General features: G+C 60.3%; 38 protein-coding genes and 1 pseudogene. 16 read left to right on the top strand and 23 right to left on the bottom strand.

The window, feature by feature from the left end; all coding sequences use genetic code 11:
* The 16 genes and pseudogenes from FY528_RS19720 to FY528_RS19645 form a co-directional block, all read right to left on the bottom strand.
* Positions 1 to 273, bottom strand: a pseudogene (locus tag FY528_RS19720) (sugar MFS transporter); the annotation flags it as partial.
* A gap of 116 nt (positions 274 to 389) precedes the next feature.
* Positions 390 to 1,814, bottom strand: coding sequence for a T9SS type A sorting domain-containing protein (locus FY528_RS19715; RefSeq protein WP_149072739.1), 1,425 nt, complete (start codon positions 1,812 to 1,814; stop codon positions 390 to 392).
* Positions 1,815 to 2,042: 228 nt separating this feature from the next.
* The gene (locus FY528_RS19710) at positions 2,043 to 2,912 is read right to left on the bottom strand and encodes a glycoside hydrolase family 16 protein (protein ID WP_262384065.1); all 870 of its coding nucleotides are present in this window, start codon (positions 2,910 to 2,912) and stop codon (positions 2,043 to 2,045) included.
* Positions 2,913 to 3,241: 329 nt separating this feature from the next.
* Positions 3,242 to 4,129: a glycoside hydrolase family 16 protein gene (locus tag FY528_RS19705; protein WP_149072738.1), complete on the bottom strand. Its 888-nt coding sequence runs from the start codon at positions 4,127 to 4,129 to the stop codon at positions 3,242 to 3,244.
* Positions 4,130 to 4,165: 36 nt separating this feature from the next.
* Positions 4,166 to 5,440 carry a PKD domain-containing protein gene (locus FY528_RS19700; protein ID WP_149072737.1) on the bottom strand — a complete coding sequence of 425 codons (1,275 nt, stop codon included), beginning with the start codon at positions 5,438 to 5,440 and terminating at the stop codon, positions 4,166 to 4,168.
* A gap of 68 nt (positions 5,441 to 5,508) precedes the next feature.
* Complete coding sequence (locus FY528_RS19695; protein WP_149072736.1) at positions 5,509 to 6,999, bottom strand: RagB/SusD family nutrient uptake outer membrane protein; 1,491 nt, start codon at positions 6,997 to 6,999, stop codon at positions 5,509 to 5,511.
* A 29-nt stretch (positions 7,000 to 7,028) separates the two neighbouring features.
* The gene (locus FY528_RS19690) at positions 7,029 to 10,202 is read right to left on the bottom strand and encodes a SusC/RagA family TonB-linked outer membrane protein (RefSeq protein WP_149072735.1); all 3,174 of its coding nucleotides are present in this window, start codon (positions 10,200 to 10,202) and stop codon (positions 7,029 to 7,031) included.
* A 606-nt stretch (positions 10,203 to 10,808) separates the two neighbouring features.
* Positions 10,809 to 12,803 (bottom strand): 7TM diverse intracellular signaling domain-containing protein, encoded by a 1,995-nt coding sequence (locus FY528_RS19685; protein ID WP_149072734.1) that lies wholly within the window; start codon positions 12,801 to 12,803, stop codon positions 10,809 to 10,811.
* An 81-nt stretch (positions 12,804 to 12,884) separates the two neighbouring features.
* Positions 12,885 to 14,717, bottom strand: coding sequence for a cellulase family glycosylhydrolase (locus FY528_RS19680; RefSeq protein WP_187632215.1), 1,833 nt, complete (start codon positions 14,715 to 14,717; stop codon positions 12,885 to 12,887).
* A gap of 460 nt (positions 14,718 to 15,177) precedes the next feature.
* A complete protein-coding gene (locus FY528_RS19675) occupies positions 15,178 to 16,113 on the bottom strand; it encodes a 1,4-dihydroxy-2-naphthoate polyprenyltransferase (protein ID WP_149072732.1) in 936 nt (311 codons plus the stop codon).
* 27 nt (positions 16,114 to 16,140) lie between these two features.
* Positions 16,141 to 16,812, bottom strand: coding sequence for an HAD family hydrolase (locus FY528_RS19670; RefSeq protein ID WP_149072731.1), 672 nt, complete (start codon positions 16,810 to 16,812; stop codon positions 16,141 to 16,143).
* A 58-nt stretch (positions 16,813 to 16,870) separates the two neighbouring features.
* On the bottom strand, positions 16,871 to 17,464 hold the full coding sequence (locus tag FY528_RS19665; protein WP_149072730.1) for a glutathione peroxidase: 594 nt from the start codon (positions 17,462 to 17,464) through the stop codon (positions 16,871 to 16,873).
* Between the two features lie 125 nt (positions 17,465 to 17,589).
* Complete coding sequence (locus FY528_RS19660; RefSeq protein ID WP_149072729.1) at positions 17,590 to 18,171, bottom strand: LOG family protein; 582 nt, start codon at positions 18,169 to 18,171, stop codon at positions 17,590 to 17,592.
* A gap of 140 nt (positions 18,172 to 18,311) precedes the next feature.
* Positions 18,312 to 20,105: an arginine--tRNA ligase gene (gene argS, locus FY528_RS19655; protein WP_149072728.1), complete on the bottom strand. Its 1,794-nt coding sequence runs from the start codon at positions 20,103 to 20,105 to the stop codon at positions 18,312 to 18,314.
* 268 nt (positions 20,106 to 20,373) lie between these two features.
* Entirely contained in the window at positions 20,374 to 20,754 is a 381-nt protein-coding gene (locus FY528_RS19650; RefSeq protein ID WP_187632214.1) for a YbaY family lipoprotein, read from the bottom strand.
* A gap of 169 nt (positions 20,755 to 20,923) precedes the next feature.
* A complete protein-coding gene (locus FY528_RS19645; RefSeq protein ID WP_149072726.1) occupies positions 20,924 to 21,898 on the bottom strand; it encodes an arginase in 975 nt (324 codons plus the stop codon).
* Between the two features lie 285 nt (positions 21,899 to 22,183).
* On the opposite strand from FY528_RS19645, the gene FY528_RS19640 reads away from it, so the two are divergent.
* The 3 genes from FY528_RS19640 (at position 22,184) to FY528_RS21375 (ending at position 24,168) form a co-directional block, all read left to right on the top strand.
* Positions 22,184 to 23,587 carry a type III PLP-dependent enzyme domain-containing protein gene (locus tag FY528_RS19640; protein ID WP_149072725.1) on the top strand — a complete coding sequence of 468 codons (1,404 nt, stop codon included), beginning with the start codon at positions 22,184 to 22,186 and terminating at the stop codon, positions 23,585 to 23,587.
* A 91-nt stretch (positions 23,588 to 23,678) separates the two neighbouring features.
* Positions 23,679 to 23,831, top strand: a complete 153-nt coding sequence (locus tag FY528_RS21380) for a hypothetical protein (protein ID WP_168681001.1) — start codon at positions 23,679 to 23,681, stop codon at positions 23,829 to 23,831.
* A 187-nt stretch (positions 23,832 to 24,018) separates the two neighbouring features.
* The gene (locus FY528_RS21375) at positions 24,019 to 24,168 is read left to right on the top strand and encodes a hypothetical protein (RefSeq protein ID WP_187632213.1); all 150 of its coding nucleotides are present in this window, start codon (positions 24,019 to 24,021) and stop codon (positions 24,166 to 24,168) included.
* 79 nt (positions 24,169 to 24,247) lie between these two features.
* On the opposite strand, the gene FY528_RS19635 is transcribed toward FY528_RS21375, so the two are convergent.
* Complete coding sequence (locus FY528_RS19635) at positions 24,248 to 24,793, bottom strand: D-glycero-alpha-D-manno-heptose-1,7-bisphosphate 7-phosphatase (protein WP_149072724.1); 546 nt, start codon at positions 24,791 to 24,793, stop codon at positions 24,248 to 24,250.
* 67 nt (positions 24,794 to 24,860) lie between these two features.
* Here FY528_RS19635 and hemG point away from each other — a divergent pair, with 67 nt between their 5' ends.
* The 3 genes from hemG (at position 24,861) to FY528_RS19620 (ending at position 28,016) form a co-directional block, all read left to right on the top strand.
* Entirely contained in the window at positions 24,861 to 26,213 is a 1,353-nt protein-coding gene (gene hemG, locus FY528_RS19630; RefSeq protein ID WP_149072723.1) for a protoporphyrinogen oxidase, read from the top strand.
* A gap of 18 nt (positions 26,214 to 26,231) precedes the next feature.
* On the top strand, positions 26,232 to 27,026 hold the full coding sequence (locus FY528_RS19625; RefSeq protein WP_149072722.1) for a polyprenol monophosphomannose synthase: 795 nt from the start codon (positions 26,232 to 26,234) through the stop codon (positions 27,024 to 27,026).
* 63 nt (positions 27,027 to 27,089) lie between these two features.
* Positions 27,090 to 28,016, top strand: coding sequence for a TerC family protein (locus FY528_RS19620; RefSeq protein ID WP_149072721.1), 927 nt, complete (start codon positions 27,090 to 27,092; stop codon positions 28,014 to 28,016).
* 81 nt (positions 28,017 to 28,097) lie between these two features.
* Here the strand turns inward: FY528_RS19620 and FY528_RS19615 are convergent, their stop codons facing one another.
* A complete protein-coding gene (locus FY528_RS19615) occupies positions 28,098 to 30,233 on the bottom strand; it encodes a biosynthetic peptidoglycan transglycosylase (protein ID WP_149072720.1) in 2,136 nt (711 codons plus the stop codon).
* Between the two features lie 159 nt (positions 30,234 to 30,392).
* Here FY528_RS19615 and purB point away from each other — a divergent pair, with 159 nt between their 5' ends.
* From purB to FY528_RS19565, 10 genes are all read left to right on the top strand, one after another.
* Complete coding sequence (purB, locus tag FY528_RS19610) at positions 30,393 to 31,757, top strand: adenylosuccinate lyase (RefSeq protein ID WP_149072719.1); 1,365 nt, start codon at positions 30,393 to 30,395, stop codon at positions 31,755 to 31,757.
* A gap of 218 nt (positions 31,758 to 31,975) precedes the next feature.
* Complete coding sequence (locus FY528_RS19605) at positions 31,976 to 33,082, top strand: glycosyltransferase family 9 protein (protein ID WP_149072718.1); 1,107 nt, start codon at positions 31,976 to 31,978, stop codon at positions 33,080 to 33,082.
* 335 nt (positions 33,083 to 33,417) lie between these two features.
* On the top strand, positions 33,418 to 33,900 hold the full coding sequence (locus tag FY528_RS19600; RefSeq protein WP_149072717.1) for a hypothetical protein: 483 nt from the start codon (positions 33,418 to 33,420) through the stop codon (positions 33,898 to 33,900).
* Between the two features lie 246 nt (positions 33,901 to 34,146).
* The gene (locus FY528_RS19595; RefSeq protein ID WP_149072716.1) at positions 34,147 to 35,094 is read left to right on the top strand and encodes a DUF8832 domain-containing protein; all 948 of its coding nucleotides are present in this window, start codon (positions 34,147 to 34,149) and stop codon (positions 35,092 to 35,094) included.
* Between the two features lie 25 nt (positions 35,095 to 35,119).
* Positions 35,120 to 35,860 (top strand): DUF305 domain-containing protein, encoded by a 741-nt coding sequence (locus FY528_RS19590; RefSeq protein WP_149072715.1) that lies wholly within the window; start codon positions 35,120 to 35,122, stop codon positions 35,858 to 35,860.
* Positions 35,861 to 35,927: 67 nt separating this feature from the next.
* Positions 35,928 to 36,479, top strand: coding sequence for a heavy metal-binding domain-containing protein (locus FY528_RS21695; RefSeq protein WP_149072714.1), 552 nt, complete (start codon positions 35,928 to 35,930; stop codon positions 36,477 to 36,479).
* Positions 36,480 to 36,548: 69 nt separating this feature from the next.
* Positions 36,549 to 37,790: a TolC family protein gene (locus FY528_RS19580; protein WP_149072713.1), complete on the top strand. Its 1,242-nt coding sequence runs from the start codon at positions 36,549 to 36,551 to the stop codon at positions 37,788 to 37,790.
* Between the two features lie 12 nt (positions 37,791 to 37,802).
* Positions 37,803 to 38,411 carry a hypothetical protein gene (locus FY528_RS19575; protein WP_149072712.1) on the top strand — a complete coding sequence of 203 codons (609 nt, stop codon included), beginning with the start codon at positions 37,803 to 37,805 and terminating at the stop codon, positions 38,409 to 38,411.
* The gene (locus FY528_RS19570; RefSeq protein ID WP_149072711.1) at positions 38,395 to 39,540 is read left to right on the top strand and encodes an efflux RND transporter periplasmic adaptor subunit; all 1,146 of its coding nucleotides are present in this window, start codon (positions 38,395 to 38,397) and stop codon (positions 39,538 to 39,540) included. The genes FY528_RS19575 and FY528_RS19570 overlap by 17 nt, the downstream gene beginning before the upstream one ends.
* A gap of 134 nt (positions 39,541 to 39,674) precedes the next feature.
* Positions 39,675 to 42,965 carry an efflux RND transporter permease subunit gene (locus FY528_RS19565; RefSeq protein ID WP_149072710.1) on the top strand — a complete coding sequence of 1,097 codons (3,291 nt, stop codon included), beginning with the start codon at positions 39,675 to 39,677 and terminating at the stop codon, positions 42,963 to 42,965.
* A gap of 152 nt (positions 42,966 to 43,117) precedes the next feature.
* Here the strand turns inward: FY528_RS19565 and FY528_RS19560 are convergent, their stop codons facing one another.
* From FY528_RS19560 to FY528_RS19540, 5 genes are all read right to left on the bottom strand, one after another.
* Positions 43,118 to 44,242, bottom strand: a complete 1,125-nt coding sequence (locus FY528_RS19560; protein WP_149072709.1) for a glycosyltransferase — start codon at positions 44,240 to 44,242, stop codon at positions 43,118 to 43,120.
* Between the two features lie 134 nt (positions 44,243 to 44,376).
* Positions 44,377 to 45,366, bottom strand: a complete 990-nt coding sequence (locus FY528_RS19555) for a glycosyltransferase family 2 protein (protein WP_149072708.1) — start codon at positions 45,364 to 45,366, stop codon at positions 44,377 to 44,379.
* Complete coding sequence (locus FY528_RS19550; protein ID WP_149072707.1) at positions 45,359 to 45,889, bottom strand: DUF4199 domain-containing protein; 531 nt, start codon at positions 45,887 to 45,889, stop codon at positions 45,359 to 45,361. Before FY528_RS19550 ends, FY528_RS19555 begins: the two co-directional genes overlap by 8 nt.
* Positions 45,890 to 45,940: 51 nt before the next feature.
* Positions 45,941 to 46,465, bottom strand: coding sequence for a DUF4199 domain-containing protein (locus tag FY528_RS19545; RefSeq protein ID WP_187632212.1), 525 nt, complete (start codon positions 46,463 to 46,465; stop codon positions 45,941 to 45,943).
* Positions 46,466 to 46,511: 46 nt separating this feature from the next.
* Positions 46,512 to 48,563: a BatA domain-containing protein gene (locus FY528_RS19540; RefSeq protein WP_149072705.1), complete on the bottom strand. Its 2,052-nt coding sequence runs from the start codon at positions 48,561 to 48,563 to the stop codon at positions 46,512 to 46,514.
* Positions 48,564 to 48,834: the final 271 nt, after the last annotated feature.

Raw genomic sequence — 48,834 nt, 5'->3', positions numbered from 1 at the left:
TTTGTAGCCCAGGCGCTGCACCACCTTGCCGGCGGGAATGCCCATGACGAAGTAGGCCCCGAAAAAGCAGAGGTTGATCAGGTTGGCCTGGGTGTAGGAAAGCTGGAAGATGGCCTTCAGGTAGGGAATCAGGATGTCGTTCAGGCAGGTGATGAAGCCCATCATGAAGAACAGCACCGTCAGCGAAGCCAGGGCCGAGGTGTAGCGCGGCGAGGAGCCCGCCGGGTCGGTGGTAGTAGCAGGAGAAACGGAAGCGGGAGCAGCCAGGGCCATAAATCAGCAAAAATGAGGAGGAGTAGCATGCCCGGAGTATGGGCACAAAATAGCCTATACCCGACCGGTGCGACGGCGCCGACCGGGTATAGGCTCATATATCAGGCAGGGCGGTACTAGTGCTGCACGCTCAGCTTTTGAGTGGTTACCTGCCCACCCGTTTCCAAGCGCAACTGGTAGAGACCAGCGGCCAGCTTAGCGGTAGGCACCAGCAGTTGATGAGCACCGGCCGGACGCACGGCATTGTTCAGCAAGGTGGCCACGCGGCGCCCCTGCAGGTCGTAGAGCGACACCGATACGGCGCTGGCTTTTACCAGTTGATAGTCAAGCCGGCTCTGCTGGCTGGCGGGGTTCGGCCACATAGGCGCCAGCGTAGCCACGGCCGGGCGGGCGGCGCGGTTAGGCGTAGCGGTTCTGAGCGCGGGCCCCTGCAGGTCGTCGAAGTAGTACGTGTCGCCGGTTTTCTGGCCGTAGTCAATCAGCATGACAATCTGGTTGATGTCATTTGCCGTTACGGAGGGGTCGGAGGCACCAGCCGTGAATTGGAAGGTGAGGGTTTCCCAGGCGTTGGCCTTGGTGGTCACGGCTTCGAGGGTACCACCCAGGTTACCGTTGGGGTAGCCCGTAGCCGACTTAGCTTTGTCCTGCAGCACCATCTGCACCTTCACCCCGGCTTTCGGGCTGTAGAACTTCAGCGTAATCTTCTGCGCCCCGCTCAGGTAGCCGCTCACGTCGGCAAAGGCCTGGTTATCGGTGGGGTTGATGACGATGACGTCGTAGTCTTTATCCTTGTTACGGGTGTATTTGGCTACTTTTTCGCTGTCGTTGCCCGTGCCTTTGGCCGGGTTGGCGGCGCCTTGCTCGTAGGCCCCATCCGTGTAGGCATACGTCACTTTGCGCATGGCGTCAAAGTCATCGAGCAGTACGGGCGTCTGCGGCTCGGTGGGCGTGGTGGAGGCAAACTCGGGGCCCATCAGATCGTCGAGGTGATAGGTGTCACCGTTCTTGACGCCGGGTGCCACCAGCATCACCAGCTGGTCTACGTCGGTAACCTTCACGGAGGGGTCGGAGGCGCCGGCGCTGTACACGAAGGTGAGCGTTTCCCAGGCATTGGCTACCGTCGTTTTGACGTCGAAGGTACCACCCAGGTTGCCGTTGGGGTAACCCGTAGCCGATTTAGCCTTGTCTTGCAGCACGAGTTGCACGCTCACGCCCACGGCCGGGCTGTAAAATTTCATCGTGATTTTCTTCGAGCCATTAAGGTAGCTCGTCACATCCGCCAGCTTGCGGTTATCGGTGGGCTGCAGCACGATAACGGCGTAGTCGGCGCCCCCGTCCCGCACGTACTTGCCCACCTTATCGCTGTTATTAGCGGCGGATTTGGCAGGATTGTCCACGGTCGTGAGAGAACTCGTCACCGTGGGGTAAGACACCTGAGCGGTGTGCTCGAAGTCGTCGTACAGGGTCTGGGCCGTAGCGGCGGACCCGAGCAGGCCTAGCAGGCTGGTGAGCAGAAGGGTGCGGGTAGAAGTTTTCATCATACAAGAAGGTGGGATGGAAGAAGGTAATAGGCACTACTTTTTGCCGGTCAATCAGGAGGACGGCTACCCGGACCTCATTTGGGCAGGCAGCATATTCGCGTGTGTTCCGAAAGGGCCGGCTTGCTCCCCTTACATTGCTAAGCCGGCCCCGGAACCGAACCAGTCAGGCAAAGCCTGCGCTGGGGCGGATAAAAAGCGGGTGGAGCGTCTCCCCTGCCCGCTAAGTTTTTACTTGGCTTTCATGCGGTAGATGCGCACGTAGTCTACTACCATTCGCTGCGGAAAAGCGGCATCGTCTATGCCCTTGGCGCCGCCCCATTCGCCGCCCACGGCCACGTTCAGCAGCAGGTGAAAGGGTTGGTCCCAGGGCCAGGCCTCCCAGCCCGAATGCTCGTTGCGGCTGGTGAAATAAGGCTTGTCGTCCACGAAGGCGGTGATGCTCTCCGGGGTCCACTCAACGGCATACACGTGGTAAGCCGTGGTAGCATCGGGCACCTGGGTGGTGGCCGTTTTCTGGTTGTTGGTGCGGAAGTAGTATTTGTTGCAGTGCGTGGAGGCGTGCACCACGCCGGGGTCGTAGCCCACGTACTCCATAATGTCAATTTCACCGTTGTCGGGCCAGCCTTTGTTGCCGTACTGCCAGTTGTCGGGCAGCATCCAGATAGCCGGCCAGATGCCCCGCCCCCCGGGCAGCTGAGCCCTGATTTCAAAGCGGCCGTAGAGTTGGCTGCCGCCGCCCAGTGACAGCAAGCGGGCGGAGGTGTAGGCATTGCCAGGATGCAGGGCCTCGCGCCGGGCCTCCAGCACCAGGGTGCCGTTCTCTACCCGGGCATTTTCCGCCCGGGCCTTGGTGTAGTACTGCAGCTCTTTGTTGCCCCAGCCACTGCCGCCCTCATCGTAGCCCCATTTGGCGGCATCGGGCAGGCCGGGCTGGTCGAACTCGTCCTGCCAGACCAGTTCTTGAAAGGAGTACTCAACCGTGGACGGCGTACTGCCCCCGGGCAGACCTTTGGGCCGCACCGGGTCCGGCGACGTGCACGCGACGGTAGCCAGCAAGGCCCCCGTACACCACATTCCCCAGGCAGCACGCACATTCATAGCAAGAAAGGTGAACAGTGGTTGGTAAATGAGCCAGCGGGCCGGCTTGCTAAAGCTTCCGCCCGGCTTATTCGGTAGTATGTCGTCGGTCACTGCTTAGCGGCCGGATATGTCTCAGTTGGAGGGCAGCCATAGGCCGCCAGGCAGGGCACTGCGCCCTGTTTGCGTGGGGGTTGCGGGCTCATAAGCCCATAGCCGGGGGCTCCGGAGGGGCAGCAGCTGTCCGGCACGTGCCGAAGACAAGCTGCTGCCCAAACCAGTGCCGCGCGGTTGCAGCTCCGCCCGTCGGGACTTTGTTTCCCACCCGACCCGACGGGGTGCGCACTGATTTACTTGGAGTCCTTGTACTGATAAAACCGCACGTAGTCCACATACATCTTCTGCGGAAATACGGTGGCGCTGTTGGGGTCACCATCGAAATTACCGCCTACGGCCACGTTCAGGATCAGGAAGAACGGGTTGTTGAAGGGGTTAGGCGAGGCTGCGCCCGAGGAGAAGTTATACACTTCCCGCTCGTCGATGTACGTCCGGATCTGGTCTTTGCTGCGCACCACGCTGAACACGTGGTAGTCGTCGGCGTAGGTGCCGGTGGCCAGCTGCTGCCACTGGTTGCTCTTGAACTCGTGGTTGCCCGCGCTGTTGCGATAGTGCATAGTGGAAAGCACTTGATTGGGCTGACTGCCCCGCAATTCCATGATGTCAATTTCGCCGCAGGTAGGCCACTGCACCTGGTCGATGTTGGAGCCCAGCATCCAGATAGCCGGCCAGATGCCCTGGCCTTTGGGCAGCTTGGCGCGCACATCAATGCGGCCGAACTGAAAATCCCTCTTGCCTTTGGTGATGAGGCGGGCCGAGGTATAGTCGCGGGGGCCACTGCCTGTTTTTTTGGCTTCAATGACCAGGCTCCCATCCAACAGGTAGGAGTTTTCATTGGTATTGGTGTAGGTCTGCAGCTCGTTGTTGCCCCAGCCATTGCCCCCCTGCTCCCGCACCCATTTCGACTCATCCAGGGTGCCGGCATCAAACTCGTCGTTCCAGATCAGCTCGGTGTAAGCCGCGTAGTCGCGGGCTTCGGCATTGGTTTCCGCTACGGGGGGTGGCGGCGTTACCGGGCCGGGCTTCGATTTTTCTTCGGTGCAGGCCTGGGTGCCCAGGGCCAGCACCAGGCTGACCCCGGCCCAGAGGTTGCGGGAAATGAGGATGGAGGATTTTTTCATGGTAAGGGAAATGATGAAGGTTGCAGACCTCAACCGTTACGGCTTGGCGACAAGTTTCATCTCGAAGAGGGCTTTGTCTTTGTTAGTTGGGTCAGGTCGTCCGGCCCGGAGTACCATATTCGTTTCGTTGATGGAGATGATGCGGTAGGTCAGGTCCGGGGCATCCGTCACGCCAATGAAGGTCCCGGCTTTCTTGAACTCAATCATGGCAATGCCTTTGCCATCGGCGGGGCCAAAGGTGAAGTCCGAGGACCCAGAGCGTGGAGCAAAACAATCATACGGGCCGGCCACAAACGTCTGGTCTTTGGCGTTGTAGGTGAACTTGTCGTTGGCGAAGAAGGTGTACTCGTCGTCCGACTGGCAGGTAGGCAACTCGCCTTTCTTCACCCCGGGGAAATAGGCCGCCGGGTTGTCTTCGGTACCCACCACGATGGGAGCATCTACATCATTCTGCAGCATCCAGGTTTTGGACGTAGTGCCCGTCAGCAGCAGCTTCACGCGGTCGAGGGCCGAGAGCTGGGGCCGGAAGGTGTACTGGGTAAAGGTACCGTCGGCGTTTTCGGTGCGCAGCTTCAGCGTGGTTTCCGTCGCTTCCAGGATTTCGTAGGAACGGTCCTTGGTTGGGGTGGTTTCGCCGATGAAGGCCCCTTCCTTCGACAGGGTAATTTTGCCGCCGGTAGCCCCGATGGGCGTGAACACGAAGTCGGAAGTTCCGGTCTTGGCCGTTCCACAAGCCCCGTCGGCATAGGTCTGGTCGCCGGCGTTGTAGCTGTAGGCGTAGGTGCTGGTAAACGTCAGCTCATCATCGGCCTGGCAGGCCGGGATGCCGCCTGCCGCGGAAGACGAAAGTACGGTGGTGCCGTTGGCGGCGTACTTGGTGATGGCGCCCGCCTGATTGGAAAGAATCCAGGCCCGGTTGCCAGTGGTGGTGCTGTTCGTCAGCCCAATGTAGGCCGGGCTGGTAGGGGCCGCAATTACCACGTTAGCCGTTTGCGGCTGGCTCGTGCCCCCACGGCCGGCCGTGATCAGGCTTACTTTGTACGTACCCGGGCGCTTATACACGTGCGTCACGTTCTGGCCTTTTTCCAGGGGCGAGCCGTCGCCGAAGTCCCACTGGTAGAGGAAGGCATCCTTGCTGGTGTTGGTGAAGGTAACGACCGTAGGAAACTCCGTGGTTTTCACCGTGGTAGTGAAGCTGGCCTGCGGAGCCGCCCCCTCCAGGGTATAATCGTCGCCTTCCTTTTCACAGGAGGTGAGCAGCGCGGGAGCCAGCAAAAGGCCCAGCATTGCTACGCGTACTATATGTTTCATGGGAATTCAGAAGAATGAAGGGAAGCTGGAGCCAGCCGGCCCACGGGTATGGGCCGGCCAGTCAGCAATTAATAACCAGGGTTTTGCTTCAGGCCGGGGTTTACGTCCAGTTCCTGCAGCGGCAGCGGCATCACAATGTTGTAAGACTTGATGCCTTTCTTCTTCAACTCGGGCGAGGTGAACAGCTCTCCGGTACGCTTCATATCAAACCACCGGTCCATCTCAAACGCCAGCTCGTACTTCCGCTCGCGGCGCACGGCGGCCGTGAAGGCCTCGGGGTTGGTGGTGGTCACGTCGCGGTTACTAGGCGTATTGATGGGCAGCCCGAAGGCCCGGCGCCGCACCTTGTTCAGGGCTTCGCGGCCTTCCTCGGTGGGGCCTACGCCTTCGGCCAGGATCAGGTACATCTCGGCCAGGCGCAGGATGGGAATGTTGAGCTCCGAGTCCCAGATGTTGGTATTGACGGTGCCCACGAAGTACTTCTTCAGGCCGTAGCCATTGGGCGAGCCGGGCAGGGAGTTGGGCTGCTTACGGCCATCTGGGTAAGAGTCGCCGGGCTTCCAGATAGTTACATCACGGCGCAGGTCGCCTTCCTCGTAGCCGGCCACGAACTCGGGCTCGGGAATATTGAAGCCGTAACCACCCTGGGGCACGATGCCCTGGCCGCGGGGGCCGAAGAACTCATTGCCACTGAAACCGGGCCCGTCCGTGGTCCACTGGTTGAGACCCGAGATAAACTGCGCCTCAAACAACGACTCCTTGCCGTTCTCGTTGGCTACCTTGAAGTTATCACCGTAGTTGTCCCACAGCGTTTTGCCGCTGGAGTTAATGACGGAGCGAGCCTGCGTGGCCGCGTCGGCCAGCTTGCCGCGCGTCAGGTATACCTTCGCCAGCAGCCCCGTAGCCGACCATTTGGTGGCGCGGCCGATGTCCGCGGCGCTGTGCGAGGGCGGCAGCTTGGTAATGGCGTCCTTCAGATCGGCTTCGATCTGGGCGTATACCTGATCCACTGGCGTACGCGGAATGTTTACCTCGGCCAGCGTTTTGGGCAGCTTGGTCAACAGGGGCACATCCCCGTAGAGACGTACCAGGTCGAAGTAGTACTTGGCCCGCAGGAAAGCGGCCTCGCCGAGGCAGCGCTGCTGAACGGCCGGATTAATGGCGGTTATAGCCGGCACTTTTTCCAGCACGATGTTGGCGCGGCCGATGCCTACGAAGCAGGAGCCCCAGAGGCGGTTCACCAGCGGGTTGGTGGTGGCAATGTTGAAGTTATCCAGCTGCTGGTACTCGAAGCCGTCCTGGCCGCCGCCCCCACCCGTGGTAGACAGGTCCGACATGATGTCGCCAAATCCCCAGAGGGCCGCGTTGTACTGCCCCGTCGTCAGCAGCTCGCCGTAGGCCGCGTTGGTGGCCTGAATGGCATCCGTCTCGGTTTTGTAGAAGTTTGCTTCGGTCACGCTGTCGTTGGGAGCCTCCGACAGGAAGTCTTTACCGCAGCCGCTGAGCAGCCCCAGCGTGAGTAGCCAGGCCCCGCAAGTGTATTTTGTGATGGTTGCCATCGTCTTGTGTTGTAGCTAGTAAGGGGGAATTAAAAACCGAAGTTGATGCCCGCCAGGAACACCCGCGGCTGGGGGTACACGCCCAGGTCTACGCCGCGCGAGCCTACCTCAGGGTCAAACCCGGTGTACTTGGTCAGCGTCAGCAGGTTTTGAGCCGAGGCATACACCCGCAGCTGCTTGGCGCTGAGGCGGCCCATGATGGACTCGGGCAGGGTGTAGCCCAGCGTCAGCACTTTGATGCGCATGTAGGAGCCATCCTCCAGGAAGTACGACGACACGCGCAGGTTACGGTTGGGGTCGGAGTTAGCGCCGCTATAGGCGCGGGGCACGTCGTTGCTGGTGCCGGGGCCCGTCCAGCGGCCGAGCACGCGGGTGCTGCCGTTGCTGCTGTTGTACAGGGCGCTTTCCAGGATAACGCGGTTGTCGTTGTAGATCTTGTTGCCCTGGGAGCCTTGCAGGAACACGTTCAGGTCGAAGCCCATCCACGTAACCGTGTTGTTCAGGCCGTACGTGAACTTGGGGTTCGGATTGCCAATGAACGTGCGGTCTTTGTCGTCGATGACCTTGTCGCCGTTCACGTCCTTGAAGCGGATGTCGCCGGGGGCCGCGCCGGGCTGGGTGGCGTGGCTGGCCACGTCTTCCGGCGTCTGGAACAGGCCGTCGGCCACGAAGCCGTAGAAGGAGCCGAAGGCTACGCCTTCATCGTAGCGCAGAATGTTGCCACTCAAGCCGGCCAGGTCGCTGTAAGGCTCCCCTGCCCCCAGCTTCTCGAGCTTGGTTTTGTAGGCCGTGAGCGTGAGGTTGGACGTCCAGTTCAGGCCCCGACCCGCGTTCTGTACGTTGCGGGAGGTCAGGGCAAAGTCGATGCCGCGGTTGTAGGCCGAAGCAGCGTTGCGCCGTACCGACTCGTAGGTACCGGATACCAGCGACACGGGCACGCCCGCAATCAGGTTGGGCGAGTTCCGGTTGTAGAGGTCGATGATGGCCTCGAAGCGGTTATCGAGGAATCCTACGTCCACCCCGACGTTAATCTGGTCGTTGGTCTCCCAGCGGAGTTCTGGGTTCGACAAGCGGGTGGGTGCCGCGCCGTTCTGCGGGCTTTGCACTGCTCCCAGGGGGTAGCTGATGTTAGGGTTAACGACGAACAGGTACTGGAAGCGGTCTGCGTTGTTGGGGTTGCCTACCCGGCCGTAACCGGCGCGCAGCTTCAGGTTGCTGATCACGCGGTTGTCCTTCATGAAGTCCTCTTCCGAGATACGCCAGCCGGCCGAAACGCCGGGGAAGAAGCCGAACTGCTTGCCGGGTGCGAAGGCGCTGGAGCCGTCGTAGCGGGCAACGGCCTGGAACAGGTACTTACCGGCAAACTCGTAGTTGAAGCGGCCAAAGTAGCTGGCCAGGTGCGAGGGCACTTGTATGCGACCTGCCGTGGAGCCAAACAGGGGGTCGCGGGGACCCGAGTTAATACCCTGCAGGTCGTTGCGTGCGTAGTTCCGGCGGTAGGCCTCTACGTTGCTGTAGTTGAACTCCTGAGCCGACTGCCCCAGCAGCACCGTTACCTGGTGCTTGTCGCCAAACAGGTGGTCGTAGTTGAGGGTGTTTTCAATCAGGTAGCTAGGCGCGTAAGAGGCGGTTGCCGAGGCCCCAGACGTAGCCTGGGCGTAGCGCGTGGTAAACGTTTCAGGCGTGCCGTCAGGCTTCGTCACTATCAGGACGGGTACGCCGGGCCGGAAGGCGTTGTACTGGTCGAAGATAAAGTCGGCGCCCACGTTGGTGCGGAAGCGCAAACCTTTGATGGGTTCCAGCTCGGCGAAGAACGTGGTGAGGGCCCGGTTGCGCTTGAAGCGCTGGTTAGTAATGGTAGCCGAGGCCAGTGGGTTTTCCTCAATGAAGTTGTCCTGCGTAGCCCGGGGCTCGTAGTAGTAGCCGTCGGGGCGATACACCGGGATGATGGCGGGAATCCGGATGGCCTGCTGCACCGTGCCGTAGTTACCGCTATTGGAGGTAATCTGCCGGTCGTTGAGGTGGGTCAGCGAGATGCTGTTGCCAATCTTCAGAATGCGGTTCACTTGTAGGTCGCCGTTGGCCCGCAGCGTAAACCGCTCGAAGTCCGAGCCCACGATGGTACCATCCTGCTGGAAGTAGCTACCCGAAACGGCAAACCGGGCAACGTCGCTACCGCCCGTAGCCGATAGTGAGTAGTTCTGGATGGCCGCACGACGGAACACCTCGTCCTGCCAGTCGGTACCCTCGCCCAAGGCCGCCGGATTCTTCAACCGGTCTACCACGATCGGCTCTCCGGCTGCCAAGCGCCCCTCATTATTGATAACGGCATACTCCTCGGCGTTGAGCAGGCTGAGCTTGCGCCACACCTGCTGCACGCCGCGGTAGGCATCGAGGTTGATGCTGGACACGCCGGCTTTGCCGCGCTTGGTGGTGATGATAACTACCCCATTAGCCGCGCGCACCCCGTAAATGGCGGTGGCCGAAGCGTCTTTCAGGATGTCAATGGTTTCAATGTCGTTGGGGCTGATGGCATTCAGCTGGTTTTCACCGCCTTCCGGCAGCGGGAAACCATCTACTACATACAGGGGGTTGTTGTTGCCCGCCGACGTAATACCACGTACCCGTACCGACGTACCGGCGGCCCCACCCGGAGCGCCCCCGTTGGAGGTAACCGTTACACCAGCTGCCCGGCCCTGCAGGGCTTGCGTAGCATCGGCCACGGGCTGGGAAGCAATTTCCCTGGCCGTTACGGAAGCCACGGCGCCTGTTACGCTGGTACGCTCCTGCGTACCGTAACCCACTACCACTACCTCACTCAGCGCCTGGGTATCTTCCATGAGCGTCACGTTCAGGCTGGTAGAGCCTCCCGCGGGCATGCTCACCTCTTTCCGCACGAACCCAACAAAGCTGAACACCAGCGTGCTGTTTTCGGGTGCCGTAATCAGGTAAGTGCCATCAGAATTGGTGGTGGTACCCATGGTAGTACCCTTCACAACCACCGTAACGCCGGGTAGTGGGGTACCATTTTCCTGTAATACCTTACCGGATACCGTTACATCGGCTAAACGGGAAGGAAAAGTGGCGGCCAGCGGAGCCGACAGCCCTGGGCTGCCCACCGCCGATAGTGCCAGAGCCGGCCACCCTAGAACGGTCAGAAACGCCGCCCTCTGAAGTAGTTGTGCGTAAGAGTGTTGGGTCATGAAGGTAGGTTTTGGGAAGGGTAAGTTCAGGAGGAATTTAGGCCAATGAACACTCCGTTCAGCCAGCCATGGATCAAGTCATTGCAGCTACCCGCCATCGATTGCGGGCCGTCAGGAGAGCAGAAGGAAAGCAGATAGTAAAGCTTCCCGCGGGTACCATACTTGGCGTTGTCTCCCCTGAACAGCAGGCCCTACTCTTCCTATTCTTTGGAACTGCTAGCCGATAAGCAGCGGACAGTGCGTAAACCAGAAGATAGCGTAGTGGCGGCCGGAAGAAACAGGTGCGGAGCGCTGAGAGAGTGGGTCAAATATTCAGTGATTGTTTGGCAAATGCAAGCGTCAAAACCCGCCCAAAACGCTCCAAATGAGGTTTTTTACCTTACAGCACAAAAAACCGTTACGCTTACAACACACGCTTAGCCCACACTTATATAGCCTGTATAGCCTGCAAATGTCTTTTATTCGTCCAAGTATACTCGGCTAAAAAACAACAAAAAAAATGCGGGCTAAGCCCGCATTTTCTATCTTTTTTTCCTCCATTCCATTTTGACCGGGCACAACTACCCTAAACCCGAGTAAGTAATTACTTACCTAAGCAACTCAGCCTTAGTCCTGCTCTTCTTCCACAGGCACCGTATCATCCAGTAGTACGTGGGTCCAGCCCTCGTTTTCGTCGTAGTCGGGGGCCTGGCGACGGCGCTGCATAGCCTCCAACACCTTCTGCATAAAGCTCCAGCAGGTTGCTTGGCGCAGCTCCAGCACACGGGAAAGCTCCTGGGAAGAGTACGTGCCCTTGTGTGTATGAATCAGGAAGACAGCGTACAATGCCTTCACGATAGAGAACTTACACTTCTGGAAAAGCGTGTAGGCCGTGGCCGACTCGACGTAGCGGCAGCGGGTGCACCGCCGGGAATGCGGCTCCCGCCCGTCGCAGTACTTTTCGTGCCCGCATTTACGGCAACGGTACCCATGCGCCCACTTTAAGTCAGCCAGGTACACTAGGCAGGCCTCTTTGTCGGGATAAATCCGGCTGAACTCCCCGAAATCAACCTCCTTGGAAAGCACCCGCGCAGTCTGCGTCTGGTGTAAGTCGCGCTGCAGGTCGGTATTGAGCTTCTCGATGGCGGCCGACTGCAAAGCCAGCAGGCCATTGGCCTGCAGCAGCTCCCGGTTTTGGGCCACAATAGTCTCGCTCTGCTGCCGCAGCTCTTCGGTGCGTTTGGCTACCAGCTCCTCCAGCTCGGTATTGAGCTGATCCTTCAGTTCCTGGTTTTGCCGCAGCTGCTCTACCAACTGATCCTGGGCCTGGTGACGTTTGCGGAGCTGCTTTACCAGCTTTTCCTGAGCCCGAATAGTAGCATCCTTAATGGCCTTGATTTTGTCACCTAACGCGTACGACAGCACCGCTACCTCGAGAATGAGGGCCATGTTCATGCTGTAGACGGTGAAAGCGTTGGTAAAGAAGTTGATGCCCAGCTTACGCGTAATCAGGAACAGGACGCTGATGGCCACTAAGGCGTGGGCCAGCAGAAAATAGCGTGCCGGCCGGAAGCCTTTCCAGTATACCTGCAGGGCGGCGTAGTAAATCATGCCATAGGGCAGCAGGTACAGCCAAAAACCGAAGCCTGTTTCCAGAAACAGCATGTCCAACAGCAGCAGGCCCACGCTTATCAGCACTACTAGGCGGGTAAGCCGGTCGTAGCGCGGGAGCTGCTGGGGCGCATCCAGAAACATGCGGGCATAATAGCTGAACGTAAGCAGCAGCAGTACCGGTGTGCCCGTATTCACCAGAGAGTTCAGCCAGGGCCAGTTGGGCCAAAGAAACTGAAAGCCCAGACCATCTTCTGACAGAAACAGCAGGCTGCAACTCAGCACATAAAGCACATACCGCAGGTATGTCTGCTCACCAATGAAGAGGTAGATGCACAGATTGTACACCACCATAATAAACAGAATGCCATAGAAGCCACCCAGCAGGCCATATTCCGTTTGGGTGTGGGCCGCCAGCAGCTGCTCATTCCGCACCCGCGACAGGAAGCTGGTTTTGGAAGAGGATTTAAACTTCAGGTAGTACGTCTGCGTCTGGCTTGGGGGCAGCGGCAGCGGAAACAAATAGTTTTTGTAAGGATACTGGCGGGAGGCAAACGGCAGATTGGCCCCCGTCTGTATACTGTCGTAGGTGCCGGTGCCGTTGGGCCGGTAAAACGTTAAGGCCCCAATGTGGGAGTCGAAAGTTTCCAGGTACCAGTGCTGTCCGGCCCCACGGTTGGTGTTGTACAGGGTCACGCGCATCCAATAGGTAGAACTGGTGTTGCGGATGGCCCGACTATCCGGATGCAGCGCATTGAAGCGGCTACTCCAAGGCTCCTGGCTTACCTGGTTTACGGTAAGCGTATTGGAGGCATCTTCCAGAATACTGTAGAATCCGGGGTCGATGAACAGCTCCCCCAGTCCCTTCTGCAGGCGGAGGGTATCTTCGCGGCTTACCGGCGGGGCAGCCTGGACGCGCACTAGGCCACTGCCCAGCAGCATTCCTAAAACGACCAGGAGCCGGGCGGTAAACGAGGACTGGTAAAACCAAGTGTACATAGTGGGAATCATAAGAGGCACCCAATTTACTAAACCCAACGTTGTTGCCACTGCGGCCGGGCACTGCCAGCCGGGCGGATAAACCGCTCCCGCCTATTGCATCGTTCCGGAAACGGGCGCAGAGGCCTTGGGCAATGGTACCCGCTCAAACAGCACCCAACTGATGCGGGCACCGGGTTCTTTGGTTACCAGACGTAACTGGTGGGCGCCAGCGGGCAGGTTTTTGGCAGGCAGCGTTAGCGTTGTCCAAACGTCGCCGGGACCCGTGGGCGGCACCACCAGCTCGGCCAGCGGCTGTCCATCCAGCAGCAGTTGGAGCCGGGCCACCGTAGCCGTAGCATTGGCCACCCGCGCCTGCAGCTGGCAGAAGCCCGGCTGCGTCACCTCAACCGAGTATTGCACCCACTCGTTGGGTTCCAGCATGTCTACAGCCACGTTATGGGCTTTGGGGTCGGCCACCGGGCTTATGTCCACGCCATCGTTGCGATACTGACGGCCCTGGTTCCAGCTTTCCGGCTGCCCAAACTCCGTGCGCTGCGCGTAGGTGTCATGGTAAGCTGAGCCGGCCCGGCCCATGTCGTAGTCGGCGGCAACCAGGCGGCCGGGCAGTTGCTGCGGGGCAAAGGCCCGCCCCCCTTCCGCCGGCCGCAGCAGGGCCTGTACTACATCCCAGTTCACCTTGCTGTGCCTGACCTGAACATTGCGCAGCAGGGTCTTACGACCCGCCGAGGTCAGAATGCTGCCGTAGGCAGGCACGGAGAAGATGCCCGTAGTGGCATCTACCCGCTTAATGTTCCAGTGGCACCAACCAATGCCCAGGTTATTCAGCTCCGTTACGGCGGCGGCAAACCACTCGTTGGCATTTTCCCCCGTCTCCCCTACCCATACCGGCACCTGCCACTTGTCGCGGAAAGCGGCCAGGTTCTGGAACGTGTTGATTTGATTGGGGTTTGGGTCGCTGGATGTGGGTTCGTTGCTGCACCAGTAGCGGTGCGCGTTGTAAACCAGATTGGTCCGCAGCGGCTCGGGGAGCTTATCCGGGGTGAGGTTTGTGTATTCGTTGCCGTAGCCATTTCCTTCCAGCATCAGCAAGTGCTGGTCGTTCTGGCTCCGGACGGCCTCCAGCAGGCGCACGTAGAGGGCGCGCAGTTCCTGGTTGTCGGCGCTCAGGCCGTTCTGCGGGGTTAAGCCGTGCGGCTCATTGATCAGGTCGTAGAAGGCAATGCTGGCGTTTTGCCGGTAGCGGGCCGCCAGCTGCTTCCAGAGCTGTACGGTAGCATCCTGGTACACCAGCCGGCCTTTTGCATCCCGGCGCTTCCAAAGGTCCAGGGGCACCAGGTTGTCGTTGATGTTGCGGTCGACGCCCTGGCCGCCGGGAGCGGCGTGCAGGTCGAGTACGACGTAGAGGTTGCGGGCCTGGCACCAGCGGATCACCTCATCCAAGTGCCGGAAGCCGTCCAGGTTCTGAGCAGTGAACAACTGCCCCCGGTCATTCCAGGCCGCCAGGGAATCGGCGTAGGCTGTAAGCTGCGCGGGATCCTGCAAGGCTTTGTAGCGTAACCGGCGCTGAGTAGAGGTCAGGAACAGATCATAGTGAAAAGGCACGCGCACACAGTTAAAGCCCTGATCTGCCAGGAAGTCAATGTCGGCCTTGGTCACAAAGTTTTTCCGGTACTGGCGGTAGAAATCCTCTACTTGCTGCACCGACATGGTACGCAGCAAGGCTGCCTGTATTTGCCCCTGGGAGTTCAGGGAATCGGTGCGGAGAATGTAGCTTTCCTGTAGCAGCCACCCGCCCACATTTACGCCGCGCAGTACTACTTTCTCGCCCCGCCCATTTACCATCTCGGGGCCCTGGGCCCGCAACAGTTGCCCTGCGGCTGGCCGGGTCCCGAGGCTCAGCAGCCCGCCCAGCAGTAAGGCCACGCTACTGCGAGCCACCAGGCTCCACCTGCTTATCTTAATCATAATACTGCCTCTCTCCGAGGATATAGTTTTCCCAACCCGGCGCCGGCGGCGCCCAGGACTGGAAAAAGACCAGGAATACGGGGAGACTCCTGAAGGTTACTTAATCGATTGCAGGATACTGGGAAAAATACGCGCCCAATATCCCACAAGTCGGCAAGCAGCCGAAAGGCAGCAGATCAAAATAAAGCTTCGTGTGCGGAAAAAGCAAATCTATATCCGCGTTTGCGGCCCGATAGCACGGGTTTACGCTTACTACCCACCCCGCAGCTATACTGTTAGCCCACACGCAAACTACCCGCCAGGCTACCGACGGCAGGCAATATGGCCTGCCCGGGCGCTTTCCATACCGGCCAAAAAAACAATGTGTGGACCGACAAAAAAATGTGGCCACTCAGCCATCCGCAGGGAGGTAAGGAGGTTACAGCAACTGCCCTACCCCAAACAGCAAGGTAAACACGAGGGTAGTCAACGCCATTTGCTTTAGCAGAGGGTCTAGTTCCCGGGAGTTCTGACGCTGCCACACCTGCCAGGCATTACGCAGCAGCAGCGGTGCGGCGGCCACAAACAGCCACTGCCACGGCGAATGGTAAGTAAGCGCCACGTACACTACTGCGCAGCCAAAGCCCAGCAGCAGCAGTAGCCAGTGGTAACGGCGGGCATGGCGTGCCCCCAGGCGCACGGGGATGGTAATCTTGCCCGCCAGTTCATCTGAGCGAATATCCCGGATGTTGTTCACGTTGAGCACGGCCGTTGCGAAACAGCCCAGCGCAGCTGCCGGGAGTAGTACTGGCCAAGGCAAGGTGCGTACCTGCAGAAAATACGTACCACACACGCCCACCAAGCCGAAGAAGATAAACACCGACAGGTCGCCAAGGCCCGCGTATCCGTAAGGCCTGGCACCAGCCGTGTAGTTTACAGCCGCCCAGATAGCAGCCAGTCCCAGCAACAAAAACGCGCCCGAAATCCAGAGGCCGGCCGTGCCCAGGGCTACCCAGAGCAACGCCAGCCCACTCAGCAAAGAAAGTACTCCGAACACGGTCATGCCGCGCTTCATCTGCGCCGGACTGATGGCGCCACTTTGCACGGCCCGCAGCGGGCCCTCCCGGTGGACGCTGTCGGCCCCGTTCTGAGAGTCGCCGTAGTCGTTGGCCAGGTTACTCAGAATCTGCAGCAGTACGGTAGTCAGCGCGGCCAGGCCTACCACCGAGCCCCGGAACTGCCCGGTGCTGGCAGCCAGAAAGCCCCCCGCCATGATGCTGGCCAGCGCCAAAGGCAAGGTCCGGGGCCGAAAAGCAGAAAGCCAGGCTTTGGCAGGTGTACCCGAAACAGCGGAAGCAGAAGAAGGAGAAGTCATGAAAAATGAAACTGCAACGGGGGCTTGCTAGGGCATCAGCGCGGGCTGTAGGGCCGCCACTTTGGAGGCCGACAACTCGTTGAAATGCTCAATTACCAGGTCGGCTTGGCTTAAGTCCTGCAAATTGGAATGCTCACTGCGGTAGCCAATGCAGAAAAGCCCGGCGGCTTTGGCCGCCGCCACGCCGTTGGTTGAGTCCTCAATGACCACGCACTCCGCCTTTGGCCCGGTTGCCAGGCTGGCGGCGTGTTCAAAAATAGCGGGGTCGGGTTTGGAGCGGGTAAACTCCTCCCCGCTCACTAAGTGCGCGAAGTAGGAACCCAGATTGAACCGGCGCATCACCCGGTCGATGGTAGAGCGGGAAGCCGAGGAAGCCAGAATCAGCTGCATTCCGTGGGCATGCAGGTCTTCAATCAGGGCATGTACCCCAGCCAGCAGTTCCAGGCCCGGCTGCTCATCAAAGGCCTGGTTGAATCGGGCCCGCTTGGCCAGCACCAGCTCTTCCACCGCATGAGGCAGCGCAAAGCGGTGCTGAAGCTGCTGGTACACGTTCTTAGTAGAAGCGCCCGTGAACTGCGCGTACTCCTCATCCGTCAGGGTGAAACCGAGGTCGGCGAAGTGCTGAAAGTAGGCATAGCGGTGGACGGGTTCCGTATCAACGATAACCCCGTCCATATCAAAAATGACAGTACGAATCATGTAGGGTGCAGACTGGCCGGCGGTGTGCTACGGCAATGCACGGCCAGATAAGGAAAAGCTACTTTAGAATGGCGGCCACCAGCTCGTCGCTCATGGGCTTTACTTTGGACGGGTAGAAGGCTACTACCTGCCCCTGCTCATTCACTAAGTACTTGCAGAAATTCCAGGTGGGAGCGTCACTCACGGCGCCGTTTTTCGACTTATCGGCCAGAAAGCGGTACAAAGGAGCCGTGTCGTCGCCGGTTACGGATACTTTGGCAAACAGCGGGAAGCTTACCCCGTAATTTTTCTCGCAGAAGGTGGCAATCTGCTCGTTGGTGCCGGGCTCCTGCCCACCGAAGTTATTGGCCGGAAACCCCAGCACCACCACCCGGTCGCTGTACTTGTTGTAGAGCTCCTCCAACTCTTTGTACTGTGGGGTGTAGCCGCACTCCGAAGCCGTATTCACAATCAGCAGCTTTTTGCCGCGGTACTGGCTAAGCTGCAAGGGCTTACCCTCAATGGTTTGTACCGTGAAATCGTAAACGGAGCCAGGGGTGGCGGTTTCGGTGGTCGGGTTCATGGGAGCGTCTGCCGGTTTCTGAGAAGAGGTGGAAGATGACAGCCCGCAGGCGGCCAACGAGAGCAATAGGACGGGTAGAGTAAATTTCATACAAGAACGGTGGAGAGGGCGGATGTGTGTTGCAGCCGCTAAGATACTACCCCTGGCAGGGTGCCGGCTGCATTACCCGAAGATAAGGCTTTTCTCTCTACCCAAGTCTTTACCAGCCAGCTAGGTTAGCTGGTACGCGGCGTAAGCCATTTTTCTACATCGATAGGCTGCCAGCGGTCCATCTGGTCCAATAAGGCGGCAGGGTCGGCAGCTTGCAGGAGCTGGCTCCGGTTTTCGCGGCGCAGCAGCTCCTCGTCGGCCATATGGTCGAGGGCGCGGAGCAGGTGGTCGTAGTAGCCAGCCACGTTGAGCACAGCCACGGGCTTCTTGTGCAAACCCAGCTGCCCCCAGGTGAGTACTTCAAACAGCTCTTCCAGCGTGCCGTAGCCTCCGGGCATGGCCACGAAGCCCTCGGCCAACTCGGCCATTTTCAGTTTCCGCTCGTGCATACTGGTTACCACGTGCAGCTGCGTGAGGCCGATATGAGCCAGCTCCTTATCGGCCAGGAAATCGGGAATCACGCCTATGGCCTGCCCGCCGTGCTCCAGCACGCTGTCGGCAATGGTGCCCATCAGCCCTACGCGGCCACCTCCGTACACCAGGGTCAGGTTGCGCTCGGCCAGGATGCGCCCCATCAGCCGGGCCTGGTCGGTAAACAATTGGTTGCTGCCACTGCTGGCGCCACAATACACGGCTACACTTTTCATCTTCGGTGATTAGGGAGAAGCAAAACCAGACCATGCGCCGGCCCGCTGCTCTCCGTTACGTAAACAAACAATAAGTCCCTGGCGTGAGGTTTACGCCAAGGACTTATTCGGTCAAAATTCACTGCTCGGCCGGTACTAAACTACATCCGCTCCGGCACCTCAATGCCCAGCAGGCCCATGCTGGCTTTGATGGCCTGGGCCGTCTGGGCCGACAGGGCCACCCGGAAGGCTTTTTTGGCAGCGTCGTTTTCGCGGAAGATTTCTACTTCGGTGTACACCCGGTTATAGGCCTTGGCTACGTCGTAGGCGTACTGCGCCACCACGGCCGGCGACTGGGTGCGGGCGGCTTCGGCTACCACGGCGGCGTAGCGGGCCAGTTCCTGCACGAGTTCCCGCTCGGTAGCATGCAGCTCGGTAATGCCCGTCAGCGGGGCGTCTTCAGCAATGCCCAGCTCCGCGGCTTTGCGCCGGATGGCGGAAATACGGGCGTGCGAGTACTGAATGAACGGCCCTGTGTGCCCTTCCAGGCTCACCGACTCCTCGGGGTTGAAGAGCATACGCTTCTTGGGGTCTACTTTGAGCAGGTAGTATTTCAGCGCGCCCAGCCCCAGCATGTGGTAGAGCCGCGCCGCCTCCTGCTCGGTGAGGCCCTCGGTTTTGCCTTTCTCCAGGGTGGCCGTTTTGGCCGCTTCCACCACTTCGCGCACCAGCTCATCGGCGTCTACCACGGTGCCTTCCCGGCTTTTCATCTTGCCCGAGGGCAGGTCCACCATGCCGTAGCTGAGGTGGTAGATGGCGTCGGCGTAGGGCTTGCCCAGCTTTTTCAGTACGGCCTTGAGCACCTGCATGTGGTAGTTCTGCTCGTCGGCAATGACGTACACGCTCAGGTCGTAGTGGAAATCCTGGTACTTGAGCTCGGCCGTGCCCAGGTCCTGAGTCATGTACACGGAGGTGCCGTCGGCGCGGAGCAGCAGCTTCTCATCGAGACCTTCCTCCTTCAGGTCCACCCACACCGAGCCATCTTCTTTGCGGAAGAACACCCCCTTCTGCAGGCCTTCCTCTACTCGCTCCTTGCCCAGCAGGTAGGTGCCCGACTCGTAATAGTACTTGTCAAAATCGACACCGATGGTTTGGTAGGTTTCATTGAAACCCTCGTACACCCAGCCATTCATCTGCTTCCACAGGCTCACCACTTCTTCGTCGCCGGCTTCCCAGGCGCGCAGCATGTCCTGGGCTTCCAGCATCATGGGAGCCTGGCGCTTGGCTACCTCCGGCAGTACACCTTCGGCTTCGAGTTGCTTGATTTGCTCCCGATAGTGCTTCTCAAACAGCACGTAGTACTTACCGGCCAGATGGTCGCCTTTCATGCCGGCACTCTGCGGGGTTTCGCCCTGCCCGTACTGCTGGTAGGCCAGCATCGACTTGCAGATGTGAATGCCCCGGTCGTTGACGAGGTTGGCTTTGGTAACGGTAGCGCCGGTAGCCTTCAGAATCTCAGCCACGGAGTACCCCAGGAAGTTGTTGCGCAGGTGGCCCAGGTGCAGGGGCTTGTTGGTGTTGGGCGAGGAGTATTCCACCACCACGTTCTGGGGGCCGCCCGTGGCTACCGGCGTGCCCGCCGGCAGCTGCCGGAGCTGGTCGAATACCTTCACCCACTCGGCATCGGCAATTTCCAGGTTCAGAAAGCCTTTCACCACGTTGTAGCCTTGCACGAGCGGGGCATTGGCTACCAGCCACTCCCCTACTGCCTGGCCTATCTGCTCGGGGCCTTTGCCGAGCGTTTTGGTGAAGGGAAACGTGACCAGGGTAAACTGGCCGGCAAACTCCTTGCGCGTGGGCTGCAACGTGAGCTGGCTGACGGGTACTTCCTGACCGAAAACCTGTTGAATGGCTGCCCCTAGGGCGGCTTTGAGCGTTTGTTCGAGTTGTTGCACGGAAAAAGCGAAATGCGAAGATGAAGCGGGGCCGCCAGCAGGTCAGTCCCCCCGAAAAAGTAGCAAGCAGACCAAGCGTAACCCGCGGCCGCCGGGCGCCGGAGCAATCCGGCCGGGGGCGCAGCTTACGCTAGAATCGTCGTTGGAGCTGAATTTGGGGGCGTGGCTTCATGAGAGGATGGGCAGCGCCGGACGTTGGCTGCTGCCGCCGCAAAGGTAGAAAGCCCAGCCGGATGGCCACCAAAAAGTTGCAGCTGAGCCCCGCAGGCTAGCGGCTGGCCCGGCGCAGCATGAGCTGCACTTGCTTGGGGTTGCCCCGCGTGAGCACCGGGTAAGCTACATCGGTGCGGAACATCAGCTGCCCGGCGTCCTCAATCCGGGCTTCTACCGCGTAGGTCATGTTTTCCTGAATGCGGCTGGGGTCGAAGCGCAGCACAAAATCCAGGGGTACCTGCCGGCCCTGGGGCCGTAGCGTAACCGAGTCAATAACGGTAGCCGCCACGCCCGGTTGGGACACATCCTGCAGCTGCAGCCGCACGACGGCCGTGGGCGACAGGGCCATCCGCTCCCGGTACGTTACGGTGCCGGTAATAGAGTCCTTGGCCACCGCCGCCGTGGGCTTGCCGCCGCTGCCGGTCGCAGGCGGCATGGTCGTGCAGGAAGCCAACAAAAGCAGGGCGAATAAGGACGAAAGCAGGCAGTTTTTCATGGAGACAACCAGTGGGCGGATACAGCCGCAGCGCTAGGCACGAATGTATCCGCTTTTTCCTGTTTGCCAAGAAATCAAGCTTCTGACTAAGCCGGGCCAGCTAGTTTATTTAGCGGCTCACGACTTCCTCTAGCCGCAGGCGCCGCTGAATGGCGTCGGTGGCGGCTTCCAGAATATCAAAGGCATTGGTGGCCATGGTATTCTCCGAGTCCAGGGTGGGGTTAATTTCCACCATCTCAAAGCACACCACCCGGTCGTTGTCGAGCAGGGCACGGCACAGGCTGATGGCTTCTTCCACGTTCAGACCTTCTTCTACGGGAGTGCCGGTGCCTTTCGAGAAGCGGGAGTCCAGGGAGTCCACATCGAAGCTCACGTACACCATGTCGCAGAAGCGCAGGCGCTCATAGATTTCGCGGGCCACGCGGCGGGTGCCTTTGGCTTTTACTTCGTCGAGCTTATAGTTTTTGATGCCGAGCCGCTCGATGATGGCGTTTTCCTCGGCCTCCGTATCGCGCACCACCACGTACACCAGGTGGTCGGGGGTGATTTTGGGGCCTGGTTCGCCCAGGTTCTTCAGGCGCTGCCAGAAAAACTCGGTTTCGGGCTCGGGCTGGTTGCGCTGGCACTGGCGGTTATCATCGCCCAGGCTGATGGCCAGCGGCATGCCGTGCATGTTGCCGGAGGGCGTAGTATACGGCGAGTGAATGTCGGCGTGGGCATCTACCCACACTACGCCCAGAGTTTTGTGAGGGTAAGCCGCCTTAATGCCCGCAATGGTGGCGGAGGCGTTGCTATGGTCGCCGGCCAAGACCAGCGGAAACTCCCCAAAGCGCAGGGTTTGCTCCACCGCGCCGGCAATGCCCTTCTGCACGGTATAAATGGAGTCGATGTGCTTGGCCTTCGGAAAATGGGTTTTGTCGAAGAGCACGTGGTTCAGGTCCGGCACTTGCACGGAGTTGAACCGACGGAAGTAATCGGAGCCCTTGTTGAGGCAGGCTACCTTCAGGGCATCAATGCCCAGACTGGCACCACGGGTTCCGGCGCCGAGTTCGGACCGTACTTCCAGAAGCTTAATGCGTCGCATATTACATTGGCAGGAAAGAGGTTAGGTGGTTTAGATGCTTGCCGATTGAGCGGGTGGGGTCCTCTCAGGCTTGACGCGCGCGGACCTTCCGGCGCAACCAACGAACAAAGCACAACCAAAACCCCGCAGGCGGGGTATCTTTGCCCACGCAAGATAATAGGGTCTTGGGGTCTTAGGGTCTTAGGGTCTTGGATAATTGTAGAGCTTTCCGGCTCCACCCTATTCAACACCCTATTCAACACCCTGAATCTAAGACCCCAAGACCCCAAGACCCCAAGACCCCACATGGATACTTACCACGACCTGATTTCCCAGACCTTTGATTTTCCCACCGAGGAGTTCCGCGTAGAGAAAAACGAGCTGCGCTTCCACGACATCGACCTGATGGCCCTGGTGGAAAAGCACGGCACGCCCCTGCGCCTGACGTACCTGCCCAAGATTTCTTCTCAGATCCAGCGCGCCAAGGAGTGGTTCCGGGTGGGCATCGAGAAAACCGGTTACCAGGGCAAGTACTCCTACGCCTACTGCACCAAAGCTTCGCACTTTAGCTTTGTAGTGGAAGAAGCCCTGAAAAACGGGGTTCATATCGAAACCTCGTCCTGGTTTGATACCAACATCATCCGGGCCATGCACGCCAAAGGCAAAGTCTCGAAAGACACCTTTATCATCTGCAACGGCTTCAAAACCGACGAGTACAAGCACGAAATCACGCGCCTCATCAACGACGGATTCGTGAACTGCATGCCCATTCTTGACTCGCCCAACGAAGTGGATTACTACCACGACAACGTGCGGGAGAAGTGCAGCGTGGGCATGCGCCTGGCGTCCGACGAGGAGCCACGGTTTCAGTTCTACACCTCGCGCCTGGGCATCCGCTACGCCGACGCCATTCCGCTTTACGAGCAAAAAATCAAGCACGACCCGCGCTTTGAGCTCACCATGCTGCACTACTTCATCAACACCGGCATCAAGGACACCAGCTACTACTGGTCGGAGTTGAGCCGCTTTGTGCACCAGTACTGCGAGCTGCGTAAGGTCTGCGACACGCTGACGACCATCGACATTGGGGGCGGCCTGCCCATCCAGACGTCCATCCAGAAGGAGTACGACTACCCCTACATGATTGAGGAGGTGCTGCGCACCATTCAGCGCATCTGCCAGGAAGAAGGCGTGCCCGAGCCCGACATTTTCACCGAGTTCGGCATTTTCACGGTGGGCGAGTCCGGGGCGACCATCTACTCCATTCTCGATGAGAAGCTGCAGAACGACAAGGAGCTGTGGTACATGATTGATGGCTCGTTCATTACCAACCTGCCCGATACCTGGGCCCTCAATCAGCGCTTTATCATGCTGGCCCTGAATGGCTGGGACAAGCAGTACAAGAAGATTCAGCTGGGTGGTCTCACCTGCGACTCCCAGGATTACTATAATGCCGAAAAGCACATCTACCAGGTGTTTCTGCCCGAGCGCAAACCGGCCAAGGACCCCAAGCCGCTATACGTGGGCTTTTTCCATACCGGCGCCTACCAGGAAAGCCTTTCGGGCTACGGCGGCATCAAGCACTGCCTGATTCCGGCCCCCAAAATGGTGATTCTGGACCGGGACGCCGATGGTACCCTCACCGACTACGTATTTGCCGAGCAGCAGAGCGGGGAGTCGATGATGCGCATCCTGGGGTATCAGGCCTAAGGTATTTGCGGTAAATGCTTGCCGCACCGGCCGCTGAATTGTACTTTTGGTTTCGGACTTGCTCTTCTACTATAACTTTTCTGCCCGCACGATGAAAAAATTACTGATTCTCGCCTCGGTGGCGCTGGTAGGCCTGGGCGCCTGCAACCGCACCAAGTGCCCCGCTTACACCAGCACGAAGGAAGCCAACCGCGTTTCCTCCACTATTTCCGCCAGCACCGCTACGAGCACCGAGCGTCAGTAAGTTTTCCAGCCCGAGGGCTATAGGATAAAAGCCGGTTTCTGCTAGAGCAGGAACCGGCTTTTTGCGTTTGCCATTTTTCTGCTTGATTAAAGATTACCGGGCAACCGGGAACGTTTAGCGCAGGATTTGCCTTCAGCGACAAGAAGGCATTCGCCATTTGCTCAATTTCCCCTCTTTGCATTTAATCATGAAGAAGCTGCTTTTCATGGCTTGTATTGGACTTGCCGGCCTGGCCTCGTGCCGCACTAAATGCCCCGCGTACTCCTTTACAAAGCCCGCTACGCACACCGCTACCGCCGTGCTGGCCAGCACCGCTGCCCCTACTCCCCAGCAGTAGCGTTTATCGCTCCCGAAACAGCACGTCCCCCTACTGCACCGAGCAGAAAGGGGACGTGCTGTTTCCGCTTAGTCGTTAGCTATACTGTCGACACTTCCAGAATAAGCTTGGCGGCGGCCAGCAGGTCGGGGGTCTGCCGGGCATAGTCCACCGGCTCCGTGGCGCCTACGAGGATACCGGGCACGCCTACTTTGGCTCCGGCCTCCATATCGCGCAGCCGGTCGCCTACTATCCAGCAGGAGGCAGGGTTGAGGTGGAACCGGGCCATGGCTTTTTCCAGCATCAGCGAATCCGGCTTGCGTAGCAATGATTCCGAGACGGACGGATGCGCCGGGGCAAAGTACAGGGTATCCAACACCCCGCCGCAGGCTGCCTGCAGCTTGGCGTGGCAGGCCTGCACGTCGGCGGCGGTGTAAAGCTGCTTGGCAATACCCGCCTGGTTGGTAACCACGATAAGATAATAGCCAGCGGCCTTCAATAGCTGAAGCGCCTCGGGTACGCCGGGTAGTACCTCAAACTCGGCCGGGCGCCACACGTAGTCGCCCATTTCACGGTTCAGCACCCCGTCGCGGTCCAGAAAAACGGCTTTGCCCGCGGGCGGCGCCAAGGAATTACCAGGAATCATGGGGCAAAACTACGGATTCCTGGTGCAGGCGGGCGTACTTTTGCACCGTATCCTATCTGCATACCCAATGCCTACACCGACGCGCATTGCCATTCTGGGGGGCGGCATCACGGGCCTCACCGCCGCTTATTACCTCAACCAGGCCGGCGTGGACGTTGACTTGTTTGAAGCGGCCGACGAGCCGGGCGGCAACATGCGCAGCCGGCGCGAAGGCAGCTACACCACCGAGCTGGGCCCAAACTCTCTCCTACTCTCGCCCGAGCTGGAAGAGCTGATAGGCGAACTGGACTTAACCGGCCAGATTCAGGATCCGCCGCCGGGCGTGGGGGCCAACCGCTACATCCTTCGCGGGGGACAGTACCGTAAGCTGCCGGCCTCGCCGCCCGGGCTGCTGGCGTCCGGCTTCTTTAGCTGGAAAACCAAGCTCAGCATTCTGCGTGAGCTGACCCGGCCCGCCGCGGCCCCCGATGCTACGGAAACTGTAGCTGCTTTTTTCCGTCGCCGCTTCAACCAGGAGGTAGTCGACTATGCCGTTAACCCCTTTGTGGCGGGTATTTATGCCGGCGACCCAACCCAGCTGCGGGTGCAGGAGGCTTTTCCCAAGCTGGTAGAGCTGGAGCAGCAGCATGGCTCGGTGCTGCGCGGCCTGGCCAAAGCCGGCGTAGGGCAGCGCCGCCGTACCGTTTCCTTGCGCGGTGGCCTGCAGGCCCTCCCCGATGCGCTGGCGGCCCGGCTAGCCGGAAACGTGTATTTCCATCAGCCCGTAACGGCGCTTACCCGTACTGCCGAGGGCGGCTTTCAAGTGAGTACGCCCAGCGGTGCCTTTCAGGATCGGACCTATTCCCAAGTGCTGATAGCCCTACCGGCTCACGTCGCGGCCGAACTGCTGCAGCCTCTGTTTCCGGCCCAGGCAGCCCTTATAGGGGACGTTTACTACCCACCAATGACGGCCGTACACACGGCCTACCGGCGGGCCGATGTGCAGCACGCGCTCCACGGCTTCGGGGCGCTGCACCCGCAAGTAGAAGGCACGTACGCGGCCGGCAGCATCTGGAGCAGCTCCCTCTACCCCGACCGCTGCCCTGCCGATGAAGTGCTGTTTACGACGTTTGTAGGCGGCGCGCAGTCCCCCGCCAAAGCCCACGATGCCGAGGCGGTTATGTTGCCCCGCGTGCACGAGGAACTATGTCGGCTCTACGGCATTTCGGCCCCGGCTCCGCAGTGGCAGCGCCGCTACGTGTGGGAGCGGGCTATACCCCAGGCCGATGCCCACCTGGCTCCGGCCCGAGCTGCCGCGGCCGAGCTGGCAACCCAAGGTCTGCAAGTGGTGTCTAATTGGCAGGCGGGCATCTCCGTCCCCGATTGTGTGCGATATGCGCGGCAGATTGCCGGAAAAATTTCGGCGGCTTCCACCGCCTGACTTAGTATATTTGGCCAAATGAACGATTCGCTCGTCCTTATACCAACTTACAACGAGCGAGAAAACGCCGAGCTCATCATTCGCAAAGTGTTTTCGCTGGCGAAGCTGTTTGATGTCCTGATTATCGACGACGGCTCACCCGATGGCACGGCACAGATAGTGCGCGACCTGATGCCGGAGTTTTCTGGCCGCTTGTTTCTGGAGCAGCGCGCGGGCAAGCTCGGGCTGGGCACGGCGTACCTGCACGGCTTTAAGTGGGGGCTGGCCCGCGGCTACAGCTACCTGTTCGAAATGGACGCCGACTTCTCGCATAACCCCGAGGATCTGCTCAAGCTCTACGATGCCTGCGCCACCCAAGGCTACGACATGGCCATTGGCTCCCGCTACATCCACGGGGTGAATGTGGTGAACTGGCCCATGAGCCGGGTACTCATGTCGTACTTCGCCTCGGCCTACGTGCGGCTGGTTACGGGCATGCCCATCATGGATGCTACGGCCGGCTTTAAATGCTATACGGCCCGGGTGCTGCGCACCATCCCGCTCGAGAAAATCCGCTTTATCGGCTATGCCTTCCAGATTGAGATGAAGTGGCTGGCCTTCAAATATGGCTTCCGCATCAAGGAAGTGGCCATTATTTTCACCGACCGGACCCGCGGGGCGTCTAAGATGAGCAAGGGCATCTTCAAGGAAGCCTTGCTGGGCGTGGTGCAAATGAAGCTGAGCAGCCTGTTCCGGCGCTTCGACCGGGCCGAAACGCAGGCGCCACTGCCTGTTGCAACGCCTCCCTTGTCCTCGGCTTCCGAAACCCGCTAAGATTTTCTGCTACCTTCAACTTCGCCCGGCCGCACATAGCAGTTGGGCGTAGCTTGTTGCTGCATGGAAAATACTCCTTTGTTCTGGGCGGCTTTTACGGCCTTTGTGCTGGCTATGCTGCTCCTCGACCTGCTGGTTTTCAACCGCAAGGCCCACGTGGTGCAAATGCGCGAGGCCTTGGGCTGGAGCGCCTTATGGATTGTACTGTCCCTGTGTTTCAACTACCTGGTGCTGCGCACTATGGGCCGGCAACCGGCCCTGGAATTTCTCACGGGCTACCTCATCGAGAAGTCCCTGAGCGTCGATAATCTGTTCGTTTTTCTGCTGATTTTCACCTACTTCCGGGTGCCGCAGGAATACCAGCACAAAATCCTGTTCTGGGGAATTATTGGGGCCCTGGTGCTGCGGGCGGTGTTTATTCTGGTGGGCGCAGCCCTGCTGGCCAAGTTTCACTTTCTGCTTTACCTGCTGGGTGCCTTCCTGGTCTATACCGGGGTAAAAATGGCCGCTTCGGCCGGGGAGCCGGAAATTGACCCCGACGCCAACCCCGTAGTAAAGTTTCTGAGCCGTCACCTGCCCATCACCAGCAAGCTGGAAGGCGGCAAGTTTTTCGTGCGCAAGGAAAAGCTGCTGTTTGCTACCCCGCTCTTTGTGGTGCTGGTGATGGTGGAAACCACCGACGTCGTCTTTGCCGCCGACTCCATTCCGGCTATTCTGGCGGTTTCCCGCAACACGTTCATCGTGTTTACCTCCAACGTATTTGCGCTGCTGGGCTTGCGGGCCTTGTATTTCGCCCTGGCCGGCCTGATGCAGCTGTTTCACTACCTGCACTACGGACTGGCCCTGATTCTCGTCTTTATCGGCGGTAAGCTGCTGGTTTCGGAGTTTGTGCACGTGCCCATGAGTATTTCGCTGGGCGTGGTCGGTGTTTTGCTGCTGGGCTCGGTGGTGCTGTCCTTGTTGCGCCCCCTGCCGAAGAAAGAAGAGTAAATGCCTTAGCCGTATAACGCACTAAAAAAGGCCCCTTCTGGATCAGCAGAAGGGGCCTTTTTTACAGCACACAGTAGCTGCTTAGTTTTTGGTGGGAGCCTGCGCGGGTGCGGCGCCACCTTCTTCAGCGGGCGTGTTGGTGTTCACGCCCTCATCGGCGCCTCCACCGAGCAGGTCTATCAAATTCAGGGGCTGGTACTGGGCGGAGTCGGCGGCCACCACGGTGCGGGTCGTATCGGGGCGGGGGACGAAGCCCATGCGGCTGGGGTTGCTGAAGTTCACGGAGTAGCCCAAGCCCTCATACTCGGCCTGTGAGATGTAGCCTTTGCGGGCCATCAGTTGGGCGATAAGCCGGTGGAAATACCGGGCGCTCCGACGCATTTCGCCATAATTGTTGAAGCCAAGTCGGTAGCGTTTCGGGCGCGGAATAATGCTGGCCAGGTACAGGCTTTCGGACAGGTTCAGCTCATTGGGCTCCTTGCTGAAGTAGAACTGCGCGGCTTCTTTCACCCCGTAGATTTTTGGACCCCACTCAATGATGTTGAGGTACACTTCCATCATCCGCTCCTTGGTGGCCACGCGGGTATTCTCAATCAGCCACACAATGAGGGCTTCCTCAATCTTGCGCGTCACGGTTTTTTGCCGGGTCAGAAACACGTTCTTCACCAGCTGCATGGAAATGGTACTGCCGCCCCGGGCAAACCGCTTTTCCTTGATATTCTGAATAATGGACTTCACAAAAGCCTTGGCCATAAACCCTTTGTGCGTGAAGAAACGCGGGTCTTCAGCCGTCAGGATGGCGTATTTCAGGTAAGGAGCCACTTGGTCGAAGGGCACGAACTTAGGGTTCGGCGGCCCCACCTGGAAGGTTTTAATGGAGTCGCCCTTGTCGTTGTAGGCGGTGTACTCGAAAGGCGTGTTCAGCTTGCTCAGGTCTTCGCGGCCAAAGCGCGTGAGGCGAAAATTCTTGCCCGTAAGGGAGGAGCTGAACTTGAGGCTGTCGAGCTGGTTCATGTCCAGGTCGGCCAGGAGGCGGTAGGTGAGCGTGCCTTCGCCCTGCGTGCCTTCCAGCGTGCTGAACATGCCCTGGGGCAGGGCGGAGAAGAAGTCGTTGGCCTTGGTTTCGCCCGAAACGATGTTGGCCTTCACCTGCAGGCCCGCCAGCATCTCATCCGGCGACTCTACCCCGTTGGCTTCGCTCATGACGCGTTGCTGCCGGGGCAGCTTGCGCACCGATACCTCCGGAAAAAACTCCATCTGGTTGAGCGTAACCTTGGTGCCTTTCTCTACGGCCCCGTAGGCCTTGCCCAACGTCAGCACGTAGTCGATGCCACTGCGCGGGAAGCGCACGTCGTGGTCGGCCAGCTTGGGGTGGTTTACCACAAAGTTGCGGGCCCAGGCCGTGCCCCGCACCGTCAGCTGGTCGTCGTCCAGGTCTTTGTCGGACAAGCTCACGCGCACCGTGTCAAACTGCACGCGGGCCCCGTAGCGGCGCTGTACGTAGGGCAACACCACCGGCCGACCTTCCAGGCCGTATACCTTGGCATCCAAGGCATAGTCGCCGGGCTCAATGTGGCCCTGCAGCCCGAAGGTGTTTACTACGGAGTCAATGTCGGCCGTGAGCTGCCCGGTCAGGTCGCCGTCTTCAATGGCGAAGCGCGGCATGGTGAGCGTGGCATTGTGCTCAGGGCTGCGGTACGTTACCAGGAAGCTGCGAAAGTCGGCCTCCCCGGGCACGTTGTCGAAAGCCGTTTCCAGCAGCTGGTTTAGCAGCAGGCCGTAGTTTGCTCCCTGCGTAGTATCGCGCTTGACTGTGGGCTTCTTCTTGGCGAAGAAAAACGCGTAGTTGTTGGTTGTAGCGGTTTTCTGAGCAGTTACGCGGGCCGAGTCAATTTGCAGGTCGCTGAACACCGGGCGGCGAGCAAACAGCGTTTTTAAGCTGATAGAGGCGTTGATGCGCCGGGCCTGCAGGAGCGTATCCTGGCCGGTGGGCACCAGCGTCACCCCATCGATGCGCACCGTGTTCAGGTCGGTAAAGCGGGCCGGCCCCAGCGTGAGGGTCACGGGGTACTTCTTCTCCACCTTGGCTTTCACCTCACGCAGGGCATACTGCAGCAACTCCTGGCGCTTGAGCAGAAACACGGCCAGGGCAATACCCAGCAGGGCTACTACAGCACCTACACCAATACCTATTTTTTTCTTCGTTGCTGGATTCACGCGCACAAACAGAGGGGGACAGTCGCGGCCGGGCCTTGCCAGATTCGTGCCGAACCCGCCGCCGCTCGGAACACAAAGGTAGGGAAAAGCGCCGCGTGGGCTACCCGGGCGCCAAGGCCATTGTGTACCTTTGGCGCGTCAGGTCTTTTTCGTATACGCATGTCTGCCTCAACCGATACTACCTCTTTCTCTGCTCTCACCGCCGTGTCGCCGCTGGATGGGCGCTACCGCCGCCAAACCGTGCCCCTGGCCGCCTTCTTCTCGGAGCTGGCCCTCATTCGCTACCGCGTACTGGTGGAAGTAGAGTACTTCGTGGCCTTGTGCCAGCTGCCCCTGCCCCAGCTGGAGGGGGTATCCAAGGACATTTTCACGGACCTGCGTCAGATCTACCTTGACTTCTCGGCCGAAGACGCCGAAGCCGTGAAGGCCCACGAAAAGGTAACGAACCACGACGTGAAAGCCGTGGAGTACTTCCTGCGCGACAAGTTCACGGCCCTGGGTCTGGGCCAGTACCTGGAGTTCATTCACTTCGGCCTCACTTCCCAGGATATCAACAACACCGCCATTCCGCTCAGCCTGCAGCACGCCGTGGTGAAGGTGCTGCTGCCCGCCTACGCGCAAGTGCGCAACCAGCTGGCCAGCCGTGCTAAAGACTGGGAGGCCGTGCCCATGCTGGCCCGCACCCACGGTCAGCCCGCCTCCCCCACCCGTCTGGGCAAGGAAATTCAGGTGTTTGTGGCCCGTCTCGATGCCCAGGTGGAACTGCTGAGCCAGGTACCCTTCGCGGCCAAATTCGGGGGGGCTACCGGCAACTTCAACGCCCACCACGTGGCGTATCCGCAGGTGAACTGGCACGAGTTCGGGCAGCACTTCGTGCAGGACCGGCTGGGGCTGCACCGCTCCTTTCCTACCACCCAGATTGAGCACTACGACCACCTCGCGGCCCTCTGCGACGGAGTGAAGCGCCTCAACACCATCCTTACGGACCTGGCCCGGGACGTGTGGCAGTACATTTCCCTGGGTTATTTCCGCCAGACCATTAAGGCCGGCGAAGTGGGTTCCTCAGCCATGCCGCACAAGGTTAACCCCATCGACTTTGAAAATGCCGAGGGCAACCTGGGCTTGGCCAACGCGGTGCTGGAGCACCTCTCGGCTAAGCTGCCCATTTCGCGCCTGCAGCGCGACCTGACGGACTCCACCGTGCTGCGCAACCTGGGCGTGCCCCTGGGCCACACGCTCATTGCCCTCACCGCCCTGCAGCGCGGCCTCGATAAGCTGGCCCTCGACGAGGCCGCCCTGCGCCGCGACCTGGACGACAACTGGGCCGTAGTCGCCGAAGCCGTGCAAACCATCCTGCGCCGCGAAAACTACCCCGACCCCTACAACGCCCTCAAGGCCCTCACCCGCACCGGGGGCGCCATCACCCAGCAAACCATCCGGGAATTTATCGAGACCCTGAACGTGAGCGAAGCGGTGAAGCAGGAGCTGCGGGTTATTTCACCCAGCAACTACGTAGGCGTGTAGCCCTTTTTTCTTTACCATCCTGAGCACAGCGAAGGACCTTATCATGCTTTAAGAACGAGCATGGTGAGGTCCTTCGTTGCATTTAGGCATGATTTCCTCCTCTGCCAACTCGCCCGTTAGCTGCCAGATTTTAGCGGCCTCGCCCATTTAGGCCTTACTAGCTCACTCTGTCCCTAGTCGGGCGGGCTCTTTATCTTCGCGCCTCTTAACCGCGCCCCATGGCCTCTCTTTCCGGTATTACCGTTCACCCCGACTGCCGCCATTTTCGCGGTGATATTCCCTGCCGCCCCAATAAGGAGCACGGCTACCAGTGCCAGGACTGCCCCGTGTACGCGCCGGTGCACCAGCGCCTGCTCATCATTAAGCTCGGGGCCATTGGGGATGTTATCCGGACTACCCCCCTGCTGCGGCGGCTGCGGCAGGAGTACCCGCAGGCCAAAATCACCTGGCTCACGCTCACGCCGGCCATCCTGCCCCAGGGCGAGATTGATGAAGTCCTGAAGCTGGATCTGGCCTCCGTACTGCACCTGCAGCAGCGGGCGTTCGACGTACTCTTCAACCTCGACAAAGACAAGGAAGCCTGCGCCCTGGCCGACTCGGTGCACGCCACGGAGAAGTTTGGCTACCGCCTGCACCCCCAGTACGGGGTGGCCTGGCCCGGCAACGACCTGGCCGCGCACAAGTACCTCACCGGCGTGTTCGACCAGCTCAGTCAGCAAAACCAGAAGCCCTACGTGCAGGAAATCTTTGAGCTGTGCGGCTACGAGTTCCGGGGCGAGGAGTACGTGTTCGACACCCACGAAGACAAGGGCTACAACTGGCGCCAGCTGCCCACGGGTAAGCCCCGCATTGGCCTGAACACCGGCTGCGGCGACCGGTGGACTACGCGCCTGTGGAGCGACGAGAAGTGGACCCAGCTGATCGGGCAGCTCCAGCAAGCCGGCTACGCCCCCGTGCTGCTGGGCGGCGAAGCCGAGGATGAGCGCAACCGCCGCCTGCAGGCCGTCACGGGCGCGGCCTACCCTGGTACCTTCCCCCTGCCCCAGTTCATCAACCTCATGTACCAGATGGACGGCATTGTGACGCAGGTGACTATGGCCATGCACATCAGCATTGCCCTGCGCAAGCCCACCATCCTGATGAACAACATCTTTAATCCTTACGAATTCGACCTATACGGCCGGGGGCAGCTGGTGCAGCCCGATAAGCAGTGCGTGTGCTTTTACCGGGGTTCCTGCCAGCTCGGCACCAGCTGCATGGAGGATTTGCCCGCTGAGAAGGTATTCGAGGCCGTGCGGGCGAGTGTGCCAAGGCAGGAACGCTGAGGCGCAGGGCGCTGGATAGCCTACTTTGCCGTTTGGAATTGACTCGACCAAGCCGATAGTCCGGCCAAAATGAAGCAGCACCTATTAACGCTGCCGGGCAACCACGGGCTTATATAATCTCGCCGTGGGCTTGCATTATTCGGCCCTTGGTGGCAAGGGCTGCTCGGTAGGGTGTAGCCTAAATCAGGTTCCTGAGGCCACTTTTTGGCAACTTTTCCCGGGCGAAGCAGCAGCAGCCCTAAACTACCCGGCAACTCCCTGGTTAGAAATGGGGTAAGCATACGGTACCGCCTTCTCGCGGAGAAGCCTATTTTTGCCGTTGTTTAGTCCCCGGTATGTTCCGTAGCCTGTTCCCTGTTCGCCGTTTGCTGGCGACGAGCTTCCTGCTCGTCTTCGTCAACGTGTTCGTAGGGCAGTGCTGGTGCGCAACGATAACCCCGGCCGCGGCCGCGCCGGTAGCCCAGGCCTCCGCGTTGCAGAAGCCCACGCACCCGGGCTGCCACGGTCACGGCAAAGCCCAGGCCCAGCAGAAGCCGGTTCAGGCCAAGCAGGCTCCCGGCCATTGCGGCTCTAAGCCCGCGAGCAAGGAAAACTGCTGCAAAAACAAGTCCGCGGCCATTCTGAAGGCGCTGACAACACCAGGTGAGAAGCAGCTGTTCTCGCCCGCCCCGGCTTTGCTCCCGGCCAGCACCGGGGTCTTTTGCCGGCCCTCTGCCGGCGCGTGGGACCGTATGCACTCAGTCGTGCTGGTGCTGCGCCGGCACCTGCCCCCCAAAATACCCGACATCCGCATCTTTATTCAGTCCCTGACGGTCTGATTGAGTTGGCGTGCCCAAGGCTCGCCCTGGCATAGCTGTGCTATGTCCGGGGCGGGCCTTGGCGTTGGTGCATGATGTCCGGCCGTTGCCCGCGCCACTTTACCTCCGTTTCCTGGCGTTACCCCGCTCCACCGCTCCGCGCCGATGGCCGGAAGGCAAAGGCTTGCCCGCCAGCCGGCCCCTGCGGCCCCAACCCACTTGGGCGGCTGCATTCGGTTTTCTTCCTTCAACCTCCCCCTTCTTTTTATGTACCGCTTTCCCCTTTCCCTGCTCGCGCTGGCCGGCCTGCTCACTATCAGCAGCTGCTCCTCCGAATCGGAATCCAGCAGCGCTGCCGACACCGTCACTACGCCCACCAACGGCCCGGCCGAAGGCACCGCCGACCACGCCGGCGGCCACACCTACGCCTGCCCCATGCACCCCGAGGTGACCAGCACCCAGGACGGCGAGACGTGCCCCAAATGCGGCATGAAGCTGGAACACAACGACGCCGTGTCCAACGGCAAAACCTACGAGATGAAGCTCGTGCCCACGCCCATGCAGGTGACGGCCGGGCAGCCCACCACGCTGGCCTTTACCCCGCGTGAAACCGGCAACGAATCGGCCCCTGTGCCGCTGGCCGTGGTGCACGAGAAGAAGATTCACCTCATCATCGTGAGCAAGGACCTGGGCCAGTTCTACCACGAGCACCCCGAGTACACCGCGGCCGGCGACTACAAAGTGCAGTACACCTTCCCGAAGGGTGGGGAGTACGTGCTGTTTCAGGACTACACGCCCACCGGTGCGGGCCACCAGTTGGGCCGCCAGCCCCTCACGGTAAAAGGCCCGGCCTACTCGCCCGTCCGGTTCAAGAATGATGATATGCAGTGGGAAAAAGACGGCTACCAGGCCACGCTTTCCTTTGACAAGGAGTTGAAAACGGGGCAGCTGCTGGGCATGAAAATCACCATCCGCAAAGACGGGCAGCCCGTTACGGACCTGGCCAACTACCTCGGCGCGCTGGGCCACGTGGTAGTCATCAGCGAGGACACGGAAAACTATTTGCACGTGCACCCCAACGAACAAGCTGATAAAGGCCCCAGCATCGGCTTCAACACCAACTTCGAGAAGCCGGGCCTCTACCGCGTGTTCCTGCAGTTCAACCACGCGGGCAAAATCCACACCGGCGACTTCACTATCAACGTGAAGGCCTAGATTTCCCACTTTCCAACATCAACCCATGAAAAAGTCTGCTTATTTCCTGGCTGCCCTCCTTTCGGGCTCCCTGCTGGTAGCTAGCTGCACCAACGACAAGGCCGCCGATTCGACGGTTACGACCACGGAAGACTCCGCAACCGATGCGGCCTCCGGCGACATGGCCGGCATGGACCACTCAGCCATGGACCACTCGGCCATGGGGCATGATACCGCGGCCCCGGCCGGCAGCTCGCCGCAGCTGGTGGCCATGAACGAGATGATGCAGAAAATGCACGCTACCAAGCCCAAAGGCAACACCGACCACGACTTCGCCCATCACATGCTGGAGCACCACCGGGGCGCGGTAGTGATGGCCGACCTCGAGCTGCGCGACGGCAAGGACGCCACCATGCGCCGGATGGCTGAGCAAATCAAAGCCGACCAGCAGCGGGAAATTGCCGCGCTGGAAGCCGCCGCCACCCGCCTCGACAACGCCCCCACCAACTACCAGCCCAACAACCCGGCCGATCCGTTCACCAGCAAGATGCAGGCCTCAATGGAAGGCATGATGCGCAACCTGCCCAAAACGGTAGCCGACCCGGACATGAACTTCAACATGCTTATGACGGTGCACCACCAGAGCGCCGTGGACATGGCCCGGGCCGAGCTGGCCCACGGCAAGGACATTAAGCTCAAAGAGCTGGCGCAGCAGATGATAACGGCCCAGGAAAAGGAAATAGCCGACTTCAAAGCCTGGCACAACCAGAACGCCGACAAGATGTAAGCCCCCGGCCGGCCCCGCTGCTGGCGCGGGGCCGGCCGCCTGATTCACCCCTCGTACCCGGTTTTTTATGAAGACTTCCTCCGTTCTCGCCGCGGCCCTGCTGCTGGCCGCTCCCCTCACCGCTGCCGCTCAGCACAGCCACACGCCCGGCACGGCCGCCCACGGCCACAAAGCCGCCGGCGAAACCCACGCCCACGCTTCTCCCCACGGCGGCGTGGTGCGCACGGCCGGCCAGTACCACCTGGAGCTGGTGCAGCAGGCCGGCCAGCTGCAGGTATATCTGCTTGATGGCAACGAGAAGACGCTGCCCGTGACCCGCGCCACCGGCACGGCCCTGCTGCTGAGTGCGGCGGGCAAAACCAGTTCCGTTAAGCTGCTGCCCACGGGCAACCACCTGGGGGCCACCGTGCCGGCCGGCTTCACGCTGCGCACGGCCATCGTGAGTGTCAAGGCCAATGGCAATTCGCTTAGCGCCCGGTTTGAAAAGCTCGAGGCAGCCGCCAAAGCCGGGAAGTCGGTTTCCGCTGCGTACGCCTGCCCGATGAGCTGCCCCGGCAGTGTCAGCGCCAAGCCCGGCAGCTGCCCGAAGTGCGGCATGGCCCTCGTGAAAAAGTCGTAGGCGGGCGCCGCTTGGGCCGCTGGCTGCGGCAACCGCGGGCAGCCCAACGGCTGGTTTTAACCTGATTGTATGAATTTCTTAAACATAAAAAGCGGAGGCTGCTGGCTGCTGACCCTGGTAATGCTGGCTCTTTGCTCCGGCGCGGCGCGGGCGCAAACGGTCATCAGCCTGGACAGCGCCGAGGCCCGGACCCTGCGCCGCCACCCCCGGCTGCGGCAGTCGGCCCAGGAGATTGAGGAGCAGCGTGCCCTCCGGCGCGGCGCGTTCGCGCCGGCCAACCCGGATTTCCTGTTTTCGGCCCCCACCGGCGAAATGTGGGCCCCGGGCGTGGTGCAGACCCTGGACCTGCCCAACGTGTACCGGCGGCAGCGGCAGGTAGCCGAGGCCGGCATCAGCCTGGCCGAGCGCAACCGCGACGTGAGCCGCGCCTCCGTGCTGCGCGATACCCGCCTGGCTTACCTGAGCCTGCAGTTTGCCGAGGCCCAGGTGCGCCAGCTCACCTACCAGGACAGCCTGTTTCGGGGACTGCGCCTGGCCACGGAGCGCCTGTTTACGGCCGGCGAAGTCACCTCTTTGCAGCGCATCAGCACCGACGCCGAGGCCCGGCAGGTAACCGTGTTGCTGCAGCAGGCCACCGCCGACCGGCAGGCGGCCCAGCGCCGGCTGGGGCTGCTGCTGGGTAGCCCCACCGAGCCGCTGGCTACCAGTACCGACTTAAGCCGTACCGGCGCGGAGCTGGCCCAGACGGCCCCGGCCCTGCTCGGCGGGCTGCCCACCAACGACAGCACTGCCCTGGCGGGCAGCCCCGCGCTGGCCGCCGCTGCCCAGAACGTGACCCTGAGCCAGTCGGGCATCAGTCTGGTGCGGGCCCGGCGTACCCCGGCCCTCACGGTGGGCTACCAGAACCAGGCGTTTGAAAACTCGGCCCTGCGCTACCGCTTTCAGTTTGGCGTTTCGCTGCCCATCTGGTTCTGGACCTACCGCTCGCAGCTGCAGGCGGCCACGGCCCGCGCCCGGGCAGCCAGCTATCAGCTGCAAACCCAGCAGCTGGAGCTGAGCACTCAGTACGCGCAGGCCCTGGCCGATACGCGCAAATTCGCCGCTTCTCTGGCTTACTACGAGCAAACCGGCCTGCCCCAGTCGCGGGCCATCATCAGCCAGTCGCAGCGCCTGTTCCGGGCCGGCGAAGCCAGCTACCTGCAGCTCATCCTGAGCTTGAACCAGGCCTTTGCCATTCAGAATACCTACCTGACCACCATCCGCGACTACCGCCAGGCGGTGGTCGAGCTGAATTACCTGCGGGGCGAATAACCGTCAACTCTCATGAAACAACTCCTGATTTTGCTGCTGAGCGTGCTGCTGGCCGGCCCGGCCCTGGCCCACGATGGCGAAGACCACGGCGACGGGCCCAAGGCCGCCACGCCGGCGGGCGCCACCTCGTTTTCGGTGGCCGCCCTGTCCGAGCAGTTCGAGGTGCTGCTGCGCTACGAGCCGCTGGAAGGCGGCCAGCCCGCCGACCTGCGCCTGTTCCTCTCCGATTACGCCACCAACGCCCCTATCCGAGGCGCGAAACTCACGCTCACCAACCCGGAAGATGCCCGCCTGACGTGGGCCGTAACCGAGCAGGAACCCGGCATCTACCTGGTCGAAGGGGAGTTTCCGGCCAACAAACCCTACAGCTTCGCCCTCAACATCGTGGCCGGGGAGCGGGCCGACCTGGTGCTGCTCGAAGGCATCCGCGTGGGGGAAAAGCTGCCCGTGGCCGAGGCGCCACCCGCTGCCGCCGCCGGACTCTTTTCGTCCTGGCAAACCATTGCCGCCCTGCTCGGGGCCTTCGGGCTGGGCATTGGCCTGACGGTTCTGCTGCTGCGCCGCCGCCCGGCTGCGCCCATTTCCACCTCCACTCCCGCTACCCATGAAAACCACGCCTAAACTTCTGGCCGCCACGGCCGCTGCCGCACTGGTGCTGGCCGTGCTGCTGCCCCCACCCGGCCGGGTGCAGGCCCACGGGGGCGAAGACCACGGCGGCGAGGCCAAAGCCAGCACCGGCGTGGCCCTCACCGACGAAGTGCTGCTGCCCAAGGAAAGCCAGTTTCTGTTCGAGGTGCGCACCCAGCTGGCGGCTTACTCCACCACCTACAGCCGGGCCACGCTCTACGGCACGGTGTCGGCCGCGGCCGGGGGCGAGGGCCGGGTGGTGGTGCCCCAGACCGGGCGCATCGTCAGCCTGAGCGCACGGGTGGGCCAGCCGGTGCGGGCCGGGCAGACGCTGGCCGTCATCGAGCAAACCCTGGACGCCACCCAGCAAATCGGCCTCAGCACCGAGCGCGCCAACGCCCAGGCCGAACTGCGGGCCGCCCAGCAGGACTACGCCCGCTTGCAGAGCATCGCCGATATTGCCGCCCGCAAGGATGTGGTAGCCGCCGAGCTGCGCCTGCGCCAGGCCCGCCAGAATGCAGCCATCTACAACGGGCAGGCCCGGCAGCGGCGCGTGAGCATCACGGCGCCCGTGAGCGGCACCGTGGATGTGTTCAACTTGGCCGTGGGCCAGCAGGTCAATCAGGGCGAGGAGCTGCTGCGGGTTATCAACCCCGGCAAGCTGCGCGTGGAAGCCCAGGTGTTTGCCCAGGATCTGGCCAACGTCACGCCCGGCACGCAGTTTCGGGTGGAAGGCCTGCAGGGGCAGGTGGGCGTGCCGGCCCGGCTGGTGGTGTTCAGCAACGTAGTGAACCCCGTGAACCAGGCCCGGCAGCTAGTGCTGGAGCTGGACGATGCCGCCGGCAGCCCCTACCGCGCCGGCCAGGCCGTGAACGTGCAGGTGGTGGGCCCGGCCGACGGCGGCCGGCCCCAGCTGGTGGTGCCTACTGCGGCCATTACCGACCTCAACGGCAAGCCCGTGGTGTTCGTGCACACCGAGCCCGAGCGGTTCAAGATTCGCTACGTGCAGCCGGGGGCCGTGAATGGCCAGCAAACCGTGCTGGCCGAGGGCCAGGTCAACGAAAATGACCGGGTGGTCACCCAAGGCACCTACCAGCTCAAATCCATCTACCTGAACCAATGAGCTTTTAGCTGATGGCTGTTAGCTGATAGCTTTTTTCTGACCGGCAGCTAACCGTCAGTGGCTGTCAGCCCAGCTAATGACTGCTTTGAACAGAAGCTAACAGCCAACAGCTGTCAGCTAGTAGCTTAAAAAATATGCTCGATAAGATAATTCGCTTTGCTCTGCAGAACCGGCTGCTGATGCTGGCCTTCGCCGTGGGCCTCCTCATGGCGGGTACTTACACCGCTAGCCAGCTGCCGGTAGACGTGCTGCCCGACCTAGACCGTCCCCGGGTAACCGTGTTTCTGGAGGCTCCCGGCATGGCCCCCGAGGAAGTGGAGGCCCTGGTGACGCTGCCCGTGGAAACGGCCCTGAACGGGGCCACCGGCGTGTCGGCGGTGCGCTCCAACTCGGCCATCGGGCTGGGTATGGTGTTCGTGGAGTTCGACTACGGCACCGACATCTTCACGGCCCGCCAGATTGTGAGCGAGAAGCTGCAGACCACCGGCGAGCAGCTGCCGCAGGGCATTACGCCGGTGCTGGGGCCTATTTCCTCGGTGATGGGCCAGATCATGCTAGTGGGCCTGTCTACATCAAGTAAAAATGACTCGTTGACCGCTGGCAATTTACCGGAAGCTAACAGCCAGCCGCTAACCGCTAACCGCTCAAAAACAAGCGCCGCTGACTTGCGCACCCTGGCCAACTACACCGTGCGCCAGCGCCTGCTGTCCATTCCGGGCGTGGCCCAGGTAATTCCCATCGGCGGCGACAACCTGCAGTATCAAGTGCTGCTGGACATGCCCCGCTTGAACGCCACCGGCCTCACCGTCAATCAGGTGGAAGACGCGTTGCGGCAGTCCAACCTGAACACTACCGGCAACTTCTTCGACCGCAACGGCTCGGAAGTGCTCATTCGCAACCTGGGCCGCCTGCGCTCGGTGCAGGATATTGAGAACATCATTGTCGGTTACCGAGAGCAGTCGCCCATAAGGGTGGCCGATGTGGCCCGGGTGGAGTTCGGGGCCCGCTTCAAGCGCGGCGACGGCAGCGTGAACGGCCGGCCGGCCGTAATTCTGAGCATCGAGAAGCAACCCGGCGCCGCCACCGTGGCCCTGACCGCAGCGGTGGAAAAAGCCCTGGTCGAGCTTCAGCCCTCCTTGCCCAAAGACGTGCAGGTGAACACCCGTTTGTTTAAGCAGGCGGAGTTCATTGAGTCCTCCATCAGCAACGTGGAGGAAGCCCTGCGCGACGGGGCCATTCTGGTGGTCATCGTGCTGTTTGCCTTCCTGCTGAACGTGCGCACCACGTTTATCTCCCTGGTGGCCATTCCGCTGTCGTTGCTGGTGACGGCCCTGGTGTTTCGCCTGGCCGGTATCAGCATCAACACCATGACGCTGGGCGGGCTGGCCATTGCCATCGGCGAGCTGGTCGACGACGCCATCGTGGACGTGGAAAACGTGTACCGCCGCCTGCGCGAAAACCAGCAGCGGCCCAACCCGCAGCCGGTGCTGCGCGTCATCTACGCGGCCTCGTCGGAGGTGCGCAACTCCATCGTGTACGCCACTATTATTGTGGTACTGGTGTTTTTGCCGCTGTTTGCCCTTGAGGGCATGGAAGGCCGCATTTTCGCGCCCCTGGGCATTGCCTACATCACCAGCATCGTGGCCTCGCTGTTCGTCTCGCTGACCGTGACGCCGGTGCTCTGCTACTACCTGCTGCCCCGCATGAAGCAGATGGGCCACCCCGAAACCGATGGCCCCCTGGTGCGCTGGCTCAAAAAGAAGGATACCCGCCTGCTCACCTGGGGCCTGCAGCATCCCCGGCTGGTACTCACTTCCACGGCCCTGTTGTTTGTGATGGCCGCCACGATGGTCCCCTTCTTCGGCACGGAGTTTCTGCCGCCTTTCAACGAAGGCTCCCTGACGGTGAACTTCTCGGCCCCGGCCGGCACCTCCCTCACCGAAAGCAACCGCCTGGGCACGCTGGGCGAGCAGCAGATGCTCCGGATTCCGGAAGTGGCCTACACCGCCCGCCGCACCGGCCGCGCCGAGCTGGACGAGCACGCCGAATCGGTGAACAATTCGGAAATCGAAGTGGCCTTCAAGACCGAGGAGGAGCTGGAGAAAGAAGGCCGAACCATGCGCAGCCGCGACGAAATCCTGGCCGACATGCGCCAGAAGCTCAGCCTGATTACGGGCGTGAACGTGAACATCGGCCAGCCCATTTCCCACCGCCTTGACCACCTGCTCTCGGGCGTGCGGGCCCAGGTGGCCATCAAGGTGTTCGGCAACGATTTGCTGGAGCTGCGCCGCTACGCGGGCGAGGTGCGCGATGCTGCCGCCGCCGTGCCGGGCGTGGTGGACCTGCAGGTGGAAAAGCAGGTGCAGATTCCGCAGCTGCTCATCCGGCCCCGCGACGAGGCCCTGCGCTCCTACGGCATGGGCCGGGGTGAGGTGGTGCGCGACCTGGAAACTCTGTTTCAGGGGGCCGTGGTGTCGCAGATGCTCGATGGGCAGAAGCGCTTCGATTTGGTGGTGAAGCTGCCCGAAGCCCAGCGCAACAACCTGGAAGCCATTCGGCAGACCCGCATCGAAACGCCCGCCGGGGCCCTGATTCCGGTGAGCCAGGTGGCCGACGTGGTATATGAGCCCGGCCCCAACACCGTCAACCACGAAAACACCCAGCGCCGCATCATCCTCTCCCTGAACGTGGCCGAGCGGGATCTGGGCTCCACGGTGCAGGAAATTCAGGCCAAAGTCAGCCAGCAGGTCAAGCTGCCGCCGGGCTACTACCTCACCTACGGCGGGCAGTTCGAAAGCCAGCAGTCGGCCTCGCGGAAGATTCTGTGGCTGAGCTTGTTTTCCCTGGCCGGCATCTTCCTGGTGCTGTTCTCCCACTTCAAATCCTGGCTGATGGTGGGGCAGATTATGCTCAACATTCCGCTGGCCCTGATTGGCTCGGTGGTGGCGGTGCTGCTCACGGGCGGTACGTTCAGCATTGCCTCGCTGGTGGGCTTTATCACCCTCACCGGCATTGCCTCGCGCAATGGCATCATGATGATTTCGCACTACATCCACCTCGTAGAGCACGAGGGCGAGAAGTTCGGCCTCCCGATGATTATTCGCGGCTCCCTGGAGCGCCTGGTGCCGGTGCTGATGACGGCCCTGGTGGCGGCCCTGGCCCTGGTGCCGCTCACCTTAGCCCAGGATGCACCGGGCAAGGAAATCCTCTACCCGGTGGCCACGGTTATCCTTGGCGGGCTGCTTTCGTCCACTTTCCTCGATATTATCGTAACGCCGGTGGTGTTCTGGCTGGTGGGCGAAAAGGCGCTAACCCAATACTTCGCCTCCCACAGGGAAACGAGCCTTGATGACCACCCGCAGGAGCTCGACGCGCAGCCGCTCCCCCCGCCATCGGATCTGAACCCGGTGCCGCCCACCCGGTAGATTGTGCCATTCAAGCGGCCCCTGAGCTTTGTCCAATCCCGGACGGCTCATTCAGTGCCTTGGCGAGGCGACATATACTACAGGCGGGGCCAGGGTTTATATTTTCCCCGGGCGGGATATTTTGTTTGCTGTCTGCGCACGAACCTCCTGGTTTATCCCGCTACCTCCTTTAGTGCCTTCACCATCTCGCTCCAGGAGAAATCTTTCTTACGGGCCCACACGCCGGCCGTGAGCTCTTCTTCGCGCTGGTGCTCGTAGAAATCGACCAAGGCATCGGCAATGGCCTGGGGCGTGGGGGGCACCACATAGCCCACTTCGCCGTTCGGAATCAGCTCGGCTAGGCCGCCCACGTCGGTTACCAGCATGGGGCGGCTGAAGTGATAGGCAATCTGCGAAACGCCGCTCTGGGTGGCATTTTTGTAGGGCTGCACCACGATGTCGGCGGCACAGAAATAGTCGGCCACTTTTTCGTTGGGAATAAAGTCGGTGGCGCGGACGAGGCGGTTTTCCAGGTTGTACCGCCGGATGATTTCCTCGTAGGGCGCGGCGTCTTCGTAGTACTCGCCGGCTATAATCAGCTTGACGGGCAATTCCGCTAGTCGAACATCGGCAAAGGCTTCCAGTAGAATATCCAACCCTTTATAGGCGCGGATAAAGCCGAAAAACAGCAGGTACCCGAACTGCGGATCGAGGCCTAGGGCGCTAAGTGCGGCTGGTTTGGGCTTGATGGGGCCGAAGTTGTCGTAGAGCGGGTGCGGGCGGTAGAGGGCCGGCTGCTTGAAGTGCAGGCGGCGCAGGTCGGCTAGCACGGCGCGGCTCATCGTCACGAAACCATGACAAGCCGAGAGGAAATAGCGCGTGAGCGGCCGGTCGCCGGGGCGCTTTTCGTGAGGGATGACGTTGTCGGTAATGGCGACCACGCGGGTGTGGCCATTGCGGCGGATGCGTCGAGCAATAAACCCCAGCGCCGGGCCCATAAACGGTAGCCAAAACCGGAAAATCACCAGATCGGGCTTCTGGCGGCGCAGCTTCTCTCCCACTGTCCACCAGCTCAAGGGGTTCACGGAGTTAATGCTGACGTCGATGAGCAGGTCGGCGGGGCCGGGCTCGGTGCTGAACTGGGTCTGGCCGGGGAACAGGAAATTGGGGTACTGCAGCGAAAACGTCACCAGTCGCACGTCGTCGCCGGCTTCGCGGAAAGCGCGGGCCAGCCGCTCGTTGTACGTGGCCAGCCCGCCCCGCAGCGGGTACGCCGGCCCGATAATGACGACGTTCATAGGAAATGTATTGTGTGCCTATCGCCTACTACAGCCTGTCATCCTGAGCGGAGCGAAGGACCTCATCACGCTAGGACAAACTGCTCAATCGTGAGAAGGTCCTTCGCTCCGCTCAGGATGACAACCGGTGGCTATTAACTCAAATTTAGCTTTTCCCGAATCAGGTACTGGTTTTTGCGGGAGCCGCTCAAGGACACCATTTCGGCCAGGAAGCCCGCGACAAATACCTGCACGCCGACAATCACGGCCACCAGCGCCAGGAAAAACAGCGGCTGGTCAGTCACGCTTCGGGCTTTCAAGTTGTGAGCCGCTAAGTACAGTTTCTCCCCAACCAGCCAGAGCGTGATGAGCATACCCACCAAAAAGGAAAGCGTGCCGACCGTGCCGAAAAAGTGCATGGGGCGCTTGCGGAAGCGGCTCACGAAGGTGATGCTCAGCAGATCCAGAAAGCCGTACACGAAGCGCTCCAGCCCGAACTTGGTGGTACCGTACTTACGCTCCTGGTGCTGCACTACTTTCTCGCCAATCTTGCGGAAGCCGGCCCACTTGGCTATGACGGGAATGTAACGGTGCATCTCCCCGTACACTTCCACGGCCTTCACCACGCGGTGGTTATAGGCTTTCAGGCCGCAGTTGAAATCGTGCAGCTGAATGCCCGACAGCCAGCGCGTGACACCGTTGAAGAGTTTGGTAGGAATGGTTTTACTGATGGGGTCGAAGCGCTTTTTCTTCCAGCCGCTCACCAGGTCGTAGCCGTCCTGGGTGATCATGCGGTAGAGTTCGGGCAACTCTTCGGGCGAGTCCTGCAGGTCCGCATCCATGGTGCATACCACCCGGCCCTGCGCCGCCCGGAAGCCCGTGTCCAACGCCGCCGACTTGCCGTAGTTGCGGTTGAAGCGGATGCCGCGCAGATGCACGTCGTCCTGAGCGAGGTCTTCAATTACCTCCCAGGAGTCATCCGTGGAGCCGTCGTCAATCAGTAGCACCTCGTAGGTGAGGCCGTGTTGGGTGAGCACACGGTGAATCCAGCGCGTGAGTTCCGGCAACGACTCGGCTTCGTTGAGCAGTGGAATAACGATGGATAACTCAACGGGAAAATGCTGCGGCAAACGCTTACTACTCAAACTGCGGGCGATTATGCTTGGTAATGGCGGAAATGATAAGGGAAAGCAGGAAGGCAAAGAATGCCGTGGCCAGAATCCCCCATACAATGCTCAGAGGGCCAGTGGGCATCATTTTGGCCGTCCACTGCATAGCTGTTTCAACTTGCTCGTCGCTCATGTTGCCATCAGCTTCTAGCTTCGCCCGGGCAATGTCCAGCGCCTTTTGGGTGTAGCCGGAGTCGATGAAATTGACATAGACATAACGAAATATTCCGCTCAAAGCGCCTATCACGGCTCCCGCAACGGTGGCTATGCCAAGCCCTTGCCCATAACTCATAAAACCGCCGTTATGCTGCTTGTAGTAACGGTGTGCCATCACGATACCACCGATTAGAATAGCAAACGTTACAAAACCCAGTGCGGCCTGCTGCTCTAGGCCAGTGGCCATTAGCACGAAAGAATAGATAACCGTGACCAGACCCGTAATCAGACCATAGCGGATACCGGCATTGACGGGCGTGACGAGCGTAGTAGTGTTTTCCATGTGGTTGTGAAGGTAAAAGTGAGTGCGAGCCTAAAGGAACAAAATCCTGCGTTATTTCCGCAGGAATATCCCCCCCGGAATGCCAACCACTATCCCCAACAGTATCTTTTTCAGGAACTCATCCTGTGCAAAGGCTTGTGGCGTACGGGCCAGGTTGCGCAAGGTGGCTTCGTACTGCTGCAGACCGTTCGACTCCTTGGCATATAGGGGCTTGGCAGCAGCCAGCATTTTATGGGCCTCGGCTAGGTGCTGCTCTATTAAGCCCGGCCCGGCGCTCTGGGCAAACAAATACAACCCCGTGGCAGCTACGGCCGCTGCCAGCAGGGTAGTCAACAGACCCACGCCAACCGCCTTCAGCAGGCCCGGTCCGTCGGCGTACTGCCGCCGCAACAGCAGCTGACTAACAATTGCCGCCAGCGGCGGAAAAAAGTCGGACAAGGTGCGCTTGGGGCCGTAGGGGTTGTTGCCGGTTTTGTACAGGAACAGTACCCAGCAGATGCACAAAACACCCGTAATAACGCCGCAGACAGCGGCAACGCGCAGTACAGGACGGGAGGAAACAGCAGTGGACTCCAAACTAGCTACAGCATGATAAGGCGGCAAGATACGAGTACTTCCGCAGCTAACCCGCAGTTACAGGCGCCACCGCTGGGCTTCGGGTTCCGCCAAAACGTAACAGGAGTACTTCGGCGAGTAAGCACAACAAAGCCGCTGCCACGCAATATTTCCAAAGTGGGGTACCTACCCGCTCAGCGCGGTAGCGCGCCGCAATAGAAGTACCTTCACTGGCTTCGTACACGTGGATATTTGGCTTGCCTGCCCACATCTGGCGTAGCTCTGGTGCGGAATAGTGGGCTAACTCTGATTCCTTCTTATCCACGTTGAAAGCCAACGTAGCTATTTTTCGGCCCGCCCGCTCCAAGGTGTAGAAGCCGGGCTCACGCATACCGGGGGGCACTTCCAGCCGCAGGTCGCCCGCCAGGCTGCGCTGCGTGGGAATAAGCGTAAGACTGTCTTTCACCAGCTTTACTACTTGCTCACCGTCCTCACTGCCCGCCGCGCCTGGTATGGTAATCAGTCCTTGATTTAATCGATACGCCGGCAGTTCCGTGCTCTTGTAGCTCTGCATGGCCAGGCGGTACATCACCGGCACAAATAACGGGTGGCTGGTGAAGTTGGAATACTCACCCGTAAACGGAGCCGAGAATACGTAAACCATTCCTCTGCCACTCCTGAAACCTGATAAGTACCCTTCCCCATCTCGCAGGCGCAGAATATCGGTGGTAGACCGCGCCCAACGAACAACTGGCGCAACAGTAGGCATCGTAACCTGCCGTTGTTGCGCGCCGAATACGTCCCGAAAAAACGGGTTTTGGCGGTTCGGCAACGCCACTTCTTTGCGCTGGGGCAGGCGCCCTGCCTGAGGCTGCTCCCAGGTAACGGGCCCTACGCCTAGCTCCTGGAACAAAGCTGTGTAAGAACTCTGGGCCTCAACGGCAGCCGAGGGTACGATGACTACTGAACCACCGCGCTGTACGACCTGCTTTAATTGCTCGCGCAGCTGCGGATCTATTCTTGGCAGCTCCTGGACTAACACTAGCTGCGCAGCTGCCAGCCCTTCTGTAGCTTTTCCTCCTACACGGTGCGAGTAAGCAAAAAGCGCTTCGTTACTGTACAGGCGCTGCGTAGCAGGCAGGTCGCGACTGGTTATATCGACAACGGGAATCTGGGGGGAAGGAGTCAAAGTAAAGTAAAAGGTATTGTCGAATGTCACGGGGTAATCCTCTACCTCTACCCGACATAAATGGGCCCGCGTACCGGTTACCTGCACGCGCGCTGTCACAGTCTCCTGGCCGTTGGCAGGCACAGGAACCCGAAATGCGGCTGCCTGTCGGTTGTCAAGCAGCAACTTTACCTGGGTGTTTTCAGCCGCCATATTGCCGCCGTTGCGTAGCCTGATGCGCAACGTCATATCAGTGCCGCTCCGAATGAAGGCGTCATCAAGCCATACACTGTCTACATAGATATTATGAGTACTGGCCCCAGCTACGGGTATCAGGAATACCTGCGTTGCGCTATCTATATTTTGTAATTGCTCCCGGCTGTAGTCATTCTTCTGAAAGTCAGAAAAAATGAATAGCTGCTGATTGGTAGTCCCTCCGTCCTGCACCAACGCCGATGCTACTGACCGACTGCTTCCGGTGAGTTGCAACTGATCTACTGCACTCCGGAAAGCAGTGCCAGAAACAGAGTACCTTGAGGAGTTTAGCAACTGAAAGCGGGCTGCAGTGGGATAAGCCGTCGGCAGTTGGCGCGCTTCCTCTACGCCTTTTTCGAAAGCGGTTTGTGCATCAGCCGGCCCCGCCTGCATACTTGGCGTTGTATCTACTACTACTCGGACTGCTTCATTCGGCAGTACCGTCGTCAGCGGAGCCGGGATAAAAGGCTGAGCAAACAAAAGCACCAAGCTGCCAATAAGCCCTATCCGGGTAAGCAGCACGAGCAGGTGTTTTACCTTGCGCTGCCGGGCTGTAACCAACTTTACTTCACGGAGAAATTCAACGTTGGTAAATGCTACCCGCTTGGGTTGCCGGAGTTCAAACAAGTGTAAAGCAATCGGCAGTATTACTGCAAGCAAGCCCCACAGAAACCATGGATAAGTAAATGCCATCATCTGCTAAAGTACAATGAATGATAGACACAATTATTGAAGCTGAGCCGCATCAATGCCCAGGATAGAATCAACCCACGAAATACGCATAACTATCACCCAAAAGCAGATTCATACGAGTCATACTACAGGCTCAGATGCCAAGGCTATTGGGCACCCTAGGGTCTCTAGGGCGCGTGGAGGCTTTAAACGGCGACACCCCCCGCGGGGCGGGCCGTCCTGAAGCTCAGGCGGGTGTCCGCACGCGGGGGGTGTTGCTCGAAAAAACCAGAAG

The sequence above is a fragment of the Hymenobacter lutimineralis genome (genome assembly GCF_008271285.1).
In the GTDB taxonomy this organism is placed as follows: Bacteria; Bacteroidota; Bacteroidia; order Cytophagales; family Hymenobacteraceae; genus Hymenobacter; species Hymenobacter lutimineralis.
Note: the sequence above shows the minus strand (reverse complement) of the source record. Positions and strands in the feature narration are given on the sequence as shown.

Coding starts and splice junctions, on each gene's coding strand:
- FY528_RS19625 (WP_149072722.1), top strand. CDS start 26,232: ATGAACGATTCGCTCGTCCTTATACCAACTTACAACGAGCGAGAAAAC.
- FY528_RS19595 (WP_149072716.1), top strand. CDS start 34,147: ATGTACCGCTTTCCCCTTTCCCTGCTCGCGCTGGCCGGCCTGCTCACT.
- FY528_RS19590 (WP_149072715.1), top strand. CDS start 35,120: ATGAAAAAGTCTGCTTATTTCCTGGCTGCCCTCCTTTCGGGCTCCCTG.
- FY528_RS21375 (WP_187632213.1), top strand. CDS start 24,019: ATGAAGAAGCTGCTTTTCATGGCTTGTATTGGACTTGCCGGCCTGGCC.
- FY528_RS19645 (WP_149072726.1), bottom strand. CDS start 21,898: ATGCGACGCATTAAGCTTCTGGAAGTACGGTCCGAACTCGGCGCCGGA.
- FY528_RS19700 (WP_149072737.1), bottom strand. CDS start 5,440: ATGAAACATATAGTACGCGTAGCAATGCTGGGCCTTTTGCTGGCTCCC.
- FY528_RS19620 (WP_149072721.1), top strand. CDS start 27,090: ATGGAAAATACTCCTTTGTTCTGGGCGGCTTTTACGGCCTTTGTGCTG.
- FY528_RS21380 (WP_168681001.1), top strand. CDS start 23,679: ATGAAAAAATTACTGATTCTCGCCTCGGTGGCGCTGGTAGGCCTGGGC.
- FY528_RS19650 (WP_187632214.1), bottom strand. CDS start 20,754: ATGCCGCCTGCGACCGGCAGCGGCGGCAAGCCCACGGCGGCGGTGGCC.
- FY528_RS19560 (WP_149072709.1), bottom strand. CDS start 44,242: ATGAACGTCGTCATTATCGGGCCGGCGTACCCGCTGCGGGGCGGGCTG.
- FY528_RS19695 (WP_149072736.1), bottom strand. CDS start 6,999: ATGGCAACCATCACAAAATACACTTGCGGGGCCTGGCTACTCACGCTG.
- FY528_RS21695 (WP_149072714.1), top strand. CDS start 35,928: ATGAAGACTTCCTCCGTTCTCGCCGCGGCCCTGCTGCTGGCCGCTCCC.
- FY528_RS19570 (WP_149072711.1), top strand. CDS start 38,395: ATGAAAACCACGCCTAAACTTCTGGCCGCCACGGCCGCTGCCGCACTG.
- FY528_RS19575 (WP_149072712.1), top strand. CDS start 37,803: ATGAAACAACTCCTGATTTTGCTGCTGAGCGTGCTGCTGGCCGGCCCG.
- FY528_RS19665 (WP_149072730.1), bottom strand. CDS start 17,464: ATGAAATTTACTCTACCCGTCCTATTGCTCTCGTTGGCCGCCTGCGGG.
- FY528_RS19690 (WP_149072735.1), bottom strand. CDS start 10,202: ATGACCCAACACTCTTACGCACAACTACTTCAGAGGGCGGCGTTTCTG.
- FY528_RS19715 (WP_149072739.1), bottom strand. CDS start 1,814: ATGATGAAAACTTCTACCCGCACCCTTCTGCTCACCAGCCTGCTAGGC.
- purB (WP_149072719.1), top strand. CDS start 30,393: ATGTCTGCCTCAACCGATACTACCTCTTTCTCTGCTCTCACCGCCGTG.
- FY528_RS19710 (WP_262384065.1), bottom strand. CDS start 2,912: ATGAATGTGCGTGCTGCCTGGGGAATGTGGTGTACGGGGGCCTTGCTG.
- FY528_RS19550 (WP_149072707.1), bottom strand. CDS start 45,889: ATGGAAAACACTACTACGCTCGTCACGCCCGTCAATGCCGGTATCCGC.
- FY528_RS19670 (WP_149072731.1), bottom strand. CDS start 16,812: ATGATTCGTACTGTCATTTTTGATATGGACGGGGTTATCGTTGATACG.
- FY528_RS19675 (WP_149072732.1), bottom strand. CDS start 16,113: ATGACTTCTCCTTCTTCTGCTTCCGCTGTTTCGGGTACACCTGCCAAA.
- FY528_RS19635 (WP_149072724.1), bottom strand. CDS start 24,793: ATGATTCCTGGTAATTCCTTGGCGCCGCCCGCGGGCAAAGCCGTTTTT.
- FY528_RS19600 (WP_149072717.1), top strand. CDS start 33,418: ATGTTCCGTAGCCTGTTCCCTGTTCGCCGTTTGCTGGCGACGAGCTTC.
- FY528_RS19640 (WP_149072725.1), top strand. CDS start 22,184: ATGGATACTTACCACGACCTGATTTCCCAGACCTTTGATTTTCCCACC.
- FY528_RS19540 (WP_149072705.1), bottom strand. CDS start 48,563: ATGATGGCATTTACTTATCCATGGTTTCTGTGGGGCTTGCTTGCAGTA.
- hemG (WP_149072723.1), top strand. CDS start 24,861: ATGCCTACACCGACGCGCATTGCCATTCTGGGGGGCGGCATCACGGGC.
- FY528_RS19605 (WP_149072718.1), top strand. CDS start 31,976: ATGGCCTCTCTTTCCGGTATTACCGTTCACCCCGACTGCCGCCATTTT.
- FY528_RS19580 (WP_149072713.1), top strand. CDS start 36,549: ATGAATTTCTTAAACATAAAAAGCGGAGGCTGCTGGCTGCTGACCCTG.
- FY528_RS19565 (WP_149072710.1), top strand. CDS start 39,675: ATGCTCGATAAGATAATTCGCTTTGCTCTGCAGAACCGGCTGCTGATG.
- FY528_RS19685 (WP_149072734.1), bottom strand. CDS start 12,803: ATGATTCCCACTATGTACACTTGGTTTTACCAGTCCTCGTTTACCGCC.
- FY528_RS19705 (WP_149072738.1), bottom strand. CDS start 4,129: ATGAAAAAATCCTCCATCCTCATTTCCCGCAACCTCTGGGCCGGGGTC.
- FY528_RS19660 (WP_149072729.1), bottom strand. CDS start 18,171: ATGAAAAGTGTAGCCGTGTATTGTGGCGCCAGCAGTGGCAGCAACCAA.